The 55,921-nt window shown below is 65.1% G+C and carries 60 protein-coding genes and 1 tRNA gene (2 of these 61 cut by a window edge); 39 read left to right on the top strand and 22 right to left on the bottom strand.

Features of this window, described 5'->3' with window-relative positions:
* Positions 1-415, bottom strand: the 5' portion of a protein-coding gene (tkt, locus tag HK108_RS03510; RefSeq protein ID WP_139467286.1) for a transketolase. It extends 1,667 nt beyond the left edge of the window; 415 of the gene's 2,082 nt are visible here — the first part of the coding sequence; its start codon is at positions 413-415; its stop codon lies beyond the left edge, outside the window.
* Between the two features lie 226 nt (positions 416-641).
* Between tkt and HK108_RS03505 the strand changes: the two genes are divergently transcribed.
* Both HK108_RS03505 and HK108_RS03500 read left to right on the top strand, forming a co-directional pair.
* Positions 642-1,199: a hypothetical protein gene (locus HK108_RS03505; RefSeq protein WP_139467285.1), complete on the top strand. Its 558-nt coding sequence runs from the start codon at positions 642-644 to the stop codon at positions 1,197-1,199.
* Between the two features lie 10 nt (positions 1,200-1,209).
* A complete protein-coding gene (locus HK108_RS03500) occupies positions 1,210-2,196 on the top strand; it encodes a heme o synthase (protein WP_101544292.1) in 987 nt (328 codons plus the stop codon).
* 130 nt (positions 2,197-2,326) lie between these two features.
* Here the strand turns inward: HK108_RS03500 and HK108_RS03495 are convergent, their stop codons facing one another.
* Genes HK108_RS03495 through HK108_RS03480 form a run of 4 tightly spaced genes read right to left on the bottom strand, consistent with a single transcriptional unit; the run spans position 2,327 to position 5,310 of the window.
* Positions 2,327-2,791 carry a VOC family protein gene (locus HK108_RS03495; protein ID WP_181270523.1) on the bottom strand — a complete coding sequence of 155 codons (465 nt, stop codon included), beginning with the start codon at positions 2,789-2,791 and terminating at the stop codon, positions 2,327-2,329.
* Positions 2,754-3,656: a COX15/CtaA family protein gene (locus HK108_RS03490; RefSeq protein WP_229663932.1), complete on the bottom strand. Its 903-nt coding sequence runs from the start codon at positions 3,654-3,656 to the stop codon at positions 2,754-2,756. The genes HK108_RS03495 and HK108_RS03490 overlap by 38 nt, the downstream gene beginning before the upstream one ends.
* 8 nt (positions 3,657-3,664) lie before the next feature.
* Positions 3,665-4,396, bottom strand: a complete 732-nt coding sequence (locus HK108_RS03485) for an ABC transporter permease (RefSeq protein WP_181270522.1) — start codon at positions 4,394-4,396, stop codon at positions 3,665-3,667.
* Positions 4,393-5,310, bottom strand: coding sequence for an ABC transporter ATP-binding protein (locus HK108_RS03480; protein WP_181270521.1), 918 nt, complete (start codon positions 5,308-5,310; stop codon positions 4,393-4,395). The genes HK108_RS03485 and HK108_RS03480 overlap by 4 nt, the downstream gene beginning before the upstream one ends.
* Before the next feature lie 137 nt (positions 5,311-5,447).
* Here HK108_RS03480 and HK108_RS03475 point away from each other — a divergent pair, with 137 nt between their 5' ends.
* The 10 genes from HK108_RS03475 to HK108_RS03430 all read left to right on the top strand — a co-directional run bounded on the left by HK108_RS03475 (position 5,448) and on the right by HK108_RS03430 (position 14,502).
* Positions 5,448-6,167: a helix-turn-helix transcriptional regulator gene (locus tag HK108_RS03475; RefSeq protein ID WP_139467280.1), complete on the top strand. Its 720-nt coding sequence runs from the start codon at positions 5,448-5,450 to the stop codon at positions 6,165-6,167.
* Positions 6,164-7,594, top strand: a complete 1,431-nt coding sequence (gene sufB, locus HK108_RS03470) for a Fe-S cluster assembly protein SufB (protein ID WP_039207512.1) — start codon at positions 6,164-6,166, stop codon at positions 7,592-7,594. The genes HK108_RS03475 and sufB overlap by 4 nt, the downstream gene beginning before the upstream one ends.
* A gap of 40 nt (positions 7,595-7,634) precedes the next feature.
* Entirely contained in the window at positions 7,635-8,810 is a 1,176-nt protein-coding gene (sufD, locus tag HK108_RS03465; protein ID WP_181270520.1) for a Fe-S cluster assembly protein SufD, read from the top strand.
* Positions 8,807-9,130 carry a non-heme iron oxygenase ferredoxin subunit gene (locus HK108_RS03460; RefSeq protein ID WP_139467278.1) on the top strand — a complete coding sequence of 108 codons (324 nt, stop codon included), beginning with the start codon at positions 8,807-8,809 and terminating at the stop codon, positions 9,128-9,130. Before sufD ends, HK108_RS03460 begins: the two co-directional genes overlap by 4 nt.
* Before the next feature lie 26 nt (positions 9,131-9,156).
* Positions 9,157-9,915 carry a Fe-S cluster assembly ATPase SufC gene (sufC, locus tag HK108_RS03455; protein WP_139467277.1) on the top strand — a complete coding sequence of 253 codons (759 nt, stop codon included), beginning with the start codon at positions 9,157-9,159 and terminating at the stop codon, positions 9,913-9,915.
* On the top strand, positions 9,915-11,165 hold the full coding sequence (locus tag HK108_RS03450; RefSeq protein WP_181270519.1) for a SufS family cysteine desulfurase: 1,251 nt from the start codon (positions 9,915-9,917) through the stop codon (positions 11,163-11,165). The genes sufC and HK108_RS03450 overlap by 1 nt, the downstream gene beginning before the upstream one ends.
* Positions 11,166-11,181: 16 nt before the next feature.
* Positions 11,182-11,661 carry a Fe-S cluster assembly sulfur transfer protein SufU gene (gene sufU, locus HK108_RS03445; protein ID WP_181270518.1) on the top strand — a complete coding sequence of 160 codons (480 nt, stop codon included), beginning with the start codon at positions 11,182-11,184 and terminating at the stop codon, positions 11,659-11,661.
* Entirely contained in the window at positions 11,654-11,989 is a 336-nt protein-coding gene (locus HK108_RS03440; protein ID WP_025778421.1) for a metal-sulfur cluster assembly factor, read from the top strand. Before sufU ends, HK108_RS03440 begins: the two co-directional genes overlap by 8 nt.
* A 216-nt stretch (positions 11,990-12,205) precedes the next feature.
* Positions 12,206-12,907, top strand: coding sequence for a ribonuclease H family protein (locus HK108_RS03435; RefSeq protein ID WP_181270517.1), 702 nt, complete (start codon positions 12,206-12,208; stop codon positions 12,905-12,907).
* Positions 12,904-14,502 (top strand): ABC-F family ATP-binding cassette domain-containing protein, encoded by a 1,599-nt coding sequence (locus HK108_RS03430; RefSeq protein WP_092013696.1) that lies wholly within the window; start codon positions 12,904-12,906, stop codon positions 14,500-14,502. Before HK108_RS03435 ends, HK108_RS03430 begins: the two co-directional genes overlap by 4 nt.
* 51 nt (positions 14,503-14,553) lie before the next feature.
* Here HK108_RS03430 and HK108_RS03425 read toward each other — a convergent pair whose 3' ends face one another.
* The 3 genes from HK108_RS03425 to HK108_RS03415 are packed head-to-tail and all read right to left on the bottom strand — an operon-like array spanning position 14,554 to position 16,195.
* Entirely contained in the window at positions 14,554-15,456 is a 903-nt protein-coding gene (locus tag HK108_RS03425; protein ID WP_139467274.1) for an SURF1 family cytochrome oxidase biogenesis protein, read from the bottom strand.
* Entirely contained in the window at positions 15,453-15,665 is a 213-nt protein-coding gene (locus HK108_RS03420; protein ID WP_139467273.1) for a hypothetical protein, read from the bottom strand. Before HK108_RS03420 ends, HK108_RS03425 begins: the two co-directional genes overlap by 4 nt.
* Positions 15,662-16,195 carry a DUF3099 domain-containing protein gene (locus tag HK108_RS03415; RefSeq protein WP_229663931.1) on the bottom strand — a complete coding sequence of 178 codons (534 nt, stop codon included), beginning with the start codon at positions 16,193-16,195 and terminating at the stop codon, positions 15,662-15,664. The genes HK108_RS03420 and HK108_RS03415 overlap by 4 nt, the downstream gene beginning before the upstream one ends.
* A gap of 100 nt (positions 16,196-16,295) precedes the next feature.
* Here HK108_RS03415 and HK108_RS03410 point away from each other — a divergent pair, with 100 nt between their 5' ends.
* From HK108_RS03410 to HK108_RS03400, 3 genes are all read left to right on the top strand, one after another.
* On the top strand, positions 16,296-17,006 hold the full coding sequence (locus HK108_RS03410; protein WP_229663930.1) for a beta-ketoacyl-ACP reductase: 711 nt from the start codon (positions 16,296-16,298) through the stop codon (positions 17,004-17,006).
* Between the two features lie 148 nt (positions 17,007-17,154).
* Positions 17,155-17,913, top strand: coding sequence for an enoyl-ACP reductase FabI (gene fabI, locus HK108_RS03405; RefSeq protein WP_101544266.1), 759 nt, complete (start codon positions 17,155-17,157; stop codon positions 17,911-17,913).
* 8 nt (positions 17,914-17,921) lie between these two features.
* Positions 17,922-18,428, top strand: coding sequence for a SixA phosphatase family protein (locus tag HK108_RS03400; RefSeq protein WP_181270515.1), 507 nt, complete (start codon positions 17,922-17,924; stop codon positions 18,426-18,428).
* Between the two features lie 130 nt (positions 18,429-18,558).
* Here the strand turns inward: HK108_RS03400 and serB are convergent, their stop codons facing one another.
* Both serB and HK108_RS03390 read right to left on the bottom strand, forming a co-directional pair.
* Complete coding sequence (serB, locus tag HK108_RS03395; RefSeq protein WP_229663929.1) at positions 18,559-19,236, bottom strand: phosphoserine phosphatase SerB; 678 nt, start codon at positions 19,234-19,236, stop codon at positions 18,559-18,561.
* Positions 19,233-19,967, bottom strand: a complete 735-nt coding sequence (locus HK108_RS03390) for a hypothetical protein (RefSeq protein ID WP_139908061.1) — start codon at positions 19,965-19,967, stop codon at positions 19,233-19,235. Before HK108_RS03390 ends, serB begins: the two co-directional genes overlap by 4 nt.
* Before the next feature lie 44 nt (positions 19,968-20,011).
* Here HK108_RS03390 and HK108_RS03385 point away from each other — a divergent pair, with 44 nt between their 5' ends.
* The 5 genes from HK108_RS03385 (at position 20,012) to HK108_RS03365 (ending at position 24,348) form a co-directional block, all read left to right on the top strand.
* Positions 20,012-20,797: an ABC transporter ATP-binding protein gene (locus HK108_RS03385; RefSeq protein ID WP_181270514.1), complete on the top strand. Its 786-nt coding sequence runs from the start codon at positions 20,012-20,014 to the stop codon at positions 20,795-20,797.
* Positions 20,798-20,799: 2 nt separating this feature from the next.
* Positions 20,800-21,636, top strand: a complete 837-nt coding sequence (locus tag HK108_RS03380; protein WP_139467267.1) for a sulfite exporter TauE/SafE family protein — start codon at positions 20,800-20,802, stop codon at positions 21,634-21,636.
* Between the two features lie 54 nt (positions 21,637-21,690).
* Positions 21,691-22,596 (top strand): TrmH family RNA methyltransferase, encoded by a 906-nt coding sequence (locus HK108_RS03375; RefSeq protein WP_181270513.1) that lies wholly within the window; start codon positions 21,691-21,693, stop codon positions 22,594-22,596.
* Between the two features lie 32 nt (positions 22,597-22,628).
* Positions 22,629-23,408: a virulence RhuM family protein gene (locus HK108_RS03370; protein WP_219922134.1), complete on the top strand. Its 780-nt coding sequence runs from the start codon at positions 22,629-22,631 to the stop codon at positions 23,406-23,408.
* Between the two features lie 169 nt (positions 23,409-23,577).
* On the top strand, positions 23,578-24,348 hold the full coding sequence (locus HK108_RS03365; protein ID WP_229663928.1) for a phosphatase: 771 nt from the start codon (positions 23,578-23,580) through the stop codon (positions 24,346-24,348).
* Positions 24,349-24,393: 45 nt separating this feature from the next.
* Here the strand turns inward: HK108_RS03365 and HK108_RS03360 are convergent, their stop codons facing one another.
* On the bottom strand, positions 24,394-24,945 hold the full coding sequence (locus HK108_RS03360; protein WP_181270512.1) for a YbaK/EbsC family protein: 552 nt from the start codon (positions 24,943-24,945) through the stop codon (positions 24,394-24,396).
* A 177-nt stretch (positions 24,946-25,122) separates the two neighbouring features.
* Between HK108_RS03360 and HK108_RS03355 the strand changes: the two genes are divergently transcribed.
* The gene (locus tag HK108_RS03355) at positions 25,123-25,377 is read left to right on the top strand and encodes a type B 50S ribosomal protein L31 (protein WP_101544255.1); all 255 of its coding nucleotides are present in this window, start codon (positions 25,123-25,125) and stop codon (positions 25,375-25,377) included.
* A gap of 174 nt (positions 25,378-25,551) precedes the next feature.
* On the opposite strand, the gene thiD is transcribed toward HK108_RS03355, so the two are convergent.
* From thiD to HK108_RS03340, 3 genes are read right to left on the bottom strand one after another with little or no spacing between them, the layout of a single operon-like run.
* Positions 25,552-26,376: a bifunctional hydroxymethylpyrimidine kinase/phosphomethylpyrimidine kinase gene (gene thiD, locus HK108_RS03350; protein WP_139908057.1), complete on the bottom strand. Its 825-nt coding sequence runs from the start codon at positions 26,374-26,376 to the stop codon at positions 25,552-25,554.
* A 45-nt stretch (positions 26,377-26,421) separates the two neighbouring features.
* Entirely contained in the window at positions 26,422-26,886 is a 465-nt protein-coding gene (locus HK108_RS03345; protein ID WP_181270511.1) for a tRNA (cytidine(34)-2'-O)-methyltransferase, read from the bottom strand.
* 20 nt (positions 26,887-26,906) lie between these two features.
* The gene (locus tag HK108_RS03340; protein WP_181270510.1) at positions 26,907-27,584 is read right to left on the bottom strand and encodes a class I SAM-dependent methyltransferase; all 678 of its coding nucleotides are present in this window, start codon (positions 27,582-27,584) and stop codon (positions 26,907-26,909) included.
* 234 nt (positions 27,585-27,818) lie between these two features.
* On the opposite strand from HK108_RS03340, the gene HK108_RS03335 reads away from it, so the two are divergent.
* The 6 genes from HK108_RS03335 (at position 27,819) to metX (ending at position 38,102) form a co-directional block, all read left to right on the top strand.
* On the top strand, positions 27,819-29,633 hold the full coding sequence (locus HK108_RS03335; RefSeq protein ID WP_181270509.1) for an HNH endonuclease signature motif containing protein: 1,815 nt from the start codon (positions 27,819-27,821) through the stop codon (positions 29,631-29,633).
* A 39-nt stretch (positions 29,634-29,672) separates the two neighbouring features.
* Entirely contained in the window at positions 29,673-30,443 is a 771-nt protein-coding gene (gene imuA', locus HK108_RS03330) for a DnaE2-dependent mutagenesis accessory factor ImuA' (protein ID WP_229663927.1), read from the top strand.
* Positions 30,433-32,058, top strand: coding sequence for a Y-family DNA polymerase (locus HK108_RS03325; protein WP_181270508.1), 1,626 nt, complete (start codon positions 30,433-30,435; stop codon positions 32,056-32,058). Before imuA' ends, HK108_RS03325 begins: the two co-directional genes overlap by 11 nt.
* A gap of 65 nt (positions 32,059-32,123) precedes the next feature.
* Positions 32,124-35,570, top strand: coding sequence for an error-prone DNA polymerase (locus HK108_RS03320; protein WP_139467256.1), 3,447 nt, complete (start codon positions 32,124-32,126; stop codon positions 35,568-35,570).
* Positions 35,571-35,743: 173 nt separating this feature from the next.
* Positions 35,744-37,066 (top strand): O-acetylhomoserine aminocarboxypropyltransferase/cysteine synthase family protein, encoded by a 1,323-nt coding sequence (locus HK108_RS03315; RefSeq protein WP_139467255.1) that lies wholly within the window; start codon positions 35,744-35,746, stop codon positions 37,064-37,066.
* Position 37,067: 1 nt separating this feature from the next.
* Positions 37,068-38,102 carry a homoserine O-acetyltransferase MetX gene (gene metX, locus HK108_RS03310; RefSeq protein WP_139467254.1) on the top strand — a complete coding sequence of 345 codons (1,035 nt, stop codon included), beginning with the start codon at positions 37,068-37,070 and terminating at the stop codon, positions 38,100-38,102.
* Positions 38,103-38,231: 129 nt separating this feature from the next.
* On the opposite strand, the gene HK108_RS03305 is transcribed toward metX, so the two are convergent.
* Both HK108_RS03305 and HK108_RS03300 read right to left on the bottom strand, forming a co-directional pair.
* Positions 38,232-40,271: an acyl-CoA dehydrogenase family protein gene (locus HK108_RS03305; protein ID WP_172169554.1), complete on the bottom strand. Its 2,040-nt coding sequence runs from the start codon at positions 40,269-40,271 to the stop codon at positions 38,232-38,234.
* Positions 40,268-40,879 (bottom strand): TetR/AcrR family transcriptional regulator, encoded by a 612-nt coding sequence (locus HK108_RS03300; protein ID WP_139467252.1) that lies wholly within the window; start codon positions 40,877-40,879, stop codon positions 40,268-40,270. Before HK108_RS03300 ends, HK108_RS03305 begins: the two co-directional genes overlap by 4 nt.
* Positions 40,880-40,937: 58 nt before the next feature.
* Here HK108_RS03300 and HK108_RS03295 point away from each other — a divergent pair, with 58 nt between their 5' ends.
* The 5 genes from HK108_RS03295 (at position 40,938) to HK108_RS03275 (ending at position 46,156) form a co-directional block, all read left to right on the top strand.
* On the top strand, positions 40,938-42,227 hold the full coding sequence (locus HK108_RS03295; protein ID WP_139467251.1) for an acetyl-CoA C-acetyltransferase: 1,290 nt from the start codon (positions 40,938-40,940) through the stop codon (positions 42,225-42,227).
* Positions 42,224-43,576: a 3-oxoacyl-ACP reductase gene (locus tag HK108_RS03290; RefSeq protein WP_181270507.1), complete on the top strand. Its 1,353-nt coding sequence runs from the start codon at positions 42,224-42,226 to the stop codon at positions 43,574-43,576. The genes HK108_RS03295 and HK108_RS03290 overlap by 4 nt, the downstream gene beginning before the upstream one ends.
* Before the next feature lie 11 nt (positions 43,577-43,587).
* Entirely contained in the window at positions 43,588-44,424 is an 837-nt protein-coding gene (locus HK108_RS03285) for a MaoC family dehydratase (protein ID WP_229663926.1), read from the top strand.
* An 84-nt stretch (positions 44,425-44,508) separates the two neighbouring features.
* Positions 44,509-44,596, top strand: a tRNA-Leu gene (locus HK108_RS03280).
* 252 nt (positions 44,597-44,848) lie between these two features.
* A complete protein-coding gene (locus tag HK108_RS03275) occupies positions 44,849-46,156 on the top strand; it encodes a M20/M25/M40 family metallo-hydrolase (protein ID WP_181270506.1) in 1,308 nt (435 codons plus the stop codon).
* Here the strand turns inward: HK108_RS03275 and HK108_RS19060 are convergent.
* Both HK108_RS19060 and HK108_RS03265 read right to left on the bottom strand, forming a co-directional pair.
* Positions 46,110-47,138 (bottom strand): DMT family transporter, encoded by a 1,029-nt coding sequence (locus HK108_RS19060; protein ID WP_181270505.1) that lies wholly within the window; start codon positions 47,136-47,138, stop codon positions 46,110-46,112. The two genes, HK108_RS03275 and HK108_RS19060, sit on opposite strands and share 47 nt — an antisense overlap.
* A gap of 4 nt (positions 47,139-47,142) precedes the next feature.
* Complete coding sequence (locus HK108_RS03265; protein WP_139467246.1) at positions 47,143-47,325, bottom strand: DUF5703 family protein; 183 nt, start codon at positions 47,323-47,325, stop codon at positions 47,143-47,145.
* 58 nt (positions 47,326-47,383) lie between these two features.
* On the opposite strand from HK108_RS03265, the gene HK108_RS03260 reads away from it, so the two are divergent.
* Complete coding sequence (locus HK108_RS03260) at positions 47,384-48,097, top strand: histidine phosphatase family protein (protein ID WP_181270504.1); 714 nt, start codon at positions 47,384-47,386, stop codon at positions 48,095-48,097.
* A 78-nt stretch (positions 48,098-48,175) separates the two neighbouring features.
* On the opposite strand, the gene HK108_RS03255 is transcribed toward HK108_RS03260, so the two are convergent.
* Complete coding sequence (locus tag HK108_RS03255; protein WP_139467244.1) at positions 48,176-49,012, bottom strand: undecaprenyl-diphosphate phosphatase; 837 nt, start codon at positions 49,010-49,012, stop codon at positions 48,176-48,178.
* A gap of 69 nt (positions 49,013-49,081) precedes the next feature.
* Between HK108_RS03255 and HK108_RS03250 the strand changes: the two genes are divergently transcribed.
* Positions 49,082-49,996, top strand: coding sequence for an aldo/keto reductase (locus tag HK108_RS03250; protein WP_172169536.1), 915 nt, complete (start codon positions 49,082-49,084; stop codon positions 49,994-49,996).
* Positions 49,997-50,025: 29 nt separating this feature from the next.
* Here HK108_RS03250 and HK108_RS03245 read toward each other — a convergent pair whose 3' ends face one another.
* Positions 50,026-50,286 (bottom strand): hypothetical protein, encoded by a 261-nt coding sequence (locus HK108_RS03245; RefSeq protein ID WP_025778383.1) that lies wholly within the window; start codon positions 50,284-50,286, stop codon positions 50,026-50,028.
* A 57-nt stretch (positions 50,287-50,343) separates the two neighbouring features.
* Between HK108_RS03245 and HK108_RS03240 the strand changes: the two genes are divergently transcribed.
* The 3 genes from HK108_RS03240 to mshC are packed head-to-tail and all read left to right on the top strand — an operon-like array spanning position 50,344 to position 53,046.
* Entirely contained in the window at positions 50,344-50,907 is a 564-nt protein-coding gene (locus tag HK108_RS03240) for a DUF3090 family protein (protein WP_181270503.1), read from the top strand.
* Between the two features lie 6 nt (positions 50,908-50,913).
* On the top strand, positions 50,914-51,726 hold the full coding sequence (locus HK108_RS03235; protein WP_139467241.1) for an SCO1664 family protein: 813 nt from the start codon (positions 50,914-50,916) through the stop codon (positions 51,724-51,726).
* Between the two features lie 60 nt (positions 51,727-51,786).
* Complete coding sequence (gene mshC, locus HK108_RS03230) at positions 51,787-53,046, top strand: cysteine--1-D-myo-inosityl 2-amino-2-deoxy-alpha-D-glucopyranoside ligase (RefSeq protein WP_139467240.1); 1,260 nt, start codon at positions 51,787-51,789, stop codon at positions 53,044-53,046.
* A gap of 56 nt (positions 53,047-53,102) precedes the next feature.
* On the opposite strand, the gene HK108_RS03225 is transcribed toward mshC, so the two are convergent.
* Positions 53,103-53,933, bottom strand: a complete 831-nt coding sequence (locus tag HK108_RS03225) for a PAC2 family protein (RefSeq protein ID WP_139467239.1) — start codon at positions 53,931-53,933, stop codon at positions 53,103-53,105.
* Positions 53,934-53,955: 22 nt separating this feature from the next.
* Between HK108_RS03225 and HK108_RS03220 the strand changes: the two genes are divergently transcribed.
* The gene (locus HK108_RS03220) at positions 53,956-54,630 is read left to right on the top strand and encodes an HAD family hydrolase (RefSeq protein ID WP_139467238.1); all 675 of its coding nucleotides are present in this window, start codon (positions 53,956-53,958) and stop codon (positions 54,628-54,630) included.
* Positions 54,631-54,633: 3 nt separating this feature from the next.
* Here the strand turns inward: HK108_RS03220 and HK108_RS03215 are convergent, their stop codons facing one another.
* Positions 54,634-55,443 (bottom strand): RecB family exonuclease, encoded by an 810-nt coding sequence (locus HK108_RS03215; protein ID WP_139467237.1) that lies wholly within the window; start codon positions 55,441-55,443, stop codon positions 54,634-54,636.
* Between the two features lie 127 nt (positions 55,444-55,570).
* On the opposite strand from HK108_RS03215, the gene HK108_RS03210 reads away from it, so the two are divergent.
* A protein-coding gene (locus tag HK108_RS03210; protein ID WP_139467236.1) for a site-2 protease family protein crosses the window boundary here: on the top strand, positions 55,571-55,921 show its 5' portion. It continues 810 nt past the right edge of the window; 351 of the gene's 1,161 nt are visible here — the first part of the coding sequence; its start codon is at positions 55,571-55,573; its stop codon lies beyond the right edge, outside the window.

The raw sequence follows: 55,921 nt of genomic DNA, 5'->3' as shown, positions 1-55,921 counted from the left end.
CACGGCGAGCGGCCATGGCCATGCCCACGGCCGAGGCCAGTCCGGAGCCCAGGGGCCCCGTGGTGATCTCGACGCCGGCGGTGTGGCCGACTTCCGGGTGCCCCGGGGTGAGCGAACCCCATGTGCGCAGCGCCTTGAGGTCGTCGAGCTCGAGCCCGAACCCTGCCAGGTAGAGCTGGACGTACTGCGTGAGCGAACTGTGACCGCAGGAGAGGACGAAACGATCACGGCCGACCCAAGTCGGGTCGGCCGGGTCGTGAGTGAGTCCGTGCTGATACAGGTAGTGTGCGATGGGAGCCAGGCTCATTGCGGTGCCCGGGTGCCCGTTCCCTGTCTTCTGCACCGCATCCGCGGCGAGGAGGCGGGCAGTGTCGACTGCGCGATTGTCGAGTTCAGTCCAGGACAGAGTTGTCATGTCGTCGAGCGATCCTTCGTTCGTCTTAAGAGCGTGCATTCAAACTCTACCCGTCGGATGCCTGAAGCGCCGCCCCTGTTCACCCGCCGTGCTGAGAGGGAGCGAGACATTTAGGCTACCGACGGGTAAAGTGTGGTCTCGCGCACAGTTGCGGGTTCGACATCCAATGGCTGCTGTGTGCTGCGGAGACCGAAAATGGACTGTGCCTGACTGGAGGGATGACAGGGTGAGCAAAGGTGCTGATCCCGTGATCAATGCCGCCGTCGCAGACAGCGGGGACCAGCGATCCGATCGGCCGGCGGGCAGGCGCCCCGACTTCGCCGAGGTGGCCGAACAGACGAGGGGGCTCCGTCGGCTGATCTCCCGGATCGGCACGGCGTGCCCGGTGTTCTTCGCCGTGGCTACCGTCGCCGTGTCGTCGGCGATCGCCCAGCCGCTCCGCGGCACCGTCGACATCGGGGAGCTCGGCCTGTGGACGTTGGGCACACTCCTTCTGCTCACCCCCTTCGCGGCAGCGCTGGCCGTGATGCTCAATGCACGGCGCGGCGGACTGGTGTGGACGACCGCCCTCGTCTACTCCGTCATCACCGGATTCATCGGCCTGTGCGTCGATGCGAATCTCCTCCGCACGGATCCGCAGTCGACCTCGCTGAGCTTCATCTCAGTGCTCATCGTGCAGGTCGTCGTGCTTGCTCCGGTGTGTGCGGCGGTGGCCTTCCTCGTCCGCATCGTCAGTGACTCGACTCGCCTGCGCGCGACTGGCAAAAACTTCGACAACAGGTAGAATCTAGGGCGTGAGCAAACTTCGTCAGAACCGGGAAGAGCAGAGTGAACGACCTCTGCAGAGGGCCATCGACGAGCAGAGCCTCGCTACCCGACCGCGTTCGATCATCAGCGCCTATATCGCGCTGACCAAGCCGCGCGTCATCGAGCTGCTCCTCGTCACGACCGCGCCCGTGATGTTCCTGGCCGCTCAGGGACTGCCGAACATCTGGCTCGTCATCAACACCCTCATCGGCGGAGCCGCCGCTGCGGCCTCGGCCTCGGTCTTCAACTGCTACGTCGACCGTGACATCGACGCGAAGATGGAACGGACGAAGGACCGTCCCCTCGTCACCGGTGAGATCAGCCCCCGTTCTGCACTCATCTTCGCTTTCGTGCTCGGCATCGGTTCGATCTTCTGGCTCGGCGGATTCACGAACTGGGTCACGGCGGGACTCACCGCTTCGGCGATTCTGCTCTACGCAGTCTTCTACACCCTCGTCCTCAAGCGCCGCACCTCACAGAACATCGTCTGGGGCGGCGCTGCAGGCTGCATGCCCGTGCTCATCGGCTGGTCGGCTGTGACCGGAGGAATCGCGTGGGAGCCCGTACTGCTCTTCCTCGTCGTCTTCTTCTGGACCCCGCCGCACTACTGGCCGCTGGCGATCAAGTACAAGGCCGACTACGACGCCGCCGACGTGCCCATGCTGCCGTCGAAGGTTCCGCCGACATCCGTCGGCCGTCAGATGATCCTCTACACCTGGGCGATGATCGCCTGCTCACTCGCGCTCATTCCCGTCGCTCCGATGGGTCCTGTCTACACGATCGTGGCCGTCGGCGCCGGAGTCTGGTTCCTGTGGTCGTGCTACTCGCTGGTCTCCCGTGCCAAGCAGGGTAAGGACGGCACCTCGCTCAAGGCGATGAAGGTCTTCCACGGTTCGATCACCTACCTGTCACTGCTCTTCCTGGCAGTGGCCATCGACCCGTTCGTGCCCACCCTGATCCCCGGTATCTGGTGACTCGCCGAAGAACCCGCTGATCCATTCGGCCCAGTTTGAGCTGGATAGCACAGATTTGAAACAGTGCTATCCAACTCAAACTGGGCCGTTGTGCGTCTGTGCCTTGCGCTTCGGGTCGGAACGCAAATTCTCAGCCGGCGTTGACGAGGTCGTCGATGACGATCTTCTTCATCTGCATGAGCGCATGAGTCTGTGCCGGACCGGTCATCAGCTCGCCGAGATTCGCGGGAACGATCTGCCAGCTGACTCCGAAGCGGTCCTTGAGCCAACCGCACTGTTCATGCTCGGGTGACGCCGACAGATTCGACCAATAGTGGTCGATCTCGGCCTGGTCCGCACATTCGACGGTCAGCGAGATCGCCTCGTTGAATGTGAACACCGGTCCGCCGTCGAGGCAGATGAACTCTGTGCCGTCGAGGACGAACCGGCCGGTCAGGACCTTCCCGCTCATCCCCTTGAAGTGTTCGTCGAGGGATTCGTCGGGATAGCGTTCGATGGACAGGACTCGCGAATCGGGGAAGACGGAGCAGTAGAACTCCATGGCCTCCTCGGCGCAGTCAGGAAACCACAGACACGGAACGATCGGGACTGACATCGGTGCTCCTCGGGTATGCGCTGTCGAGGACGGCAACGCTTGCCGCAATCGTAGCCGACAGGCCGACCATGTGTAAGGCCACGAGCAGTTCGGGAACACCGAGGAAGTACTGGACGTAGCCGATGATTCCCTGGGCCACCTCGACGACGAGAAGCACGGTCAGCGGGGCGACCATCGCCGTCTGCGTCTTCTTCCGGGCGACGACGAGAGCGGAGATCGTGGTGATGACGAGCAGCCACACCGGCGCGGCGTGCAAGCGGGTGACCCAGATGTTGTCGAGGTTGTTGCGGGTCGAGATCGTCGAACCCGAATGGGGCCCGGCCCCCGTGGTGAGCACGCCGAAGACGACGATGATCGCGGTGAGACCGAGGATGATCCACCCCAGAGTCGGCAGCGGAGCCGGGGCCTTGGTGCCCAGCCGCACGCCGGTGTCATAGGTGCGGCGGACGAAGTAGGCGGCGACGCCGACAGCGACGGCCGAGGGCACGAAGTGCCCGGCGACGACCCAGGGATTGAGCTTCGTCCACACGGTGATTCCGCCGACGACGGCCTGGACGGGCACGATGGCCAGCAGGCCGATATTGAGCCAGAAGAGATCCGGGCGCTGCTTCCGGTGCCTCCACAGCATGAGCGCAATGCACACGCCGAGGATCGCCAGCGCCACAGCCAGCAGGCGGTTGCCGAACTCGATGGCGCCGTGGATGCCCATCTCGCTGGTGGCCACGAGCGAATCAGGGGTGCACTTCGGCCAGTCCGAACAGCCGAGCCCAGAGCCGGTGAGCCGGACGATTCCCCCGGTCAGGATGATCCCTGCCTGGGCGATGAGCATGGCCCAAGCGGCGATGCGGATCTTCTTCGTGACCACTTCACTCCTCATTCGAAACGGAACCACCTGCGTGCCGCAAGCGTTCCCACAAGCCCCCATACCAGGAGCACGATGATTGCTTTGATGTCTGTGCCGCCGTGTCCGATGGCCGACCGCATGGCGTCGCCGAGCGCACCGGAGGGCAGGTAGCCCACAACCGTTCCCCATTCTCCCGGATGTGCGATGACGAGGCCACCGACGCCCGCCATGAGCACCCAGATGAGGTTCGTCGCCGCCAGAGTCGCCTCGGCGCGGACTGTGCCGGCCATGAGCAGACCGAGCGAGAGCAGCGCGGCGGTGCCGAACAGCGTGGCCAGGAAGAGTCCGAGGATGTCGACGGGACCTCGGAAGCCGAGAATCGCCGCCGCGGCGAAGACGAGTGCGTACTGGATGAGAACGACGACGATGACGGCGCCGAGTTTGCCGAGGATGAGTCCGTTCGTCCCCAGCGGAGTCGTCGCCAGCTGCCGCAGCACCCCGTAGCGGCGGTCGAAGGCGGTTGCGATCGCCTGCCCGGTGAATGCGCTGGAGGCCAGGCTCAGGCTCAGCGCCCCGGGGACGGCGATCGACAGCGGATCGGTACCGGCCTCGATGACCCCGAGCCCGGTGAGCAGGGGAGTCTTCGCGAGGAAGACGAGAAGTCCCAGCGGGAAGATGATTGAGAGCAGCAGTTGTTCGCCGTTGCGCAGAACGGACAGGGTCTCGAACTTCGCCTGCGAGACGATGCGTGTCGAGGTCATCGCAGCGGCCTCCCGGTCAGTTCGAAGAAGACGTCGGACAGGGACTGCCTCTGCATGCCGATGTCCGTGATCTGCAGTCCCGCCTCGGCGACGGCAGTGCACGCGGCCGCGATCTGACTCGCCGTCGGTGCTCCGTCGAGAGAGATCATCGAACCCTGCGCCGAGGCGGGACCGAGCTCGGTGAGCCGATCGACGAGGGCGGCGGGGACAGGGGAGGCGAGGCGTATCGTCAGCGACCGGGACCCGGCGGAGGCGCTGCGCAGCTCCTCGGGCGCTCCCTGAGCGATGATCCGTCCGCGATCGATGACGACGACCTCGTCGGAGAGCTCCTCGGCCTCGGCGAGGTCGTGGGTGGTGAGGACGACGGCGACTCCGCGGTCGGCGAGATCGCGGATGAAGCTGTGGACGACCTCGCGAGCCTGCGGGTCGAGACCGGCGCAGGGCTCGTCGAGGAAGACGAGGCGGGGCCGTCCGATGAGGGCCGCGGCCAGCGCCACTCGCTGCTTCTGTCCTCCGGAGAGCCTGCGCATCGTGCGTCCGGCGAAGTCGTGGAGACCCAGCGGTTCGGCGAGTTCGTCGACCGGCACGGGATTCTCATAGAGGGTGGAGAGGTGCCGCAGCACCTGCAGGGGCTTCGAGCTCTTCGGCAGTCCGCCGTCCTGGAGCATGACCCCGGCCAGCTGCGACGTCGTCGCGTGTTCGGTGACGGGGTCGTGCCCGAAGATCTCGACCGTGCCCGATTCGGGACGGCGGGTGCCCACAGCCAGGGAGATGGTCGTGGATTTTCCTGCGCCGTTGGGTCCGAGAACGCCGAGGACGGATCCGGACTCGGCCGTGAGGTCGATTCCGTCGACGACACGGTGGGTGCCGTAGGAGTACTGGAGACCGCGAATGGTCAGGGCCGGAGATGACACCAGGCTATTCTACGACGCGTCGAAACGGGTGTCGAAACCGCCGGTGTCCACGCGCGACGCGGGCGGTGGTTAGGCTCACCTAGTTTTACGAAACAAATTACGCAACAATATTGTTGTGTTAGTCAAGGAGGTGGATTATGGCTGCAAACGACACGGAAGATCGCCGAACCCGGCAGAAGGTTTTCCAGTCGGTGCTCGACGAAGGGCCGATCACTGCTTCGTCTTTGGCCAAAGCCCTCGAGCTGACTCCCGCGGCGATCCGTCGTCACCTGGACGCGCTGGAGAGTGAGGGCCTTCTCGAGGTCCGTGAACTCGCCGGCAAACAGGCGGGCAGGGGCCGACCGGCCCGGCACTATGTGGTCACGACGGCCGGACACGATTCGGTCAGTCATTCCTACGACGAGTTGGCCGTGAACATCCTGCGCTTCATGGAGGACAAGCACGGCAGATCGGCAGTGGAGGGCTTCACGGAAGACCTCGTGAGCCGACTGCGGGAGCGACTCGGACCGGAACTCGAAAAGCGCGGCGGCACCACAGTGGCGTCTCGCTCACGTGCACTTGCCGCCGCACTCACACGGGAAGGGTACGCCGCCTCGGCGACCCCGGTCGCGGCCGGAACCCCGTTGGAGGCGATGCAGCTGTGCCAGGGACACTGCCCGATCCAGGCCGTGGCGGCGGAGTACCCGGAGATCTGCGAAGCAGAGCTCGCGATGTTCTCCGACTACCTCGGTGTCGACGTGCGGCGGCTGTCGTCGCTGGCCCAGGGCGACCATGTGTGCACCACCCACATTCCGACTTCGGAACTGACCAGACCACTCATCCACAGCAATGATCGACCTCAAGGAGGTTCACGATGACTGACACAGGAAATCGGATCATCGATGCGAATCCCGAGCTCAAAGACCTCGGGCAGTACGCATACGGTTGGCACGACGAGAACGATGCCGGCGCGACCGCGACCCGCGGCCTCAGCGAGGAAGTCGTCCGCAACATCTCGAAGCTCAAGGACGAACCGGAGTGGATGCTCAAGCGTCGACTCAAGGCTCTGCGTCTGTTCGACAAGAAGCCGATGCCGAACTGGGGCGCCGACCTCACCGGAATCGACTTCGCGGACATCAAGTACTTCGTTCGCTCCACCGAGGGACAGGCGACGTCCTGGGAGGACCTGCCCGAGGACATCCGCAACACCTATGACAAGCTCGGCATCCCAGAGGCCGAGAAGCAGCGCCTCGTCGCCGGTGTCGCCGCTCAGTACGAGTCCGAGGTCGTCTACCACCAGATCAACGAGGAGCTCGAGGCTCAGGGTGTCATCTTCATGGACACCGACACCGGCCTGCGCGAGCACCCGGAGATCTTCGAAGAGTACTTCGGGTCGATCATTCCGTCCGGTGACAACAAGTTCGCCGCTCTGAACACCGCTGTCTGGTCCGGCGGCTCCTTCGTCTACGTCCCCAAGGGCGTCCACGTCGAGATCCCGCTGCAGGCCTACTTCCGCATCAACACGGAGAACATGGGCCAGTTCGAGCGCACGCTCATCATCGCCGACGAGGGTTCCTCGGTCCACTACGTCGAGGGCTGCACCGCTCCGATCTACAAGACCGACTCCCTGCACTCGGCCGTCGTCGAGATCATCGCGAAGAAGGATGCGAAGGTCCGCTACACGACGATCCAGAACTGGTCGAACAACGTGTACAACCTCGTCACCAAGCGCGCCATCGCCGAAGAGGGCGCCTCCATGGAATGGGTCGACGGCAACATCGGCTCGAAGGTGACCATGAAGTACCCGGCCATCTGGCTGACCGGTGAGCACGCCCGCGGCGAGACGCTGTCCGTGGCCTTCGCCGGCGAGGGACAGCACCAGGACACCGGTGCGAAGATGGTCCACGCCGCTCCGCACACCCATTCGTCGATCGTGTCGAAGTCCGTGGCCCGCGGCGGCGGCCGCGCCGGCTACCGCGGACTCGTCCACGTCCACCCGGGCGCCGAAGGCTCGTCGAACAACGTCCTCTGCGACGCCCTGCTCGTCGACAACGTCTCCCGTTCGGACACGTACCCCTACATCGACATCCGCGAAGACGACGTCACACTCGGCCATGAGGCCACCGTGTCGAAGGTCAGTGAGGATCAGCTCTTCTACCTCATGTCCCGCGGCATGGAGGAGACCGAGGCGATGGCGATGATCGTGCGCGGCTTCGTCGAGCCGATCGCACGCGAACTCCCGATGGAGTACGCCCTCGAACTCAACCGCCTCATCGAACTGCAGATGGAAGGCGCGGTCGGCTGAGACCCGACCCGGCGCCCACTGCACTCAAAGGAGTAAATCTGTGACTGATACCACCAACCCGCTTGGCCTCTCGGAGCATTCGCACGGTTCCGAGGTCCAGGTGCCCGATTCGAAGCGCGATGCGCGCACGCGCAGCTTCGCTGTCGCCGACTTCCCCGTGCCCACCGGCCGGGAGGAGGAATGGCGCTTCTCTCCCGTCCGCAAGTTCAGCGAATTCTTCGAGGACACCGCCACCGAGGCGAAGCTGAAGTTCGAGTCGGATCTGCCCGAGGGTCTGTCCGTCGAGGAGATCTCGCTCGAGTCAGCCCAGGAACTGGGCATCCTCGAGCCCGAGGACCGCGCCGCGGCCGTCGCCGCCAACCGCGCCTCTGCGGTGACGCACTACTCGGTCCCCGCGGACACCGAACTCGAGCGGGCCGCGATCATCCACGCGGACGGCACCGGTGAGGCGCTCGGCCACGGCCATGTCGTCGTCACGGTCGGTGCGAATTCGAAGGCGACCATCGTCGTCGAACACGAGGGACTGGCCCGGTACTCCGAGCTCGTCTCCCTCGTCATCGGCGATGGTGCGGACGTGACCTTCGTATCGCTGCAGCTGTGGGACGACGGCTCCCTGCACCTCGGTCAGCACGACGCGATCGTGGGCAAGGACGCGAAGTTCAAGCACATCCACATCACCCTCGGCGGTGACGTCGTGCGCCTGAACACGAACGTGCGCTACTCGGCAGCCGGGGGAGAGGCCGAACTGCTCGGACTCTACTTCGCCGATGCCGGTCAGCACCTCGAGCACCGCACCTACATCGACCACAACACGCCGAAGGCCCAGTCGAACGTCCATTACAAGGGCGCACTGCAGGGCAAGGACGCGCGCAGCGTGTGGATCGGCGATGTGCTCATCCGTCCCGAGGCCCTCGACATCGACACCTACGAGCTCAACCGGAACCTCATCCTCACCGATGGCGCCCGCGCCGACTCGGTGCCGAACCTCGAGATCGAGACCGGCGACATCGCCGGTGCCGGCCACGCCTCCTCGGTGGGTCGCTTCGATGAGGAGCACCTGTTCTACCTCATGAGCCGCGGCATCCCCGAGGACGTCGCTCGTCAGCTCGTGGTCCGTGGATTCTTCAACGAAGTGATCCAGAAGATCCAGGTGCCCGAGATCGAAGACGTGCTCAACGAACGCATCGAAGACGAATTGTCCCGGAGTGTTCTGTGACCATGATCGACGTGGCGGCCACCGACGAGGTGGCCCCCGGCGGCACCATGCGCATCGAGGTTGGCGAGTACGAGATCTGCATCGCTCGCGACTCCGACGGCACGATACACGCCATCGACGACCTGTGCACCCATGGTGAGGTGTCGCTGGCCGAAGGAGACGTCGAGGACTGCACCATCGAATGCTGGCTGCACGGCTCGCAGTTCGATCTCAACACGGGCAAGCCGGTCAATCCGCCGGCGTTCGAACCCGTCGCGGTCTATGACTGCAAAGAGATCGCCGGCCGCATCCTCGTCGACCCGAACACCACCCTGAACTGACTCAAGACCGAAGAAGAAGGATCATTATGTCCACTCTCAAGATCGAAGACCTGCACGTCGGTGTCAACACCGATACCGGTCTCAAGCCCATCCTCAACGGCATCGACCTCGTCATCAACACGAACGAGACCCATGCCATCATGGGCCCCAACGGCTCCGGCAAGTCGACCCTGGCCTACGCTCTGGCCGGTCACCCCAAGTACGAAGTGACCTCCGGTTCGGTCACCCTCGACGGAGAGGACGTCCTTGAGATGTCCGTCGACGAGCGTGCCAAGGCCGGACTGTTCCTGGCCATGCAGTACCCCGTCGAGGTTCCCGGCGTGACCGTGACGAACTTCCTCCGCTCGGCCAAGACCGCCATCGACGGTGAAGCTCCGAAGCTGCGCAACTGGACCAAGGACCTCAAGCAGGCCATGGAGAACCTCCGTGTGGATCCCGCCTTCGCCTCGCGCAACGTCAACGAAGGCTTCTCCGGCGGCGAGAAGAAGCGTCACGAGATCCTGCAGCTCGAGATGCTCAAGCCGAAGTTCGCCGTCCTCGACGAGACCGACTCCGGCCTCGACGTCGACGCGCTGCGCATCGTGTCCGAAGGCGTCAACCGCGTCAAGGACGCCACCGACGTCGGCATCATGCTCATCACCCACTACACGCGCATCCTCAACTACATCAAGCCCGATCACGTCCACGTGATCATCAAGGGCAAGGTGGCCGAGGAAGGCGGACCGGAACTGGCCGAACGCCTCGAGAACGAAGGCTACGACCGCTTCTTCACCGCCGGCGTCTGATGTTCTCACGTCTGAGGGGCGACTTCCCGATCCTCGATGTGAGGGTCGGGGAGTCGCCGCTGTCGTATCTCGACTCGGGAGCGACATCGCAGAAGCCGCAGTGCGTCATCGACACCTTCGTCGAGTACTTCCAGCAGCGCAACGCCGCCGTCCACCGAGGTGCGCACTCCCTGGCCGTCGAGGCCACGGACGCCTTCGAGAACGGTCGGATCGCCGCTGCCGGACTCGTCGGCGGGACACCGGAACAGGTGTGCTGGACGAAGAACGCGACCGAGGCGCTCAACATCGTGGCCCTCGGCATGGATCGGGCCAGCCATGGCTTCGGGGGAGACGACGCAGAGCGTTTCGCCCTCGCCCCCGGTGACTCGATCGTCGTCACCGAGATGGAGCACCATGCGAATCTCGTGCCGTGGCAGCAGCTGGCTGCCTCCACGGGAGCACAGCTGCGCTGGCTGCCGGTCACTGACTCCGGTGAACTCGATCTGACCGATCTCGACACGATCGTCGACGAATCGACGAAGGTGCTCGCGTTCACGCACGTCTCCAACGTCCTCGGCACGATCAACCCGGTCGACCGCCTCGTGCAACGGGCCCGCGCCATCGGAGCCTACGTCGTGCTCGACGCCTGCCAGTCCGTTCCGCATATGCCCGTGGACTTCGTCGACCTCGACGTCGACTTCGCCGCGTTCTCCGCTCATAAGGCACTCGGCCCCACCGGCCTGGGCGCGCTGTGGGGCAAGTCCGAACTGCTCGACGCTCTGCCGCCGGTGCTCACCGGCGGATCCATGATCACCACGGTGACCATGGAGGAGACCGAGTTCATGCCCGCTCCGCAGCGGTTCGAGGCCGGCACTCAGCCGGTCGCCGAGGTGGCGGCTTTCGCGACAGCGATCGGATACCTCACCGAGGTGGGGCTGGACAATGTTCTCGAGCATGAGAAGGAACTCGCCCGAGTCCTCCTCGACGGGATCGGCCAGATCCCCGGAATCCACATCCTCGGCGAGGCCGAAGACCGGATCGGAACCGTGGCCTTCGACGTCGACGGCGTGCACGCCCACGATGTCGGACAGTATCTCGACTCGCAGGGCATCGCCGTGCGGGTGGGCCACCACTGCGCTCAGCCGCTGCACCGCCGCTTCGGGGTCACCGCCTCGACGCGGGCGAGCACGTACCTGTACAACAACGTCGAAGACTGCACCCGCTTCCTCACCGCTCTGGCGGAAGTGCGGCCCTTCTTCGGAGTCGCCTGAGGAGGGGAGCGAACCGATGAGCACACAGATGCAGCAGCTCTACCAACAGGTGATCCTCGACCAGTCGCGGGCACGCGTCGGCAACACCGAACTGCTCCGTGATGCCGCAGGGTCACCGCACGGATATTCGCATCAGGTGAACCCGACGTGCGGCGATGAGATCGAGCTCGAGACCGAACTGCGTGAGGACGGCACGATCGCGGTGAGGTGGACCGGCGACGGCTGTTCGATCTCGATGGCCTCGGCCTCGGTGCTGTCGGAGCTGGCCGCCGAATCCTCCGTCGCGCAGATGCTCGAGATCGAAGGCGCGTTCCACGAACTCATGCATTCACGTGGGACAATGGAGGCGGATGAGTCGATTCTCGGTGACGCCGCGGCGTTCACCGGAGTGTCGAAATTCCCGGCCAGGATCAAATGCGCTCTCCTGGCATGGATGGCGTTCAAGGACGCACTCAACCAAGCACAAGCAGCTCGTGAGGAGAAACACAATGCCTGAAGTCATTGACGCACCGCAGAATGCCAGCGTCGACGAAGTGCGCGAGGCGATGATGGACGTCGTCGATCCCGAGCTCGGTGTCAACATCGTCGATCTCGGCCTCGTGTACGGACTCTCGGTCGAAGACGACGGCACCGCCGTGATCGAGATGACCCTGACCTCGGCAGCCTGCCCGCTGACCGACGTCATCGAGGACCAGACCGCACAGTCGCTCGAGGGAATCGTGCCGGCCTACCGGATCAACTGGGTCTGGATGCCGCCATGGGGCCCGGAGAAGATCACCGAGGACGGCCGCGAACAGATGCGTGCCCTCGGCTTCAACATCTGATCCGACACCGACGACGTTCGGTTGTCTGCGTCCCCGCGGGGACGCAGACGAACACCATCGCCGAGGCGGGGCGACCTGAGAAGGTCAGCCCCGCCTCGGCGATCGTCGTCCGATCCGGCACTCGTGTCCGGGCAGGGTCGCGGAGATCACCGCCCCACGGACCGAGAACCCGAGAGCGGCGTGAAAGAATGGAATCCGACTTTCCAAGGAGAACCATTGACGATCATCGCTGCCGCCGACGGATCCGCGCTCGGCAACCCCGGACCCGCCGGGTGGGCCTGGTACATCGACGACACCTCCTGGCATGCCGGCGGGTGGAAGAACGCGACGAACAACCGCGGTGAGCTCATGGCCGTCCTCGACCTGCTCCGGTCGACCGCGGACAGCGACGACGAGCTGAAGATATACTGTGATTCGCAGTACGTCATCAACGCCCTGACCAAATGGATGCCGGGGTGGAAACGCAAAGGGTGGAAGAAGGCCGATGGAAAAGAAGTCCTCAACAAGGACCTCTTAGCGTCTCTCGATGAGGCACTGAGCGGGCGGACTGTCGAGTTCGAGTGGGTCAAAGGACACAACAACCACGAACTCAATGAGGCCGCCGATGATCGCGCACGTGCGGCTGCCACCGCCTTCCAAAAGGGCACGTCCGTGCCGGAAGGCCCAGGATACGTCCCCGCGGGGACGTCGACCGCGACGGCCGACGATGATCCGGCAGACGACCCGACGGAACCTGTTGCTCAGGACGATGTTTCCGTCGAGCCCGTGACCGCAGCGGCCGGGCCGGACACCACTGTCGTGTCCTGTCGTGTGCCGTCCTCAGTCGCAGATGAACTCGTCGCCCGGGCACAGGCCCGCGGCATCCACCCCCAAGAATTTCTGGCCGAACTCATCGGCCGCAGTTTGGAGACAGAATGATTCAGGCCTCCGGCCTCGAAGTCGCCGTCGGCGCCCGCACCCTCATGTCCGAGGTGTCCTTCCGCGTCGACAAGGGCGACCGAGTCGGTCTCGTCGGCCGCAACGGCGCCGGCAAGACGACCCTGACCAAGGTGATCATGGGCGGACACCCGGCGCAATCCGGTTCCGTGTCGATCTCCGGCACCGTCGGCTATCTGCCGCAGGATCCGCGCAGCGGTGACCTCACCGCCACCGGAATGGAACGCATCCTCTCGGTGCGTGATCTTGACGTCCTCGTCAAGCGTCTGCGCAAGGCCGAACGGCAGATGGCCTCACCGGACGAGAAGGTGGCGACGAAGGCCATCGACCGCTACCCGCGCATCGAAGCGGAGTTCATCGCGGCCGGTGGTTATGCCGCCGAATCCGAAGCCTTCGCGATCGCCGCGAACCTCGGCCTCGACGAGGCCCTGATCAGCCAGGAGATCGGGACGCTCTCCGGCGGTCAGCGTCGCCGTGTGGAACTCGCCCGGATCCTATTCTCGGCCCCGGATACGATGATCCTCGACGAGCCGACGAACCACCTCGACGCCGAATCCGTGCTGTGGCTGCGCGACCACCTCAAGGCCTACTCCGGTGGTCTGATCATCATCAGCCACGACCTCGATCTCATCGATGAAGTGGTCAACAAGGTCTTCTTCCTCGACGCCACCCGTCAGACCATCGACATCTATTCGATGGGCTACCGGCTCTACCTCAAACAGCGTGAGGACGATGAGCGGCGCCGCCGCCGCGAACGTGCCAATGCCGAGAAGAAGGCCGCGGCGCTCAACGCTCAGGCGAACAAGATGATGGCGAAGGCGACGAAGACCGTCGCCGCCCAGCAGATGGCCAAGCGTGCCGACCGACTGCTCGCCGGTCTCGAGGACGAACGCGCCACGGAGAAGGTCGCGAATCTGCGCTTCCCGGCCCCGGCCGACTGCGGACGTGTGCCGCTGACGGCCGAAGGACTCTCTCGCAGCTTCGGTTCGACCGAGGTGTTCACCGGTGTCGACCTCGCTATCGACAAGGGCACACGAGTCGTCGTACTCGGCTACAACGGCGCCGGAAAGACGACGCTGCTGCGACTGCTCGCCGGACTCGACGAACCCGACTCCGGAGAAGTCGTGCCCGGACACGGCCTCAAGCTCGGCTACTACGCGCAGGAGCATGAGACCCTCGACCTCGAACGCACAGTGCTGGAGAACATGTCGCGGAACTCCCCGCACCTCGACGACACCGCGGTGCGCAATGTGCTCGGTTCGTTCCTCTTCAGCGGTGACGATGTGCACAAACCTGCCGGGGTCCTCTCCGGCGGCGAGAAGACACGTCTGGCGCTGGCCACCCTTGTGGTCTCGAGCGCGAACGTGCTGCTGCTCGACGAGCCGACGAACAACCTCGATCCGGCGTCCCGCGAGGAGATCCTCTCGGCGATCCGCCGCTACGAAGGTGCGATCGTGCTCGTCACCCACGATGAGGGTGCGGTGTCCGCGCTCGACCCCGACCGCGTGCTGCTGCTGCCCGACGGCGACGAGGACCTGTGGAACGACACGTACCTCGATCTCGTCACGCTCGCCTGAGCGGGCACATCACACTCGGTTGAGCCGGTCGGCCTCACTCGGCTGATCGGCTCACTTTGAGCGGAAGCGCTCCTCGAACAGGGCATCCTCCTCGGCTTCGGCCTGCCCGCGCACGGTGGGCGAGGCCCAGCGGTTGCGGCCATAGCGGCTGCCGGGCTGGCTGATCTTCGCGCCCGCGTCGAGGGCGGCCTTGTCGATGACGACCATTTCGTTCTCGACAGCGCCGTGCTCGACCGCCTCGGCGGCTGCCTTGCGCTCACGTCGGGCCGAGATGACCACGGCGATGATGATCATGATTCCGAAGGCGAACCACTGGAGCATATAGGACAGGTGGTTGCCCGGATCGAGCTCGGGCATCGGCAGCGGGGTCAGCCCCTCTTCCGGGGCACCGCCTGTCTCCGCCGGTGAGGCCTCGACGTAGACATGCGCATAGGCATCGTCCATTCCCGGAATGCGCGCGGGATCGATGGCTTTGATGAGGCCCTTCGGATTCTCATCCTCGGATCCGTCCTGAGCGGGACGCAGATGAGCGATGACGGTCTGCTCACCCCGAGGAGCGGGCGGCACGGAATCCTGTTCGGCGGTGAAGCCGCGGACGACGGCGATCGTCGATCCGCCGGTGATCTCGAACGGAGTCACCACATAGAAGCCGGGTTTGTCTTCCACCGTCCGGTTGCGTGCGAGGACGGTGTCCTCGTCGGAGAACGATCCGGTCAGCTCCACCTGGGTCCACTCATCGGTGGTCTCCAGCGTCGAATTCGGTGTCGAGAGCACCGAGGTGATGTCGACGGGGTCGGCGGAGTAGTTCGCGGTGATCGTCGCGATCTCCTGCTCCCGCTGATCGCGGCGGTCCTTCTGCCACAGGGCGAGGAACACGCAGGCGATGATGACGATGATCGCCATGGCGATGTATTTGAGCCAGCGTGCGGAGAAGAGGAAGGAATAGCGGCTCAACCTGCGTCCTCCGGAATATCGTCGACGGAGACGTCGGTGATGAAGAAGTCGCGCAGAGTCAGGAAGTCACGCAGATAGTCGAGGTGCTCATCACAGGCCAACCACGTCTTCTTCCGCTCGGGAGTGTGGACGCGGGGATTGTTCCACAGCAGGGCGCGGGTCGCGAACGCCCGGCATTCCTTCGCGGAACACTGCAGCTGCTCGCTCAAGCCTGGTCCCTCCTGTCCTCGTCGTTGTCGTCGACGGTCTCACCTTGGACGGTTTCGCCCGGGACCGTCTCGCCCCGGATCGTTTCGTGCCGGTGATCCGCGCCTGGATCGGACTCGTCAGGGGCGCCGTCTCGGGGATCTGTGCCACCTCGGGGATCTGCGTCGTCGCCCGTATCCCCTCCGAGGGTGTCGCCGGAGATCGTCTCACCGCGCGCCGGCGGCAGCTCTGTCAGCGGGGCCTGTTCGAGCAGGGCGGAACGATCATCTCGGGTGCGTTCACGGCCCGCATTGGCGAAGATCACCGCAGGGTAGGGGAGGACGACCGCCCCTGCCACGCAGATCCACATGAGGATGTGCATATCTGCGACGAAAGCGAAATAGGCGGCCACGAAGCAGACCGTCCTGATGCCCATGGTGATCGAATACTTGATGATCCGAGACCGCATATCGTCATCAAGGGCGGTGTCTGCCGTTGTGATCTGCTGAGCGTGCCTGACCATATCCTTCTTCGATCGATGACTGCCAAACATGATACTCGTCCTTTGTGAGAGTCATATCCATCGGCCAAAGGACAGGATAGGTTTGTCCACGATAGATTTGAAGAACACAGTCGATCAACAGGAGACCAACGTGTCAAAACCACGCACAGTCCTCGTCACCGGCGGCAACCGCGGAATCGGTCGCACCATCGCCGAGGAATTCCTCGCCCAGGGGGACAAGGTGGCAGTCACCTCCCGCAACGGTCAGGCCCCGGAGGGAGCGCTGGCCGTGGCCGCCGATGTCACCGACAGCGAATCGATCGATCGGGCGTTCACCGAGATCGAGGAGAAGCTCGGTCCCGTCGAGGTCGTCGTGGCCAATGCCGGAATCACCGCCGACAATCTGCTCATGCGGATGAACGATGACGAATTCGAATCCGTCATCAATACGAACCTCACCGGTGCCTTCCGCACCGTCAAGCGCGGAATCACCGGGATGATCCGCGCGAAGAAGGGCCGCATCGTCCTCATCTCCTCGGTGTCGGGTCTCTACGGGGTGCCCGGTCAGGCGAACTACTCCGCCTCGAAGGCCGGTCTCGTCGGCTTCGCCCGATCCATCACCCGTGAGGTCGGCTCCCGCGGAATCACCGCCAATGTCGTCGCCCCGGGCTTCATCCGCACGGATATGACCGATGAGCTCAGCGAGAAGCAGCGATCAGAGTACCTCGCCACCATCCCGGCGAAGCGATTCGCCGAACCCGGTGAGGTCGCCAAGGTCGTCCGTTGGATGGCCTCCGATGAAGCCGCTTACATCTCCGGTGCCGTCATCCCCGTCGACGGCGGACTGGGCATGGGCCACTGACTCAGACGGCGCTGGGCCGGTCACAACCGGATCCTCGTCCGCAGACGATGCGGCCCCGCCGGGCCGCAGCCCGTAGACTTCGATACAGAGACACCGCCCGAAGCGGCGTCATGCACACGCAAACCACCTTCCTTTCGAAAGGACCACCATGGGAATTCTTGACGGAAAGCGCATTCTCGTCACCGGCGTGCTCACCGAGGCGTCGATCGCCTTCGCCGCTGCTCGCATCGCACAGGAGCAGGGAGCCGAGGTCATTCTCTCGAGCTTCGGTCGCCAGATGAAGATCACTCAGGTGATCGCCGAACGCCTGCCCGAGACCCCGCAGGTCATCGAACTCGACGCCACGAACGAAGAGGACCTCGCGGCCCTGCCCGAGCGCCTCGGCGGCAACATCGACGGAATCGTCCACGCCATCGCCTTCGCTCCGAAGGACGCCCTCGGCGGAGTCTTCCTCGACACGCCTTGGGACTCCGTGTCCGCGGCCATCCACGTCTCCGCATACTCGCTCAAGGCCATCGCCGTGGCCGCGAAGCCCGTGCTCAACAAGGGCGCCGGAATCGTCGGACTGACCTTCGACGCGACCATCTCCTGGCCGGTCTACGACTGGATGGGTGTGGCCAAGGCCGCCTTCGAATCGACCGCCCGCTACCTCGCCAAGTACGTCGGTGAAGACGGCGTGCGCGTCAACCTCGTCTCGGCCGGACCGCTGAAGACCACCGCCGCAACCTCGATCCCCGGCTTCGGAACGCTCGAAGACATGTGGGGCGACCGCGCACCCCTGGGCTGGGACCAGAAGGACACCACTCCTGCCGGCAAGGCCATCGTCGCCCTGCTCTCCGACTGGTTCCCCGCCACTACCGGCGAGATGATCCACGTCGACGGCGGATTCCACTCCACCGGCGCCTGAGACCACTCATGCCTGTGCTCATCCTCGCCCGCCACGCCAAGGCGGAAGCGCACGGTCCGACCGACTTCGAACGGTCCCTGGATGCGAAGGGTCTGGCTCAAGCGGTCGAGGCCGGAGCCGAGATCGCCGAGCGCTGGTCACCCGATGTGGCCATCGCCTCGGCGGCCAGGCGCACCGTGCAGACCGGACAGGCTGTCGTCGAAGCCGTCAACCGCGCTCATGGAGGAACTCTCGACGAACCGGGCGACCTGACCCTGCGCGAGGATCCCTCGCTGTATTCCGGGTCCGTCGACGACTGGTTGGATGCGATCAACTCGATTCCCGCGGATGCGCAGTGCGCGTATGTCGTGGGCCATCAGCCGACCGTCGCCGAGGTGGTCGGCCACCTCAATCCGGAAGGCGGGGTTCCCGATACCTTCCGTCCCTCGTCGATCGCGGTCTTCGACCTCGAGAGCTGGGACGTGGAGCCGGGACACTACCCGGCCCCGCAGATCCGGGTCTTCCACGGAGTCTGAACGCACCGTCTGACCGACGCGATCTGTCGACAAGACGCCTGTGGCGCTGACGAAACATTCGTCAGCGCCACAGGCGTCTTCGGTCAGTCAATGGTCAATGGCGCCGGTGCCACACCCTGGGAGGGATCGCTCACACGTCTGCACGCGCAGCGACCAGGTCGATGACGGCTCGCAGGTCGCGTGTCTCCACGGACGCGTCCGCTGCGGCGACGAGCGCCGGTTTCGCACAGAAGGCGACTCCGAGGCCGGCGGCTTCGACCATGCCGATGTCATTGGCGCCGTCACCGATCGCCACCGAGGCGGCACGATCGTATCCGCCGGCAGCGAGTAGATTCTCGAAGATCTCGGCCTTGGCGCTCGGGTCGATGACACGGCCGTTCGTCCGCCCGGTCAGCAGCCCGTCATGGATGTCGAGTCCGTTGGCGAAGACGTCGGTGATGCCCAGCTGTGCGGCGACGGGAGCGATGATGGCGGTGAAGCCGCCCGACACCAGAGCCACCTGGCCGCCCGAGGAGTGCACTGCCGCGACCAGGTCGGCGGCTCCCTCGGTGAGGGTGATCTGCTCTCGCACCTCATCGAGCACGGTCTCCGGCAGCCCGCTCAGCAGGGCGACCCGTTCGGCGAGGGATTCGGCGAAGTCGAGCTCTCCGGCCATGGCGCGTTCGGTGATGTCGGCGACCTTGTCTCCGACCCCGGCATGGGCGGCGATGAGGTCAATGACCTCTTCGTTGATGAATGTCGAGTCGACGTCCATGACGAGCAGTTGGACGGGGATCTGGGAGGCGGTGGCCTGAGGCGTCTCATTCACCCCTTCATCGTAGCCACTGCCATGATGTAGTCCGCGGCGGCGGGGTGCAGCTGAGACAGCAGCGCACCGAACTCTGGCGGGGCGACGGTCGCAGGTGCGAGCACGGTGCGCATCCGGTGGTGGATGTCGAGGGCGGCGTAGATCGCTCGGGAATCCGCCTCAGTGGGGATGAGCCGGGAGATCGGGTGCATCGTCGACAGCTCCTCTTGCCAGTCACGCCACGGCCCCTGCCGCCAGTCCTCGGGAACGTCGATGGTCTCGACGAGGCGTAAGCCCTCCATCACCAGCAGGCGCAGACGCCGCAGCGCCTCGGGGGCGGACCCGACCGTGACGGGGCGGAAGACGGTGGGCGCACAGGCGATGATCTCGACGTTCGCCTCGGCGCCGATGAGGGCGATCGCCGCCTGCTCATCGCCGCGATGGAGGACGACGGGGGCGGTGTGGCGTCCGACCTTCGTTCGGGCGGTGCGATCGACCGGGGGAGTCGCATGCGGCAGAGACGGGTGGTGCAGCGCCAAGCGCGCATGGGTGATTCCCGAGGCGGCCGCCTCAGCGATGAAGAGCAGCAGACCGGTGGGAACGACCGAGTCGAAGACCTCATCGGAGACGATGAGAGGAACATCACGATCATCGTCGAGGAACGCAGAGGTCACCTCGTCAGGGGGCAGGGTCGAGCGCAGACGGTGGTTGAGGGCCAGGGTCAGCAGCAGTGAGTCGGTCGTGAGGTCCATGTCGAACCAGGATAGACGGCTCGTCTGCGATAGAGTCTGAAGATATGAGTGAAGTCCTGAATCTGGATTCTGTGTCCGTGCGCCGGGGGACGAATTTCCTCCTCGACGATTTCTCGCTGACCGTCGCCGAAGGCGAGCACTGGACAGTGCTCGGACCCAATGGTGCGGGCAAGACGACCCTGCTCGAAATCGCGGCCGGTCGCATGCATCCGACGACGGGTACGGTCAACATCCTCGAGGAGCAGCTCGGCCGCGTCGATGTGTTCGAGCTGCGCCCGCGCATCGGCTATGCCTCGACGATTCTGGCCAACCGCATTCCGAGTTCCGAAGCGGTCCTCGACACCGTGCTCACCGCCGCCTACGGCGTCACCGGACGTTGGGTGGAGGAGTACGAGCAGGACGATATCGAGCGTGCCCGCGATCTGCTGGCCGCGTTCCACATCACTCACTTGGCCGATCGCACCTTCGGTACGCTGTCCGAGGGCGAGCGCAAGCGTGTGCAGATCGCGCGTGCGCTCATGACCGACCCGGAGCTTCTGCTGCTCGACGAGCCGGCGTCCGGACTCGACTTCGGCGGGCGTGAGGAGCTGCTCGGCGCACTCTCGGAGATCCTCTCGTCGAAGTGGGCGCCGGCCACGATCATGGTCACCCACCACGTCGAGGAGATCCCGGAGGGCATCACTCATGTGCTGCTGCTGTCCGAGGGCACCGATCTGGCCGCAGGTCCGATCGAGGAGACCCTGACGGCGGAGAACCTCGCGGCGACCTTCGGCATCGACGTCAAGCTCACTCGGGACGGTCAGCGCTACCACGCACGTTCCGCCCTCTGAGCATGGAGTTCCTGGCGAACCTGAGCCTCGAACCGTGGCAGATCGGCCTTGTCATCGTCGCCGGAATCGCGGCAGGCGGCATCAACGCCGTCGTCGGCTCCGGAACGCTCATCACCTTCCCGGCGCTCGTCGCCTTCGGAGTGCCGCCGGTGGTGTCGACGATGAGCAACGCTGTCGGTCTCATCCCCGGCAATATCGCCTCCTCGTTCGGATACCGTGAAGAGCTGCGAGGGCAGTGGAAACGGATTCTCGGATACGTTCCCGCCTCTCTGCTCGGGTCGCTGACCGGTGCGTATCTGCTGCTGCACCTGCCCGAGGATGCTTTCGAGACGATCGTGCCGGTCCTCCTCGTCGTGGCCTTGATCATGGTGGTCGGGCAGCCGTACCTCTCCCGCTACCTGAAGAACCGGTCCCTGCGCCGGGCCGAGGCCGCCGGCGTCGAGCATCGGGCCGCCAAGGCGGGGGATCGCCTGTCCACGGGCCGGTACATCGCCGTGCTCATCGTCGTCTTCCTCACCGCGATCTACGGCGGCTACTTCGCCGCCGCCCAGGGCATCATCCTCATCGCCCTGCTCGGTCTGCTGCTGCCCGATGATCTGCAGCGACTCAACGGGCTGAAGAACGTCCTCGTCCTCGTCGTCAATACGGTCTCGGCAAGCACGTACATCATCGTCGGCCACGACCGGATCAACTGGATCGCCGTTGTCTGCATCGCCATCGGCTCACTCATCGGCGGGTACTTCGGTGCCCGAATCGGGCGGAAGTTCTCGCCCGTGCTGCTGCGCGCCGTCATCGTGGCCCTCGGACTCGTCGCGATCTGGAGGATCCTCACGCTGTGAACGGAATTCCGCTGTGAACGGGAGCACGCTGTGAACACTCCGGCCAAGGCACCCATGACCCGCCAGCAGGTCATCGATCGGTCCGCTGAGCTCGGGATCGCCGTCGAGCGTCTGCGCTTCTTCGACGAGGCGGACCTGACTTCTGGGAGCCAGGGCGATGATTCCGGCGATGCCCTGCACGGGCGCCTCGAGGGCATGCGCGACTACACGCAGCTGACCGATGTCGCCCTGCGCAGCGTCCGTGAACCCGCCGAGGGGCTGTTCATCGCCGAATCCTCGAAGATCATCCGCCGCGCTCATGCAGCCGGCCTCTCGCCTCGGTCGTTCCTCACCAGCCCGAAATGGCTGTTCGACCTGGCCGACATCATCGCTGAGAGCGATGTGCCGATCTTCATCGGCACGGATGCCGCTATGGAGTCCCTGACCGGATTCCACCTCCACCGAGGAGCTCTGGCCGCCATGGGCCGCCCCGCTCCGGCTCCGGTCTCCTCCTTGATCGCCGATGCCAGGCGACTCGTCGTCATCGAAGACATCGTCGACCATACGAACGTCGGCGCCATCTTCCGCTCCGCGGCCGCATTCGGAGTCGACGCCGTGCTCGTGACCCCGCGCTGCGCCGATCCGCTCTATCGCCGGTCGATCCGTGTGTCCATGGGCACGGTGTTCCAGGTGCCGTGGACGCGCATCGACCCGTGGCCCGCCGGAATCTCTGCCCTGCACGACGCCGGCTTCCACGTGGCCGCCCTGGCACTCGACGATGATTCTGTGGGGCTGCGCGACTTCGCCGCCTCGGCACCGGAGCGCACCGCGGTCGTCTTCGGCACTGAAGGCGAAGGACTCAGGCGATCGACGATCGCCGCCTGTGACTCGACCGTGATGATCCCCATGAGCGGGGGAGTGGACTCCCTCAACGTCGCGGCCGCCTCGGCGGTCACCTGCTTCGCCCTGCAGGACGATTGAGCCGTGTCAGTGGCGCACTTTGACGTTTGATTATGAGCAATTCGATTGAGCTGTATCCGACCGCTGACGGTGACGCCGCGCTCGAGGTGCGCACTGATTCCGATACCGTTTGGCTGACACGGCATCAGCTTTCGCATCTGTTCGGACGTGATGTGAAGACGATCGGCAAACATATCAACAACGCTCTGCGGGAGGAAGTCGACGGTGAGCCAACTGTCGCAAAATTTGCGACAGTTCAGAAAGAAGGCGCCCGAACCGTCACACGTATGGTTGAGCACTACAGCCTCGACATGGTCCTGTCGGTGGGATTTCGAGTGAAGTCGTCGGAAGGAGCGCGATTTCGCCGTTGGGCAAACGATGTCCTTCATCGCTATGCGATCGAAGGAACCGCCGTCAACCAACGGCGGTTGTCAGAATTGGGAAAGATTGTCAGCGTGCTGACGAGGTCGCAGGATGAATTGGTTGCGGGGGTTGCCGACGTACTGTCAACGTACCTGCCAAGTCTCACCATGCTCAGAGATTATGACGAAGGATACTTGTCGTCGAAATCGAGCTCCGTGCCTGGATGGGAATTGACCCTGGAAGAAGCACGCAGAATCATCGGCGGACTGTCATTGGCATTTCCCGACGATAAATTGCTGGGGAGGGAACGAGGCGATGCTCTAGGGGCTGTCATCGGGGCGATCTATCAGGGGTTCGGAGACCACGAACTCTATCCGACCGCCGAAGAGAAGACCACCCCCTCTCCGACGGCAACAAGCGCAGCGCCGCGGCGCTGTTCGTCACCTTCCTTGACCGCAACGGCGCGCTGATCGACCCCGATGGCAACAGGCGAGTCGACAACAATGCGCTGGCAGCGATGACGCTGCTGGTCGCGATGAGTGAACCTTCCGAGAAGGAACTGATGATCGCGCTCATCATCCGTATGATCGTCTCAGAAAGACAGTGATCATTCCCGCAGTCATGACGGAGAGGACCCCAGTGGACCGCAGCACCCTAGCCCTTGCTCTTGAAGCCGGACGGATCACCGGGGAGGTCGCCACACCGAGAGAGAACAACCTCTCGCACATCCACCGGTTCCTCGAACAGGAACGCCAATTCGACTTCGGCGTCGAACTCACCCGCGACTGGGACTATGACTCAGTGTTCGCGCTCATGGTCGAACGCTGCGGCCTGCGGCCCGATCCCGAGTTCGTCGAAGGCGTGGACACGATCTCCACCGAAGGCTGCATCGACGCTCTGGAGAAGCTCGCCGAGGCGGTCGGCCAGGTCGCCCGCGCCGGCGGCCGGATCCTCTTCGCCACCGGACATCCGGCAGGACTGCTGCCCGTGCATATGGCAATTGCCGCCGCGGCGAAAAACGCCGGCGCCGTCATCGACACCCGTGATCACTTCATCCCGGTCCCGGAGATCGGCGGCGACGTCCGTCAGATCCACAATGTGTGGACCTGGCACCAGCATGGCGGCAGCCCGCACACCCACCTGGCCGAACCGATGCATGCGCTGCTCAACGACTTCGCCGCCCGCGGCGGGTCGGCCCCGGACCTCGTTGTGGCCGATCATGGTTGGGCTGGTGCTGCCTCGAGCCGGGGACTGCGAACTATCGGCTACGCCGACTGCAACGATCCCGCCCTTTTCGTCGCCGAGGCGCAGGGGCAGATCGAAGCCACCATCCCCTTGGACGATGATGTGGTGCCAAACCTCTACGCCCCGCTCATCGACTACGTCATCGAACGAGCGGGACTGAACTGACGGGCAGTATCTGGCTGACGGACGGCGCGGGACCGAGCGCCACGGTCAGCCGATCTCGTTCGCGAGATCCTCGATCACCTCGGCGCCGGGCAGGGACGCGAGTGCGGATCCGGAGAGGAGCAGCTTGGAGCCGCGGATACCGGAACCGATGATGAGTTCGTCGGCCTCCGCAACGCGGGAGTCGATGAGCACCCGATAATTCTCCGGCAGGCCGATCGGTCCGATGCCGCCGTACTCCATCCCCGATTCGTTCACGGCGCGTTCGAGCGGCAGGAACGAGGCCTTGCGGACATCGAGGAGCTTCTTGACCCGCTTGTTGACGTCGGCGCGGGTGTTCGCCAGCACCATGCAGGCGGCGATCCGCTCCTCGCCGCCCCGCGAGCCGGCGACGAGAACGCAGTTCGCCGAGGTCGCCGGAGGCAGATCCGTGGCATCGAGGAGAGCAGCGGTATCGGCGATCTGCGGATCGATATCGAAGACGTCGACTTCGCCGGATACCGCGGACAAGGCGGTGGCCGTCGATTCGGCCATGAGTTCGGGGGCGGTGGCGGCGGGTCGGAGAGTGAACTGAGCGGAGAGGCGTTCCTTCGTGGTCATGGCCACAGTTTAGGAGATCCGTGTCGAATCGCTTTGTCCGGGCCCATCAGTTAGAATCGATTGTCGCTCCGTGTCCGGTTCCTACGGTTCGGAGTGTGTCCAGCAGACGAATTCGGGCACTGGCAGATGAGTTCAACTCATATCAGGCGCCTGAAAGAATTCAGCAGAGGTAAGAAAATGAAGAAGGACATCCACCCGGAATACGCACCGATCGTATTCAACGATCTGGCTTCCGGCACCAAGTTCCTCACCCGCTCCACCGCTAAGAGCGAGAAGACCATCGAGTGGGAAGACGGCAACACCTACCCCGTGATCGACGTCGAGATCTCGTCCGCTTCGCACCCGTTCTACACGGGCAAGCAGCGCATCCTCGACTCCGCCGGCCGCGTGGAGAAGTTCAAGGACCGCTACAAGGGCTTCGGCAAGCGCTGATCTCGGGCGTTCCAACAGCTTAATTCAGATTGCCCCGCACACCGATCAGGTGTGCGGGGCAATCTGCTGTCTGCGGGCCGCAGTGTCCGTTACGACAGTTCTGTCCGTTACGACGGCTCCGCGGAACCGTGCCAGGGTTGCGTCCCCGCGGGGACGCAACCCTGGCAACAGTGATCAGTCGACGGTGACTGAGACCTCGGAGGAGGGACTCACCCGTGCCGCCGGATGGTAGAGCGAAGCGACGCCGGTGGCATTGTCGAGGCAGTTCGCGATTCCGTGAGCGACCTTCTCCTTGGCGGAGACGACAGCGTCCTTGATGTCGAGACCGGTGGCGATTCCTGCCGCGATCGAGGAGGCGAAGGAGCATCCTGCGCCGTTGACGAGCTTGTTGTTGACCTTGCGCGAGCGCAGAGTCGTCACGGTCTCACCGTCGAAGAGGATGTCGATGGCATCGTCCCCGGCGAGACGGGCTCCGCCCTTGACGACGACGTTCTTCGCGCCCTGCCCGTGGATGATCTTCGCGGCCTCGACCATGCCCTCGACGGAGTCGATGGGGACGACCCCGGCCAGGGTCGCGGCCTCTTCGAGGTTCGGGGTGACGACGGTGGCCAGAGGCACGAGGTTCTCGACGAAGAGATCCTTGAGATCGACCATGGTGCCTGCGCCCTTGCACACGAGCACAGGATCGAAGACGTACGGCAGATCATTGGTCTTCAGCTCTTCGGCGAGGACCAGTGCCGAGTCGACGGAGCCGAGCATGCCGGACTTGATGGCGGTGAACTCGTGCACGGCCAGCGTCGATTCGAGCTGACGGGTGACGACCTCGGGCTCGATGAACTCGAGGACATGGGCGAATCCGTCATCGGGATCGAAAGTGACGATGCAGGTGACGACGGCAGTGCCGAAGGCCCCGTATTCGTCGAACATCTTCAGATCGGCTTCGAGTCCGGCTCCTCCGGAGACATCGGATCCGGCGACAGTGAGCACCTTTGCGGTCATAGTGGTCCTTTCAGGTAAAGCGTTCGCGAAGAAGTCTACGCGGGTTCAGGCCCCTGCGTAGCCGTGTTGACGCCAGGCTTCGTAGATGGCGATGGATGCCGAATTCGCCAGGTTGAGCGAACGGCGTGCCGGAAGCATCGGAATCCGCACGGTCATATCCACGTGCTCGTCGTTGACGACTTCGTCGGGCAGTCCTGTCGACTCGCGTCCGAAGACGAGGACATCACCGTCTTGGTAGTCCACATCGGCGAAGGAATTGTCCGTATGCGTGCTGAACGCGATCACCCGACGTTCGCCGAGGTGGCCCCAGAGTTCGTCGATCGAAGGATGGACGGTGACATGGGCGAGGTCGTGATAGTCGAGACCGGCTCGGCGCAGCTTCGCGTCGGAGAGGTCGAAGCCGAGGGGCTCGACGAGATGCAGATGGGCTCCGGTGACCGCGGCGAGCCGGATGGCGTTTCCGGTGTTGCCGGGGATCTCGGGAGTGTGGAAGACGATGTCGATGTTCATATCACCCTCATCTTCTCACCTCAGAGGCCGGCCTTACGAACGAGGAGGTACCCCTGCCTGGTCGCCTCCGGGAAGCGACCGGTCCGGTCGGGTTCGCGTTCGAGGCGGGAGGCAGGAATGAAGCCGTGCGGTTCGAGCGCGGTGATCACGTCATCGATCGAGCGGCGGTGGAAGTCGAGATCGACGTCGAAGCCGGCGAGATCGGAGAAGTGATCAACCCGGTCCCCGAGCTGGAACGCCAACTGGAACCAACCGCCCGGACGCAGGACACGGGCCGCCTCGGCGAAGGTGAGGACAAGCTCATCGTCCGGGACGTGGATCGTCGAGTACCAGGCGACGAGACCGGAGAAGGACTCAGCGGCATAGGGCAGGGCGGTCATCGACCCGACGTCGAACTGATGCGTCGGATAGAGGCCCTGAGCGAGTTCGATCATGGCAGGGGAGAGGTCGAGTCCGCGCGGCTCGAGCCCGAGGGCGGCGAGGAACGTGGTGATGCGACCGGGCCCGCAGCCCAGGTCGAGGACCTCCGCTGAGCCGGTGCCGAGGACGAGCTCGGAGAAGGCCCCGAGGACGGCACGGTCATGCGGTTTGGCGGTGAGCTCATCGGCGACCCATTCCGTGTAGGTCCGGGCGATCGCATCATAGGAATCACGCGTGGCCGCTTCGCGGGCCGAACTGCCGTTTGTGCCGTCGGTCATGACGCCACCCTACCCGGACGCACTGACACGAGCGCGTCGACGGGAGCAGGTTGCGGTGGCTTCGGCAAGTGTGCAGCCATCACCAGCAGAAACGAAAATGAATCGAAGATAATCAATGAATAATCAGTTCGGCTTGCATTAGAGGGAATTCTCGTGTCAGTGCCGAGTTCTAGAGTGGGAGCACGGTCGGTGGTCATGGGGGCTGCGGGGCCGAACGGCACGAGGAGGGACGCCATGCACGACGAAGATCAGGTCGATCCGTGGGGCGAGGACATGGAATGGGAAAGACGTGTGAGGGAAGCGGCCGTGGCCTCGGCAAGCCAGAGCGGAATTCCGTCCGCTCAGGCATGGGCAGGCTCGGGACCGTGGGGCAGGGGACAGCAGAACACGGCTCGGTGGGATGAGGCAGGAGCGAGTTCGGCTGCACAGGAATCGACGCGACCGCGCGCAGCCGAGACCGCGGAGCTCGAGCGATTGAGCGTGGATCCGAAGGACTATGGAGGGGCTGACGCCGATGTGGACCCCAGCACCCTCACCTGTGAGCAGATCGTGACGGATATCCGGCGCAGCATCTCATGCATCTCCTTCTGCCATGCCCGCGTCATCACCCTCATCGACGAGGTCGAGAGGCGGGGATTGTGGGCGGAATGGGTCGGTGTGAAGACCCTGACCGAGTGGGTGATGCATGTGGCGTCGGTGAGCATGCACACGGCTCGCGAGTATGTGCGCGTGATGAGGGCTCTGCGGGACATGCCGAAAGTGAAGAAGAGTCTGGCGGGCGGTGATATCAGCTTCTCAAAGGTGAGGGAAGTGACCCGACTGGGGGAGCGGATCGGCGACGATGAGGCGCTGCGTCTGGCCACCCTCGCCACCGGCAGCCAGATCAGCCGGATCTCGCAGAACTACCAGCAGCTGGCCGACAAGATCGACAACGGCCCGTTCCCTCTGTACCTGGCTCAGGACAGTGTGAGCATGCGTCAGGTGGCACCCGGTCGGACCCGGATCACGATCGAACTCGAGGAAGACGACGCCGCAGAGATCGCCGCGATGCTCGACGCCGCCCGCCAGGTTCTCGAACGTCCCGTCCATGATGGCGGTTCCGATGGGGATGGGGCTGCGGGCGAGGGTGGCAAAGCGGACGAGGCTCCTTATGAGCCGGTCTCCCAGGTCATGTGCCTGATGGAGATCATCCACGCCTTCCCTCGTGCCGAGCCCACGGGTTCGATCGACGCCGATCGTGCCCGACTGCTCGTTCATGCCTCCGCAGAGGTGATCACCCGCAGCGGCGCCACGATGGAAGCCGCGCCCGCGTTCAAGCCCCCTCTGCTCAGCATCCCCGCAAAGCCGACCGCCGTCTGCGTCCCCGCGGGGACGGAAGGCGAACCGGACGGTCCGGCAGGAGTCGAGGGAAACGTTCCCGCGGGGACGTCGAGCGGAGGCGCGGATACGACCTGCCGGATCGAAGGGTTCGGCGGCATCACTGCGGCGACGGCGGAGCGCCTGAGCTGTGAGGCGCTGATCAGCGGGGCGATCAAGGATGCCGGAGGTGACGTCCTCATGCTCGGGCGCTCGAAGCGTCTGGTGAGCAGACGACAGCGAATGGCGCTGAGTGTGCGTGATGTCTGCTGCCAATTCCCCGGCTGTCGCGCCCGCAGGCGATGCGATGCCCACCATATCCGCCCCTGGTCGCAGGGCGGGAGGACCGATATGGACAATCTCATCCTGCTCTGTCGCAGACATCACACCGTGGTGCACAAATACCAGCTGCGCATCGAACGCACCGGAGCGGACTTCGCTGGAGCGATGCGCGGTCCCGCCGCCTTTGCCTTCTACTTGCCCGACGGCTCCCAGCTGCTTCCTCTGGAAAGCCGGATGAGGGGACGGATGATGTTCAACACGGCGGTTCGCGTTGCCAAGGTCAGGCAGATCACGAAAGCGGCCGATCCCGGCACTGTCGGCGGCGGTTACGGCTTTGACCTCGGCCTCTGTATCGCATGGATGTTCGAAGCCGAATGGCGACACGCCCGGGAAAGCAAAGCTGTTGTCTGAATCTTGCCAATTTAGAACACCAGTTCGATAATGGATGTCATGTCAACAGCACCGGTCATCGAACAGCTCAGTCGGGAGACGGGGATCTCCACGGCTGCGGCACTGTTCGACAAGATCCCACCTCATCCGGTGGATCCTGTGCTCTCTCCGCTGTTCCGTCGCGGCGGTCTGCCGCGTGGGGAACTCGTCACTGTCACCGGTGACCTGTCGCTGAGCTGCGGCCTGGCGACGATCGCTGCGGCGACCCGGGAGCAGAAGTGGTGTGCCGGCATCGGGCTCGGCGAACCGTCCGTGTCCTCGATCGCCGACCTCGGTGTCGATCTCGACCATTTCGTCAACCTCGCGACCCCTGGTGAGGACTGGCTGCGAGTGGCTTCGATCCTCATCGAATCCTTCGACATCATCCTCGTCGACCCCGGCTTCGCCCCGAGTGCTTCGGAACGGGCCCGACTCCTGGCGAAGATCCGTGAACGACGAATGAGCCTCATCAGCCTCCGACCTCTTTCCGGCAGTACGGAGCAGATCGAGATCACCGACACCCGCTGGTCGGGTGCCGAACACGGTCACGGCCGTCTGCAGTCCTGCCTCGTCCGCGCTCGTTCACAGACGGGAACCCACCGGTTCCTGCTGCCGGGACCGTCAGGAACTCCCGCCAGCGTCCCCGCGGGGACGCTGGAAGTGGTGGCAGACGGCGGAGCGTCCAAGGCCCCGACAACGGATCTGGGCACAGATCCGGCCACGGGCACGGACGACGATCCTCGGTGGTCGACGATCAGACAGCTGCGGCAGGTGATCAGCCATGTCGGATGAGTCCGGCCGCACCCTCGTGCTCACTGTTCCCGACTGGCCGGCGGTGGCCGCAGCGGTCGAACACGACATCGCACCGGGCCGCCCTGTCGCGGTCCTCCACGCCGGCAAGGTCATCGCCGCCGATGCTCCGGCCCGTGCCGCCGGAATCACCGCCGGGAACAACAAACGCGCCGTGGGATACCGCTGTCCGGAAGCCCACATCGCGGTCTGGGACGAAGAGGCCGACAACCGACATTTCAGTGCCGGCGTCGGTGCCCTCGACAACCTCGTCGCCAGGTTCACCCTGCTCAGCCCGGGAACATTGGCGATCCCTCTCGACTCGCTCAGACACGGCTACGCCGACGAAGCCGATGCGGTCGAGACACTGGTCTCGGCGCTTGTCGATGACACCGGATGGGAGTTCTTCCCCGGGATCGCGGACACCGTCTTCGCCGCGGTCCTCGCCGCCGGACAGGCGCGCCGCGTCGAACCCGGACAGACCGTGGACTTCCTCTCCGCCCAGCCGATCACCACCCTGGAATACGCCGGCGCCGAGGCGACCGCGCTGATCGAGGTCTTCCTGCAGCTGGGGCTGCGCACCCTCGGTGACCTCGCCCGCCTCGCGACCCAAGACGTGAACGCACGCTTCGGCGCCTTCGGTCGGCATCTGCACGACCTGGCCTCCGGGCGGGCAGGAGCCCCGCTCGCCGATCATGTCCGCGGCGAACAGCTCGACGTCGAACTCGACCTCGATGCCCCGACGACCCGCAGCGACACCCTCGGCTTCCTCGCCCGCCAGCTCGGTGCCGACCTGTTGGCCAAGGTGCGCAGACAGGGGCTGGTCTGCACCCAGATCACGATCGAACTCGATGCCGCGGGCGGCCAGTCCTCGTCCCGGACCTGGCGGATCGAGGACATGCAGGAGAACGCGATCGCCGACCGCCTGCGGTGGCAGGCCGAAGGCTGGCTGGCGGGAGTGGGCCGGGGTTCGCCTCCGGGACAGAATCCCCGCACGGCACAGCCTGACCCGCAGGAACTCGACATCGTCGACGAGCCGGCACCCGACGCCGCGGACTTCTCCGAGGATGGCATCATCGCGCTGCGCCTCATCGCGGCCGAACTGACCACCCCGATCGGTGCCACACGCAGCCTGTTCGACGAGAACACCGGGCAGATCACCCATACGCTCGAGCGTCTGCAGGGACTGTTCGGTCCCGATGCCGTCCTGGTTCCGGGCATCCAAGGCGGGTGGGACCCGGCAGAGACGAACCTGTGGACCCCGTGGCAGCAGGCGGCCGTCCCCGAACGCAGCCCTGCCGCTCCCTGGCCCGGTGCTCTGCACGCACCCCGTCCGACGACGGTCGAACACTCCGCCGTCGACGTGCTCGCCGCGGACGGCTCACCGGTGGAAGCACGCCCCTCGGGTCTGGGTGCGGCCCCGGCGACGATCAGATTCCCCACCGGGCAGACCGAGACCATCACCGACTACTCCGGTTCCTGGCCCATCGAATCCGGATGGTGGGACCCGAACCGAGCCGTCTACCGCACCCGGCTGCAGGTGGTCACCGATGCCGGCCGTGCCCTTCTGCTGAGCAAAGAGCACGGTCAGTGGTACCTCACCGGCCGTTACCGCTGACCGGCAACCTGCCGACCAACGACCCCAGCCGAGAGAACGACCCCACTTGAGAGGAGGAGATCCCGATGGGATTCTCTAACCCGCGCACACCGTGGTCGAAGCTGGCGCGCCGCCTCGAAGGCAAGGACATCCCGTCCTCCCCGGCGGACAAACAGCCTGCTGGCGAGAACCCGGCAGGAACACAGCCTGTCGACAAGCACGCCGACGGCTCCGACGCCCCTGCGTTCTCCCGTCCCGACCGCTACCAAGTCTCGGTCGGCCCCGGCGGTTCGGACGGACGCAGCCGTTATCAGGAGCCGACAGGCGCCGGCAGCGCTCAGGGGCCGAACCACGGACCGGGACTGCTGCGGAAGCAGGTCGACTGGGCGGAGCTGCATGTGCATTCCCAGTTCAGCTTCCTCGACGGAGCCTCCGACCCCGAGGAGCTCGTCGCCGCCGGTGCCGCCGCCGGGCTGAGCTCCCTGGCGCTGACCGACCACAACGGACTCTACGGAGCCGTCCGCTTCGCCCATGCCGCCGCCGAGGTGGGGCTGGACACCGTGTTCGGCTCCGAGCTGTCCGTGGGATTGCAGGAGAAGATCCCCGGCCAGACCGATCCCGATGCCACCCACCTGCTCGTCCTCGCCCGCAGTGTCGAGGGCTACCACCAGCTCTCTCAGATCATCACCGAGGCGAACCTGCGCGGTGAGAAGAACCGTCCGCTCTTCGACCTCGAAGAACTCGCGGCCGAGGACGGAGACTGGATGATCCTCACCGGCTGTCGCAAAGGACCGCTGCGACGAGCGTTGGGCGACGATGACGGCGGGCTCAGCGCTCTGCGCGAACTCACCGCACTCTTCGGACCCGACCGGGTCGCCGTCGAACTCAGCCGGGACGGAACCCCGGATGACGACGAGAGGCTGCGCCACCTCGGCGATCTGGCCCAGCGGACGGGACTGCCGATCATCGCCAGCAACGCCGTCCACTTCGCCACCCGGGCCGAGTGGAAGTCGGCTCAGGTGCGTGCCTCGGTGCGGTCGCGGAAGCCCCTGGACGAACTGGCCGGATGGCTGCCGGCGACGGCGAGCGCACGCATCCACACCGGTGAGGAGATGCTCGCGCGATTCCCGCGGCAGGCTGTGGACAATGCGGTGCGGATCGGTCAGGACTGCTCCTTCGTCCTCTCCTCGGCCCGTCCCGACCTGCCGAAGGCGCCGATGCCCGATGAGACCGAGGGGGAGACGTATCTGCGTGGCCTCATCGCCGAACGCGGCCGCACCCGCTACGGATCCCGAGCAGAGCACCCGCGGGCCTGGGAGCAGCTGGACCGGGAGATGGACATGATCGCCCAACTGGGCTTCTGCGGCTACTTCCTCATCGTCTTCGACATCACCGAGTTCTGCCGCAATATGGGCATCTTCTGCCAAGGCCGGGGTTCGGCGGCGAACTCCGCGGTCTGCTACGTCCTCGGCATCACCGCCGTCGACGCCGTCAAACACGGACTGCTCTTCGACCGGTTCCTGTCCCCGGACCGCAAGGGGTACCCGGACATCGACATCGACATCGAATCCGGCCGCCGCGAAGAGGTCATCCAATACGTCTACGACCATTTCGGTCGTGACCGGGCCGCCCAGGTCGCCAATGTCATCACCTACCGTGCGAAATCGGCTATCCGGGACGCCGCCTTCAGCCTCGGCTATGCCCCCGGCCAGCAGGATGCGTTCTCGAAGTCGAGCAACCGGTGGTCGAGCCTGCCCGATGCCGAGGACTCACCGGTGCCCGCACCGGTGCTCAAGGTCGCCGAGGATCTGCTCGGCTCACCGCGCCATCTGGGCATCCACTCCGGCGGGATGATCCTGGCCGACCGTGCCATCGGTGAAGTCGTGCCGATCGAGAAGGCGACGATGGGCCACCGCACCGTCGTCCAATGGGACAAGGACGACTGCGCGGCCATGGACCTGGTCAAGTTCGACCTGCTCGGTCTGGGCATGCTCACCGCCCTGCACGAGATGGTCGGACTCGTCCACCGTCATACTGGGGTCCTCATCGACCGGGCGGAGATCGATGACGACGACGAAGCCGTCTACGAGATGCTCTGCCGTGCCGATGCGATCGGGGTCTTCCAGGTCGAATCCCGCGCCCAGCTGGCCACCCTGCCCCGGCTGCGCCCGGAGAAGTTCTACGACTTGGCCGTGCAGGTCGCCCTCATCCGACCGGGGCCGATCCAAGGCGGCTCCGTCCACCCCTATATCCGCCGACGGCAGGGTCTGGATGAGGTCGAATACCTCCACCCGCTGCTCGAGAAGTCCTTGGCCAAGACCTGCGGGGTCCCTCTGTTCCAAGAGCAGCTCATGCAGATGGCCATCGACGTCGGCGGGTTCACCGGGGCCGATGCCGACCGGCTGCGGCAGGCCATGGGCTCCCGTCGGTCGGAGAAGCGGATGGCCGAACTCGCCGAGAAGTTCCGTACCGGAGCCATGGAGCGCGGAGTCGACGCGGAGACCGCCGAGACGATCTTCTCCACCATCGCGGCCTTCGCGAACTACGGATTCCCCGAATCGCATGCCATCAGCTTCGCGAACCTCGTCTATCAGTCCGCCTGGTTCAAATACCATCACCACGCCGCCTTCACCGCCGGTCTGCTGCGCAGCCAGCCGATGGGCTTCTACTCCCCGCAGTCGCTCATCGCCGATGCCCGCCGGCACGGAGTGCCGATCCTGCCCGTCGACATCCGCCGGTCCCAGGCGGCCACGGACCTCGAACGGGTCGCAGAGGCCGGGGATGGGGACACCGCCTCAGCGGGGGAGGACAAGGACACGACCGCCTCGGCGGGGGAGCTGGGGATCCGCTTGGGGCTGGACACGGTCGCGCATGTCGGCTCCTTCGCCGAGGTGATCGTGACCGAACGCGAGATCGCTCCCTTCGCCTCGGTGGCGGACCTGGCCGAACGCACCGGCATCGGCAAGCAGGCCCTGGAATCGCTGGCCACGGCCGGGGCCCTGTCCGGATTCGACCTCGACCGACGGCAGGCCCTGTGGCTGGCCGGGGGAGTCGCCGGTGCCCATCCGGGGCTGCTGCCGGGAACGGCGAGCGTGGACTCGGCGCCGAGCCTGCCGACCATGGACGCCTTCGATACGACCTTGGCCGAACTCTTCTCCACCGGGATCACCGTCGACGGCTACCCCACGGAGATGATGCGCGAGACGCTGAGCGCCCGCGGATACTCATCGACCGCAGATGCAGCGCGTGCGGCGGACGGAACCCGGATGACGGTGGCCGCGATCGTCACCCATCGGCAGCGCCCGGCCACCGCCTCGGGGATCACCTTCATCAACCTCGAAGACGAATTCGGGATGCTCAACGTCGTAGCCACGGCCGGGCTGATGAAACGCTTCCGCACGGTCGCGACCTCCCGCAATGCCCTCGTCGTCACCGGACTCATCCAGCGCGGGGGAGACGTGGTCAGCCTCTACGCGCACAAACTCGTCCCCCTCGAGGTGCAGCTGCCGACGAAGGCGCGGAACTTCCGGTGATCGTCGGCACAGCACACGTGTGACAACTGCACGGCGCGGTGTGACGAAACATGACACACGATGACGCCAACATGACACACAGGCGGGTGCCAGCCGGCGAAGTCGATGACAGTAGACACATCACATCGCCTCAACCAGCGACACCGCCACCGCACTCATACAGGAGAGTCACCATGACCCAGGCATTCGAAACCCGTCAGATCCATGCCGGACAGGTTCCCGATCCGACCACCGGTTCGCGCGCCCTGCCCATCCACCAGACCACCTCGTTCGTGTTCAACGACGTCGACCACGCCGCAGCGCGCTTTGCGCTGACCGACGTCGGCCCCGTCTACAGCCGCCTGACGAACCCGACGAACGAGGTCGTCGAGAACCGCATCGCCGATCTCGAAGGCGGCGTCCACGCCGTCCTCACCGCCTCGGGCCAGTCCGCGGCATTCCTCGCGATCACGAACGTCGCCGGAGCCGGTGACCACATCGTGGCCAGCTCCAGCCTCTACGGCGGAACCGTCAACCTCCTCGACGTCACCCTGCGCAAGCTCGGCATCGAGACCACCTTCGTCAATGTCGACGACCATGAGGCGTGGAAGAACGCGATCCAGGACAACACGAAGCTCCTCTTCGGCGAGGTCGTGTCGAACCCGCGCTCAGACATCCTCGACATCGAGGCGATCGCCGGAATCGCTCACGATGCCGGTGTGCCGCTGATCGTCGACAACACCCTCGCCAGCCCATACCTCGTGCGTCCGATCGAACACGGCGCCGACGTCGTGCTCCACTCGGCCACGAAGTACCTCGGCGGCCACGGCAACTCCGTTGCCGGTGTCCTCGTCGACAGCGGCAACTTCGACTACGGAGCACAGCCGGAGAAGTTCCCCGGCTTCAATGAACCCGACGCTTCCTACAACGGACTCGTCTTCGCTCGCGACCTCGGCGCCGACGGAGCTTTCGGAGTGAACGTGTCCTTCGGACTCAAGGCTCGCGTGCAGGGCCTGCGCGACCTCGGACCCTCGCTCAGTCCGACGAACGCATTCCTGCTGGCCCAGGGCATCGAGACCCTGAGCCTGCGCATCGAGCGCCACGTGGAGAACGCGAACAAGGTCGCCGCCTACCTCGAGGCTCACAGCCAGGTCGACCGCGTCGCCTACGCCGGACTCGAGTCGAGCCCCTGGAACGGACTGGCCAAGAAGTACCTGCCGAACGGCGTGGGTTCGGTGCTCGCCTTCGACATCGCCGGCGGATACGACGCCGCTGTGGCCTTCGTCGACGCCCTCGAACTGCACTCGCTGGTGGCGAACATCGGCGACGTCCGCTCGCTCGTCATCCACCCGGCCTCGACCACGCACGCTCAGCTCGACGAGGAAGCCCAGAAGGCGGCCGGAGTCAACCCGGCACTGGTCCGCCTGTCCGTGGGCATCGAAGGTGTCGACGACATCATCGGCGACCTCGACAAGGGCTTCGCGGCAGCTGCGGCGAAGGCGCAGACCGCGGCCTGAGATGACCACCCAGAGCACTTCCGTCGAACGGATCCTCGGCTTCGGCACGGACTCGGGACACACCTTCGGCACGGTCGAGATCGCCTATGAGACATTCGGCGCCCTCAACGCCGACCGGTCCAATGCGATCCTCATCGAGCATGCTCTGACCGGCGACACCCGCGTCACCGAATGGTGGGCGGGTGTCGTCGGGCCCGGGGAAGCCGTCGACACCGACAAGTACTTCGTGGTGTGTGCGAACTCCCTCGGAGGCTGCTCGGGAACGACCGGGCCGCAGTCGTCCTATGATGACGGTCTGGCCTACGGCTCCCGATTCCCTCGGGTCTCGATCCGCGACATGGCACGTCTGGAGCACAATCTCGCCCAGATCCTCGGCATCGACTCCTGGGTCGCCGTCATCGGCGGATCCATGGGTGGTGCGCGAGCGCTCGAGTTCGCTCTGTTGGACAGCCGGAAGGTCCGCAAATGTGCGGTCATCGCCGCACCGGCCTTCTGCGAAGCCGACCAGATCGCCTGGGCGATGATGCAGGAACGCGCGATCGAACTCGACGCCGACTACTACTCCGGAGACTATTCGGCCGTCGGCAGCTTCCCCAGTCATGGTCTCGGACTGGCCCGGCAGATCGCGCACCTGACGTATCGCAACGATGCCGATCTCAATGAACGCTTCTCCCGCCGCCTGCGTTCGGAGGACTACTACGAGGTGACCTCGTACCTGGACCATCAGGCCAAGAAGCTCACCGCCCGGTTCGATCCGCACAGCTATATCGTGCTCACACGTGCCCTGCGCGACCACGATGTGCGCCGAGGTCGCTCCTCCGACCTCACGGTGGCACTGGCCGACGCCTGCACCGACAACCTCGTGGTCTCCGTGTCCTCGGATCGGCTGTTCCCGCCGGAACAGGTGGGCATCCTCGCCGAGGCGCTGCCGGGGAGAGTGCGACACCACATCATCGACTCCCCGGTCGGTCACGACGGGTTCCTCACCGAGACAGAGAAGATCTCCGCGGTGCTCGCCGACTTCCTCGCCGACTGAGACCGTCGGGGCTGGCTGGTAGCGAGCACCGTCGCCAGCCGGCGACCCGAATCTCCCCAAGCACCAGAAGACCCCCGCAGACCGTTCGCTGCGGGGGTCTTCTGGTGTGCCCGGATCACGGGCCTGCGGTCACCGTGCGGCGGCCTTCGCCTTCTTCTTCGCGGCCTTGCGCAGCTGCTTCTCGTCGACCGGGAAGTCCTGACGAGCCCGCGCCCGACGGTAGTAGTCGGCGGCCTCTGCCTGACGCTCGGCTTCGACGCCGGAGGCGATGGTGGCCCGACGGTGGACATCCGAGTAGCCGAATGCTTCGACGAGGTCGAGGGCATTGGCGGCAAGCTTCTTGCACAGACGGTTCAGCGTCTCGTTGATCTGGCGTGCACGCGACATCGGCAGGCGACCGTACATGAGGTGCCAGGCCATGTGCTTCTCGATCAGTCCGAGACCGTAGGTGTCACGCAGACGACGGAAGGCCTTGGCCTGATCGGCGTCGGTCTGCTCCTTCATCTTCTCGTCCAGCGCCTTCCACTTCTCGAGCTCGACATAGGCGCGTGCCATCTCGATGAGCTCATGCTGGTGGACGTTGAACAGATCGGCCGCCTGCGCGGCCGGCATCTTCGTCGCAGGTCGCAGTGCCTGAGCGACTCCGGCGACCATGACCTCCAGTCGCGTTTCGAGCAGTGTCCGCTGCAGGCGTCCCGACCTGATCCGCTTGTCGCCGAGGTTCGGGGTCAGCGCATCCGAGATCGCCCGTCCGGCATTGGCCAGACCGGTGCGGTAGAGCGTATGTTCGGCGGCCTGGGTGCCGATGAAGCGGGCGGCTCCGCCGACGTCGAGGTTCGCGAATTCCTTGGCATAGTCGCCGAGGAGGCGCTTGGCCACGAGCTGCAGCAGCACCGTGTTGTCGCCTTCGAAGGTGACGTAGACGTCGAGGTCGGCGCGCAGCCCGACGAGGCGGTTCTCCGCCATGAATCCGGCACCGCCGCAGGCCTCACGGCATTCCTGGATGACGTCGAGCGCCATCCAGGTCGAGTCGGCCTTGAACGCAGCCGCCCGGGTCTCGAGCAGAGCCCGGTTCTCCTCGGAGTCATCGGCTCCGGCGAAGACCTCTTCGAAGGAGGTCAGCAGCTTCTCGTGCGCGAACGCCGAGGCGTAGACGGCGGCGAGGGCCGGCATGAGGCGACGCTGATGCTGGCCGTAGTCGAGCAGAGTCGTCTCGGCGAAGTCATCGCCGGCCGTGAACTGCTTGCGCTCGAGTCCGTAGCGCACGGCGATGTCGAGGGCGATCTTCGATGCGACCACTGAGGCGCCGTCGAGCGAAACACGACCCTGGACCAGGGTGCCGAGCATCGTGAAGAAGCGGCGTCCCGGCGATTCGATGGGGGAGGAGTACGTGCCGTCGGCGGTGACGTCTCCGTAGCGATTGAGCAGGTTGGTGCGTGGGATCCGCACGGAGTCGAAGGCGAGGCGACCATTGTCGACTCCCTTGAGCCCGCCCTTGTAGCCGTCGTCTTCGATCGAGACTCCCGGCATCGGCTCACCGGCCTCGTCGCGGACGGGCACGAAGAAGGCATGCACCCCGTGCTTGACACCTTTGGTGATGAGCTGAGCGAAGACGACGGCGGCCCGGGCATCGCGGGCGGCGTTGCCGATGTACTCCTTCGTTGCGGCCCGGAAAGGGGTCTCGATGACGAACTCTTCGGTCGCCTCATCGTAGGTGGCGGTGGTCGCCACGTTCGCCACATCGGAGCCGTGCCCGATCTCCGTCATCGCGAACGAACCCAGCAGACGGCCGGACTGAGCGTCGAGCAGCCACTTCTGATGCTGCTCCTTGTCTCCCAGATGGAGGATCGCTCCGCCGAAGAGTCCGAACTGGACGCCGGCTTTGATCTGCAGGCTCGGGTTGGCCGTGACGGTCTCTTCGAACCCGGCGACGTTCGTTGCGTGTTCGTTCTTTCCGCCCATCTCCGGTGACAGCCCGGTCATCGGCAGCCCGGTCTCGGCCATCATCATGACCCCGTCTAGGGTCTTCGCTCGTGCGGTGTCGAGATCATCGGCCGGATCGTCATGGGTCGACGGCTCTTCGGCCAGAGTCCGCCCGCGTCGGCGAGCTTCTGCCCAATGTCCGTCGAGGACGTCGTTGATGGCTTTCGGGTCAAGAGACAGCTTCATTGTTCTACTCCTCGTTGTTCGGGCAGGGTTGCCCAGAGCCAATGGGTGATGGTGGTGGCGAATTCCTCGGGCCGGTCCGGTCGGGACAGCCACGTCTCGGTGGCGGCGCGGACGAAACCGATCGCTCCGGCCGACCACAGCCGAGCCTGTTCGCCGCTCAGCCCGAGGCGTTCGGCCAGCTGCCCGGCAATGGAATTGAAGAAACCGCCGGTCTCCTCGGGCGCGAACCGGTTGACCGCGGTGTCGCAGAAGCGATACACGTTCGGAGAATTCGCGGCGAGCGTGACGAATGCGCGGATCATCGCGGCCAGGGACTCCTGCGCCGCGGCTGAGCCCTCGCCCTTCGCCGAGGCGGCCGCGGCCTCGTCGAGAGACCGGACGATGACGCCCATCGCCCATTCACCCATGGCCGCCTGCAGACCTGCCCGGTCGGTGAAGTATCGGTAGAGCACCGACTTCGACGTCCCGGTCGCGTCAGAGATCTGCTCCATCGACATATCGTCGCCGTACTCGTCGACGACGAGCCGCACGGAACGCAGAAGTTCGCGACGACGCTCATCGCGATGCTTCTGCCATCTCGTCGAGCGACCGTCTGTGATCGATTTCATGTAACCGACAGTATCAGGTACTGTCGGTATCGGCTAAATCAACCACTCGGAGGTGCACATGTCCGCTCCCAACAACCGCGCCGTCATCCTCGGCGGCAACCGAATTCCCTTCGCCCGCTCGAACAAGCAGTACTCGAAGGCCACGAACCTCGATATGCTCACCTCGGCCATCGACGGGCTCGTTGCCCGCTTCGGACTGGCCGGAGAGAACATCGGCGAGGTCGCCGGAGGTGCAGTCCTCAAGCATTCGAAGGACTTCAACCTCACCCGGGAAGCCGTGCTCGGCTCCGCCCTGGCACCGACGACCCCCGCCTTCGATCTCGGTCAGGCCTGCGCCACCGGCCTCGAAGCCGTGGTCAGCCTCAACAACAAGATCAATGCCGGGCAGATCGAATCCGGAATCGCCTCGGGCGTGGATTCGACGTCCGACGCTCCGATCGTCATCAACGATTCGATGCGCGAGATCCTCCTCGAGCTCACCCGTGCGAAGACGATGGTGCAGAAGGCGAAGATCGCCTCCCAGATCCGCCCCGCCTACCTCGCACCGCAGGCTCCGAGCACGGGCGAACCGCGCACGGGCTTGAGCATGGGCGAGCATCAGGCGATCACCACCGCCGCCTGGGGCATCAGCCGACAGGCCCAGGACGAACTGGCCGTGGCCTCCCACAAGAACCTCGCCGCGGCATGGGAATCCGGCTTCTTCGATGACCTCACCACCCCGTACCTCGGGGTCAGCCGCGATACGAACATGCGTGCCGACTCGACCGTGGAATCCCTGGCGAAGCTCAACCCCGTCTTCGGCAGGAAGCTCGCCACCGAGGCGACCATGACCGCCGGCAACTCGACTCCGCTGACCGACGGCGCCTCCTCGGTGCTGTTGGGCAGTGAGGATTGGGCAGACGAGCACGGCTTCACCCCGTTGGCGCGCCTCGTCGATGCCGAAGCCGCCGCCGTCGATTTCGTCGACGGCGACGAAGGTCTGCTCATGGCCCCTGCCTACGCAGTTCCGCGGCTGCTGGCCCGCAACGGGCTGACCTTCGATGATTTCGATGTCTTCGAGATCCACGAGGCATTCGCCTCCACCGTGCTCTCGCACCTGGCCGCCTGGGAATCCGAAGAGTTCTGCAAGGATAAGGTCGGTCTCGATGCGGCGCTGGGCACCATCGACCGCGACAAGCTCAACCCGCTGGGCTCGAGCTTGGCCGCCGGCCACCCCTTCGCCGCCACCGGCGGACGCATCATCGCCAGCACCGCCAAGCACCTGAAGACCACCGGCAAGAAGCGCTCCCTGGTCTCGATCTGCGCTGCAGGCGGACAGGGACTCACTGCGATTGTGGAGGCAGCATGAAAGACACCTATCTCTCCCTCGTCAACGGACCGCTGAAGCAGGTGGCCAAAACCCTCGGTCTGCCGCAGCCGGTCGAACTCAATCGCTTCGGCTCCACCCCGGCGTCCTATGAGAACAAGCCGGTCCTCGTCCTCGGCACCGGTCCCGGGGCCCAGGGGCTGGCCGATCAGCTGCTGGAGAACGGACTTGAGGTCCGCCGCAACGCACAGACCGGTGAGAAGCTGCGGGCCGTCATCGCCGTCCTCGACGATGCGCAGTCCCCGGCTGACCTGTCACCGGTCGTGCTCGAAATCGGCGCCGCCCTGCGTTCGCTTGCCACCTGCGGTCGAGTGATCACAATCTCGACGGCACCGGATGCGCAGAACCAGACACCGGAGCAGGCCGCCACCGCCCAGGGCATCACCGGCTTCACCCGGTCCGTCGCCCACGAGATGCGCGCCGGCTCGACCGCCAACGGAATCTTGCTCGACGGCGTCGACCTCACCGCACCCTCGGTGAATGCGGCCCTGTGGTTCCTGCTCTCGGGCAAGTCCGCTTATGTCTCCGGCCAGTTCCTCACGGTGTCTTCGGACGCCGGTCAGCGGCTGAGCCTGGACGAATTCATGTCCACCGGTGACGCCGGCCCGCTGGCCGGTCGCACTGCCGTGGTCACCGGTGCCGCACGTGGAATCGGAGCCGCGATCGCCGAGAACCTCGCCCGCGACGGCGCCTACGTCATCGGCGTGGACATGCCGCAGGCAGGGCAGGCGCTGGCGCAGGTGATGAACCGGATCGGCGGCAAGTCGCTGCAGCTCGACATCACCGCAGCCGATGCCCCGGACAAGATCGCCGAGGCGCTCGGGGCACCCGTGGACGTCCTCGTCCACAACGCCGGCATCACCCGCGACAAGATGCTGGCGAACATGGACGCGGCCAAATGGGATTCTGTCATCGCCGTCAACATCGCCGCGCAGACGATGATCAATGCGCGCCTGGCGGAGAAAGGACTCTTCGCCGACGGCGCCCAGGTCGTCTCCCTGGCCTCGACCTCGGGAATCGCGGGCAACCGCGGCCAGACGAACTATGCGACCTCGAAGGCCGGCGTCATCGGACTCACGGCCTCCTCGGCGGAGGACTTCGCCGCCCGCGGGGGAGCGATCAACGCGGTGGCACCCGGCTTCATCGAAACGGATATGACCGCGAAGATGCCGACTCTCACACGCCAGGTCGCGCGCCGGCTCTCGAGCCTGCAGCAGGGCGGGCAGCCGGTCGATGTGGCCGAAGCGATCGGCTTCCTCGCATCCAGCGGTGCCCGCGGCATCAACGGACAGACGCTGCGTGTCTGCGGTCAGAACATGGTGGGTGCATGATGGCGGATTCGATGCTTCCCATCTATGCCCGTGCCCTGCTCAAGACCCTGCCGGTGGGCCCGCGCACCGGTCCGGAGCTGCCGGACCATGCGATCGATCGCAGCATTCCGCTCGAACCGGTCGCCTATGCGGGCTTCGCCCACGTCGTCGGTCACGGTCTGGACGATATCGTCCACCCCGGCTACCTGCACATCCTCGGCTTCCCGCTGAGCATGCAGCTGTTGGCCGACCCCGAAGTGCCGCTGCCGATGATGGGGATGGTCCACATCCACAATCGCGTCGATATGCATTCGCAGGCCCGCCTCGGCGAGGTTGTGGACTTCCACCTCGAGCTCGCCGGTCCCTTCGAGCACACGAAGGGCACCACGATCGAGGTCCGGCTCGAGGCGAAGGTCGACGGTCGTCCCGTGATGGACGAGGTCTCGACGTACTTGGCCAAGGGGCGGAAGCTCTCCGGAGCCAAGCCGAAGGCACAGGTGCCGCACCTCGAGTTCACGGCGCCGCAGCCCAGTGCCCTGTGGCGTCTGGATCCGATCATCGGTCAGCGCTATGCGAAGGTCTCCGGTGACTACAATCCGATCCACCTCAACGGTCTGGCCGCGAAGGGATTCGGATTCCCACGGCAGATCGCCCATGGGATGTACAGCGCCTCCCGGGCGTTCTCGGCAATGGATCCGCGGCTCGAGTCCTACCGCTGGGATGTGTCCTTCGCGAAGCCGATCCTGCTGCCCGGCACGGTCGGCTATGCGCTGACCTCCGGGCGTCGTCACGAGGCTGCGGAGTCGGCGGTCTTCGACCTGAAGAACGGCAAACCGCACGTCCTCTCGCGGGTGGCACACCTCGAATGATGGCGTGATAAGTGCAGTGCGTCACAAAACCCGATTTCGATTTTGCGACACCGCTTCGCGCATGTAGAGTTATCTCTGTTGCCAGCGCGAGTGGCGGAATTGGTAGACGCGCTAGCTTGAGGTGCTAGTGCCCAACTTATCGGGCGTGGGGGTTCAAGTCCCCCTTCGCGCACAACGAGGAGATGGCCTCCGGATTTCGATCCGGAGGCCATTTTCGTATTCGGCAGTCGGAGACGTCTGCGGCATCGGGGCTTCTGCGGGTTCAATGATCATCCGCCCCGATCCCGATCACCACGGATGAACTTCTGACCCGCTGATACACGCCCGTTCGTCTGTGAGCCGGGCTCGCGGGTGGGATACGGTGGTGACTGTCAGGCCGATCACAGCACTGCCGCGTGATCGAACCACCATCGAGGGGAGTCCCGTGTTTGATTTCAGCACCGCAGAGGACGAAGTCACCGAACTGTGCCGTCAGCTCATCCGCATCGACACACAGAACTGGGGCGGGAACAAAGCCAACCCGGAGCTGCCGGCCGCCGAACTCATCGCGTCCTGGCTCTCCGAGGTTGACCTGAAGTCCGAAATCGTCGAATCCTCCCCGGGCCGGGCCAATCTCGTCGCTCGTGTGAAAGGCTCCGATCCGGAGGCTCCGGCACTCGTCGTCCACGGCCACACCGACGTCGTTCCGGCGGCCGCGGAGGACTGGAGCGTCGACCCCTTCGAAGGAGTCGTCAAAGACGGTCTGCTGTGGGGCCGCGGAGCGGTGGACATGAAGAACATGGACGCGATGATCGTCGCGTCCGTCCGTGCCATGCTCCGTCAGGGACTCACTCCGCGTCGGGACCTCGTGATCGCGTTCTTCGCCGACGAGGAGGCCGGAGGAAACTACGGTGCCCGCCATATGGTGCGCAACCGTCCCGAGCTGTTCTCGGGAGCCACCGAGGCGATCTCGGAGGTCGGCGGCTACTCCGTCGACGTCCGCGGCCAGCGGATCTACCTCATCCAGACGGCAGAGAAGGGGCTGGCCTGGCTCAACCTCGTCGCTCACGGCACCGCCGGACACGGATCTCAGCGAAACGACGACAACCCCGTCACGCGGCTCGCCGCCGCGATCACCCGGATCGGCAACCACCCGTGGCCGCAGGAGATCCCCCGGGCCACAAGGAAGCTCCTCGAAGGCGTCTCGGAGCTCACGGGAATCGAGTTCACGGCAGAGACGATTCCGCAGCTGCTCGCCGAGCTGGGTTCGGTCGAGAAGTTCGTGGCACCGACCCTGCAGAACACCTCCAACCCGTCGTTCCTCGAAGCCGGATACAAACACAACGTCATTCCCGGCACCGCGACCGCCTACGTCGACTGTCGCACTCTGCCGGGACAGCACGAGGACGTCATGCTCAAGATCAAGGAACTCGCGGGGGAGGGGATCGATATCACCGCCGAGGACGAAGGCGAGGCGCTCGAGTCGCCGTTCGACACTCCGCTGGTCGCGCAGATGCAGAAGAGCCTGCTCGCCGACGACCCGAGCGCGAACGTCCTGCCCTATACGCTCTCCGGAGGCACGGACAACAAGTCGATGGCCGAGCTCGGAATCACCGGCTACGGCTTCGCTCCGCTCCAGCTGACCGGCGACCTCGACTTCCCGGCCATGTTCCACGGCGTCGACGAGAGGGTGCCGATCTCGGCGCTCAAGTTCGGGACGCGGGTCCTCGGCGACTTCCTGATGAAGGCCTGACCGCTGATTTGGGCCTGACCGCTGAAGTTGAAGGCCCGACCGGCACCGGCAGAATCGTCACGACGATACCGATGAGCACTCCGATGGCGCTGAGCACCGTGGTCAGCGTGACATCGGAGCCGGGAATCGGCAGCAGCACATCGAGGGCCAATGCCCCGACGAGGTTGCCGAAGAGCGCGAACAGGCTGAGCAGCAGCACACCCAGCCTGGCTACGGTGACCGTCGTCAGGGCGATGAAGACCACCCCGAAGGCCCCGCCGAGGAGGATCCACCACTGATCCGGCGCGGTCGGGAATTCGCGCCAGGGATGTCCGGTCATGAGCAGGACGAATGTGCCGACGACGAGTGCTGCGAAGCCGACCGTGAAGTTCACCGTCGTCGCGACCACCGCCGATTCGGCAGCAGCCCGGATACGGCCGTTGAACGCCTGCTGCACACTCGTCAGTGCCCCGGAGACGAGCGGGAGCAGGGGAGTCCACAGCGGAATCCCCGACTGCAGGCGGTCACCTGCGGCGAAGGCCAGGGAAGCGAGGACGATGACCACGCCGAGGATGCGCAGGACGCTCAGACGCTGACGGCCGCCCGGCGGCAGCTCGGTGGCATCGACGATGAGCCCACCGGTGACCTGGCCGGAGACGAACGCCATCGTGAACATGGCCACGCCGATCCGCGGAATGGTCGTGGCCTGTGCGATGACGACGAGGCAGCCGCTCAAGCCCCCGAGGAGCATCCACCAGGGCAGCGTACGATCCCGCAGCAGCGCGATGAGACGTCGGCCGGCAGCACGGGATCGGGCCGAGACTGCCAAGGCGATGCCGACACAGAGGAGGCCGACGAAGAATGAGACGAGCGCGGCGAAGACGGCATGTCCGAGCACCTGCCCGAGCAGACCGTTCGCTCGTCCCTGCAGGGACATCGCCGCTCCTGCAGTGATCGTGACGAGGCCGGCAGTGAGAACAGGAACGAGGGAAGGCGATCTCACACCATCAGCTGCTCATCGTCAACGGCATGATCTTCCGGCGCAGCCACACGGTGCGGACTCCGCCGACCGATATGCGGGTGCGGGCGAGCTCCCATTGGCCGTATTCCGCCTGGTCGTTGAGTTCCTGCAGGCTGACCGACCGCGGCACATCACGAGAGAACGAGACCTTGCGGAACTCGTATGTCATACGTGGACGCTGACGTTTCATAGCCTCACCCTAGACGATCTGGGCTAATCTTGAGGGTATGCCCGTCATCGTTCTGCTGCGGCACGGCCTCTCCAGCGCCAACGTCTCCGGAATCCTGGCCGGACGCGCACCCGGCGTGTCCCTCACCGATGAGGGAACCCGGGCACTGCGGGCCAACCTCGAACTGCTGCCGCATCGGCACTTCACCCAGCTGCTGCATTCGCCCCTGCAGCGCTGCGAACAGACCGCATCGATCGCAGCCGAAACAGCTGACTTCGATCGCATCGACGTCGACGAGGCCGTCATCGAGCTCGACTACGGCGAATGGACGGGCCGGCCACTCAAGGAACTGGGCCAGGAGCCCCTGTGGGCGACCGTAGTGAAGTCGGCGTCGCAGGCCAGGTTCCCCGGAGGGGAATCCATCACCGAGGCGGCCGAACGTTCCACAGCCCGAGTCCGTGATCTCGTGGCCCAGCTGCGTAAGGACGAACGTGCCGATGCCGAAGCACGGCCCGATGCAGTGCCCACGGACGGTACCGAGAAATCGGCGCCGCCTCGGTGGGCGATGATCGTCTCCCATGGAGACATCATCAAGGCGATCATCGCCGACGCCCTGGGGATGCCGCTGGACGATTTCCAACGGCTGAGCGTCGCTCCCGGATCGTTCACGGTCATCGACTTCTCCGGTGACAGGCCGGTGCTCGCGGCGATGTCGGTGACCGCCGCCGGACTCGCCCAATCGGCCGCCGTCGGCGGCGGCGGAATGCGCTGATCCCGGCACTCAGGAGCGAATGCCGGGATCAGATGATGCTGGAGTGTCGGACGACAGCCCGAAATGAAACGCGCGGGCTCAGACTGCTGCGAGGACTCCGGTGCCGAGCAGGATGTAGAGGACGATGCCCAGGGCCACGCGGTACCAGACGAAGATGGCGAAGGACTTCGTCTCCACGTACTTGAGGAACCAGTGGATGACGACGAGACCGAGAGCGAACGAAATCACTGTGGCGAGGATCGTCGGTCCCCAGCCGAGAACCATGGCTTCACTCCGACCGAGCGTCTGCGCCACACCGTAGAGACCGGAACCGACGACGGCGGGAATGGCGAGCAGGAACGAGTAGCGAGCCGCCGCTGGACGATCGAAGCCCATGAAACGGCCGGCCATGATCGTGCCGCCCGAGCGTGACACGCCGGGAATGACGGCGAGCGCCTGCGCGAAGCCGAACAGGATGCCCTGACCCCAGTTCATGTCCTCGAGGGTGCGTTCGCGTTTCCCGGCCCAGTCGGCGATGCCGATGATGAGACCGAAGACGATGAGCATCGTCGCGGTGATCCAGAGGCTGCGCAGTGCACCCTCGATGTAGTCCTGGAAGAGCAGGCCGATGATGACGATGGGAATCGAACCGACGATGATCAGCCAACCCAGGCGCACCTCGGGGTCCCTGCGATCATGCTTGCCGACGAGTGCCTTGCACCATTTGGAGATGATTGTGACGATATCGCGCCAGAAGTAGACGACGACGGCCGCCTCGGTGCCGATCTGGATGATGGCGGTGAAGAACGCGCCCGGATCCGAACCGGGCAGCATAAGTTCGCCGACGATGCGCACATGCGCCGAGGAGGAGATCGGGAGGAACTCGGTGAGTGCCTGCACGATTCCGAGCACGGCAGCGACCAGCCAGTCGTACATACGACTCCTTGAGAATATGAGGTGGGAACGAAACCACGGTAGTCGCAGCATCGGGTAACCTCAAGAAGCATGAAGCACCAACGCCTCGGCACTACCGGTCTGGACGTCAGCGATGTGGGTCTCGGAACCTTCGAGTGGGGGCATCGGGTCGATGACCAGGTCGCCCAGCGCCTCGTCGATGAGTACAAAGACGCAGGTGGCAACCTCATCGAGCTGCCCAGCTCGGCTACGATCTCCGCCGAGGTGCTCGGACGGCTGAGACTTCCCGAAGAGATTCTGCTGCTGGCCCGGGTGGGCGTGTCCATCAGTGAACCCGGCCACATCGAGGCCGGACTCGGGCGCTCGAGAATCCTCAGCCAAGTCGATTCCCTGCTGCGCACAGTCGGTCGCGACCACCTCGACGTGCTCGTCCTCGACGTCTTCGATGCCGAGGTCGACCGTGCCGAGACCGCATCGGCGGTCGAGACCCTGCTCACTCTCGGGAAGATCCGCTACGTGGGCGTGTCCCACCACACCGGTTGGCAGCTGGCGGAGATGCGCGGGGCCGGGATTCCGGTCGCGTGTGTCGTCGCAGAATACTCGCTGCTCAACCGCGAGGCCGAGGCAGAGCTCGTTCCGGCCGCCGACTATGCGGGAGTCTCACTCATCGCCGGAGCGGGACTGGGGCGCGGAGTGCTCACCGACAAGTACCGGAACGCGACTCCCCAGGATTCGCGGTTGGCGGGGGAGCTGAGCGAATACGCCGGTGCCTACCTCGACGAGCGGTCGAACCGTGTGCTTGCCGGCGTCCGTCGTGCCGCGACCGCTCTGGGCGTGTCGACATTGGACATCGCCCTGGCGTTCAACCGACAGCACGGTATCGCGAGCACCCTGGTCTCGCCGCGCACTTCGGCACAGCTGGCCGAGGTCACCGCCAGCGAGGTCGAACTGGCGGATGAGATCGCCGAAGTGCTCGACCAGATCTCCTGGGGTCCGTCGGACTAGAGCGGCAGGTCCGACGCTCTGTCAGGCCCTCAGTCGTCCTCGTCGTCATCGTCGAGGAGGAACTCGTCATCGTCCTTGGCATCCTCGACGTCATCGAAGAGTTCGAATGGAGTGACTTCGTCGAACGCGGTGTAGATCGCGTCTTCGTAGATTTCGAAGGCATCGGCCAAAGCCATATAAGCGGCTTCGACTCGGGGGTCTTGGTCACCATTGCGGTGCGCGGATGCAGCGTAGTGCTCTCTCACTGCTTCGAGGAATGCGTCCAGGGCCTCACGAGGATCAGTGCTCATGACTCAAATGTATCCCAGGCCGGACCGTCATGTAAGTCTTTGAACTAGGCTGAAGACATGGCAGCTCTGTACGACCACCCCACACCCGATCGTTTCGTCGTCGGCACAATCGGACTCCCCGGTGAGAGGACGTTCCTCCTCCAGGCGAAGTCCGGCAACGCGCTGACGACCGTGGTCGTCGAGAAGGAGCAGGTCGAGATCCTCTCCGACCGGATCACCGAACTGCTCGATATGGTGATGATCAAGGATACGGCCGCGCGGGTGCCGCAGACGGCGCTCGACGATCTCATCGACAACGCCGGGCTCAACGTGCCCATCGAACCGGAGTTCCGCGTCGGCACGATGAGCCTGGGCTGGGACACCGTCAAGCACGAACTCGTCATCGAATGCTTCGAACTCACCGAGGCGGACGCCCAGGCCGGAACCTCCGCCGACCCCGATGACGACGAAGTCGAACGCGAAGTCCTGCGCATCGTCCTCGGCGCCGCCGCCGCCCGAGAATTCGCCCGCCGCGGAGAACAGGTCGTCAGCGCCGGACGCGGAGACTGCCCGTTCTGCTCCCTCCCGCTCGAACCCGACGGCCATCTGTGTCCCCGGGCCAACGGGATCCCGCGCGCCTGAACCGTGATGGACCACGGGATTCTCCTCGACGCACTGGCTGCGGGGGAGTGGACGGAGATGGGATCGATCCCACGCGCCAGCAACGACACCCGACTGCTCGTGCTCGAACACGAGGGCCGGGCGATCAAGGCCGTCTACAAACCCATCTCGGGCGAACGGCCCCTGCACGATTTCCCGGCACAGACACTGGCCCTGCGCGAGGTGGCGGCGTATCGACTCTCCGCCGCACTCGACCTGGGGGTCGTTCCGCCGACGGTTCTGCGCGATGATCTGCCCGCCGGCCGCGGATCCCTGCAGGCCTATGTCGAAGCCTCCGACGATGACGAAGCCGTGACCCTGTCGACGGTCAACGCGATCCCCGTCGATCACACACCGATCTTCGCTCTGCGCACCGAGGACGGACGCGACCTCGTACTCTCCCATTCCGTCGACGAGAGCCTGCGTTCCATTGCCTTCTTCGACCTGCTCGCGAACAACGCCGACCGCAAAGCCGGTCATGTCATCACCGGCAGCTGCCTGCCGAGCACCGCCGCGGCCGACATCGGCGTCTTCGGCATCGACAACGGACTGACCTTCCACAATGAGGAGAAGCTGCGCACCGTTCTGTGGGGTTTCTCTCGCACCTCGTTCTGCGCCGAAGAGATCGATGCGCTTCAGGAAGTCACCGCCATGGACGAGAGGCTGCGGACGCAGCTGAGCGACTGCCTGTCGGCAGACGAGATCGAGGCTCTGAAAGACAGGGCCGACCGGCTTCTCGCCGCCGAGTTCTTCCCCGACGCACCGGACGATCGCACCGCAATTCCCTGGCCGCCGATCTGAAACCGGCATCACTTCGCCTCGGAAGTGCCGAACGCCTGCCTCTCGGTTAGGCTGGGTGCCGTGAAGTCATGGCCCGAACCTCAACTGCCCCGTCTGACCAGCACCGGCAAGGTGCCTACGGTTTTTGATACGAGCACACGCAGCCCGCGCAGGCTGCGCGGATCCAAGCAGACCGCTCGACTCTACGTCTGCGGCATCACCCCCTACGATGCGACGCACCTCGGGCACGCCTCCACCTATGTGGCCTTCGACCTGCTCAACCGGATCTGGCGTGATGCGGGACTCGAGGTCGAGTACGCACAGAACACCACTGACGTCGACGATCCGCTGCTGGAGAGGGCCGACGCCACGGGAGTCGACTGGCGCGAACTCGCCTCGTCGCAGATCGATCTCTTCCGAGAGGATATGGAAGCCCTGCGGGTGATCCCGCCGGCGAACTTCATCGGCGTCGTCGAATCCGTCGACGAGATCGCCGCCGGCGTCCGCGATCTCGTGGACAAGGGGGCCGCCTACACTCTCGACAGCGGTGACGTCTACTACCGTGTGTCGACGCAGATCACCCCACCTTTCGGCACAGTCAGCCATGACGACGCCGAGACCATGGCAGCGCTCTCGGCCGAACGCGGCGGTGACCCCGAGACTCCGGGCAAGGAGAATCCCATCGATCCGCTGCTGTGGCGGGCCGAACGCGAAGGCGAACCGTCCTGGGACGGAGGCACACTGGGCCAGGGACGACCGGGCTGGCATGTCGAATGCACTGTCATCGCCGATCGGTATCTCGGCTTCCCCGTCGACGTGCAGGGAGGCGGCAGCGACCTCATCTTCCCTCACCATGAGATGAGTGCCGCCCATGCTGCTGCCTGGCGGGACACACCCATGGCGAAGACCTATATGCACACCGGAATGGTGGGCCTCGACGGCGAGAAGATGAGCAAGTCCAAGGGCAACCTCGTCCTCGTCTCGAAGCTGCGCGAGCGCGGAGTCGACCCCATGGCCATTCGCACCGTGATCCTGTCCAACCACTACCGCAGCGACTGGAGCTTCACCGAGGAGCAGCTGTCCATCGCAGAAGCACGCCTGCAGGCATGGAAGCATGCGGCCAAATGCGAATCAGAATGTCGCCAGGGTCTGCGCGAGCACATCATCGGCCTGCTGCGCGAAGCACTCACCGATGACCTCGACAGCCCGCGGGCTCTCGGGATCCTCGACGAATGGGCCGAACACTATGCGGACTCCGATCCGTCGGAGACAGCGGCCATCACCGGCGACCGAGTTGCCGACGCCGTCGATGCCCTCCTGGGCATCCGCCTGCTCGACTGATATCGCTCGACTAACAGCTCTCGGCGTTCACCGCCTGACCACCGGGAGTCGGCGATTCACTTATCGCGGCCGCGTTTGCGCAGATAGCGTTCGAACTCGGCCGCGATGGCGTCTCCGCTGGCTTCGGGCAGCTCCGTCGAATCGTTCTGCTTCTCCAGCGCTTGAACGAGCTCTGCCAGCCGGGGATTGAAGGAGACGAGTTCATCGGCGCCGAGCTCCCATGCCCGGCTCTCCTCCTCGAGCACGTGGATGTCGATTTCGATGCCGGCATAGCGTTCGACTGCCTTCGCCAACGCGAGTTCGGCTTTCGGCGACGGCGACTCGGCCAGATAGTCCGGTACTCCCACCCACAGGTTGACGGCGCGGACTCCGCGCCACCGGCAGGCGACGCCGAGGAGACCGAGAATGCCGATGGGGCCCTCATAGCCGTTGGCGTCGATGCCGAGCTCGGACGCAAGCTCTGCGTCCTCCGTATTGGCCACCACCGGCAGCGGACGCGTATGCGGAACCTCGGCATGGAGACCGCCGAGGAGGATGACGGCATCGTCATCGCCGACGTGGGTGAGGACGAGGGAGAGGAACTCCCGCCATTTCAATCCCGGTTCGTGACCGTGGATGACCGTGATCGACTGCTCGCCGAGGCGACCTCGGTGGACCGCGATGCCCGGCCAGGCGATCGACGCCGTCCCGTCCTCGTCGCGGATGATCTCGGGTTCGGAGAAGCGGAATTCGTAGAACCCATCGGTGTCGAGGATCTCGGAGTCGTCCAGGTGCCAGACCTCGATGAGATCCTTGACCAGCGAACTCGCCGCTTCGGAAGCATCGGCATCCTGACCTTCGAAGGCGATGAAGACGAGTGCCCCGGACCCGGATGGAAGAATACTCATGGTTCCAGACTACGCTGGGCGTATGACGAACCATGCATCAGCCGACCCTGCCGCCGTCCTGTGGGACATGGACGGAACCCTCGTCGACACCGAACCGTATTGGATCCGCGCAGAGACCGAACTCATGAACGCCCACGGGCTGTCCTGGTCGGAAGAGCAGGGGCTCGAATTCGTCGGAAACGAGCTGATCGTCTCCGCCCGAATGATGCGTGAGGCCGGGCTCGACCTGCCCGCCGAGGAGATCGTCGAGACCCTGATGGGCAACGTCATCGGACAGATCCGAGAGTCCGTGCCTTTCCGCCCCGGTGCGCTGGAGCTGCTGGCCGAACTGAAGACCGAAGGCATTCCGAGCGTCATGGTCACGATGTCGTACCGCCCGCTGGCCGAGGCAGTCATCGCCAGCTGTCCGCCCGACAGCTTCGCCGGTCTCGTCTCCGGCGATGAGGTGACCGCCGGCAAACCGGATCCCGAGCCCTACCTGCGTGGGGCTGCGCTGCTCGACCTCGCCCCTGCCGACTGTGTGGCACTGGAGGATTCGAAGCCGGGTCTGGCCAGTGCCGAGGCGGCCGGCACCATTGCGATCGGGATCCCGCATTTCATCGACCTCGAACCCCGTCCGGGTCGAACCCTATGGGAGACCCTCGAAGGCCGCAGTGTCGCCGACCTGCGACGACTCCGTGCGCAGCAGAGCGCCTGAGCTCTACGCTCCCACGATCTTCGTGATCTCCGGAGTCGGGGGAGCGGTGTTGCCCCACGCCGGGCACAGCGGCTTGAAGGTGCACCAGTTGCACAGCGGTGACTTCTTCGGCCGCCACCGGTCCGACTCGGCCGAGGCGATGATGTCCTTCCAGATGGCATCGATCTCGAACTGGGTCTGTTCGACCTCCGCCATCGTCGGATGAGACTTCAGCACGCTGCGCGAACCCAGGTACATCAGCTGCAGGGTGTGGACGAGCTCGCCGGAGAGTCGGTAGACGACGAGAGCGTAGAAGCCCATCTGGAACTTGGCTTCTCGTCCGTACTGAGGTTTCGGCTGCTTGCCCGTCTTGTAGTCGACGAGGCGCCGCTCCCCACCCGGGGCGACGTCGACGCGGTCGATGAACCCGCGCAGCTCGAGACCGCTGTCCAGTGTGGTGCGGACGAACTTCTCCGTCTCCTCCGGTTCGAGATGCTCGGGATACTCGAGCACGAAGTAGGAATCGATGAGCCGACGCGCCGATGTGAAGAACGTCTCCTTCTCCGATTCGCCCTCGAAGATCTCGAGCACATCCGGGTCCTTCTCGACGAGCTCGTCCCACGCCGGCATGAGCATCGTCTGCGCGAGCTCCGCCGTGCGCTCGGCCGCCGGTGCGGTGAACAGCTTCTCGAGCACCGCATGGACCACCGTGCCGCGGAACGCCGCCTGCGAAGGCGGCTCCGGCAGCTTGTCGATGCTGCGGAAACGGAACTTCAGAGGGCATTGGATGAAGTCATTGGCCCGGGAGGGCGACAAACTGGTGAGCTCGGCCATAACTCCACTGTAACGACCTGCACGGACACGACGTGGCGACCAGCGATGAGTGCGTCGTCGCTGTTAGGCTGAGTAACCGACCCTCAGTGGTCCGCTGACCACGACATCGACCGGAGGAACCCCTTCAATGGCCGCGAAAAACCACCACCCCGGTGCGTCATCGGGTCTGCGCCTGGGCACTGTCCTCGGCGCTCCGGTGATTCTGGCGTGGTCGTGGTTCCTCGCCGCCATCGTGATCACCATCCTCTTCACCCCGTGGCTCAACCAGGTCCGACCGGATCTGGGGATCGGGGCCTGGTTCGTCGCCTTCGCCTATGCGGTGCTCCTCTTCGCGTCCGTGTTCCTCCACGAACTCGCGCACGGCGTCGCCGGCCAGTTCTACGGACAGAAGGTCGCCGCGATCGAGCTGAACATCTGGGGAGGGTTCACCCGCTTCGAGCCCCAGATGGACAACCCGCGCGACAAAGCGGCGATGACG

The organism is Brevibacterium sediminis, assembly GCF_013623905.1.
GTDB classification, from domain to species: Bacteria; Actinomycetota; Actinomycetes; order Actinomycetales; family Brevibacteriaceae; genus Brevibacterium; species Brevibacterium sediminis.
This window is presented reverse-complemented; position numbering and strand designations above follow the sequence as displayed.

Bases quoted from the DNA above. Each gene is read 5' to 3' on its own strand.
- sufC (WP_139467277.1), top strand. From the start codon at position 9,157: ATGTCCACTCTCAAGATCGAAGACCTGCACGTCGGTGTCAACACCGAT.
- HK108_RS03380 (WP_139467267.1), top strand. From the start codon at position 20,800: ATGGAGTTCCTGGCGAACCTGAGCCTCGAACCGTGGCAGATCGGCCTT.
- fabI (WP_101544266.1), top strand. From the start codon at position 17,155: ATGGGAATTCTTGACGGAAAGCGCATTCTCGTCACCGGCGTGCTCACC.
- HK108_RS03300 (WP_139467252.1), bottom strand. From the start codon at position 40,879: ATGAAATCGATCACAGACGGTCGCTCGACGAGATGGCAGAAGCATCGC.
- HK108_RS03305 (WP_172169554.1), bottom strand. From the start codon at position 40,271: ATGAAGCTGTCTCTTGACCCGAAAGCCATCAACGACGTCCTCGACGGA.
- HK108_RS03415 (WP_229663931.1), bottom strand. From the start codon at position 16,195: ATGTTTGGCAGTCATCGATCGAAGAAGGATATGGTCAGGCACGCTCAG.
- HK108_RS03485 (WP_181270522.1), bottom strand. From the start codon at position 4,396: ATGACCTCGACACGCATCGTCTCGCAGGCGAAGTTCGAGACCCTGTCC.
- HK108_RS03320 (WP_139467256.1), top strand. From the start codon at position 32,124: ATGGGATTCTCTAACCCGCGCACACCGTGGTCGAAGCTGGCGCGCCGC.
- HK108_RS03360 (WP_181270512.1), bottom strand. From the start codon at position 24,945: ATGACCACGAAGGAACGCCTCTCCGCTCAGTTCACTCTCCGACCCGCC.
- HK108_RS03265 (WP_139467246.1), bottom strand. From the start codon at position 47,325: ATGACATACGAGTTCCGCAAGGTCTCGTTCTCTCGTGATGTGCCGCGG.
- HK108_RS03450 (WP_181270519.1), top strand. From the start codon at position 9,915: ATGTTCTCACGTCTGAGGGGCGACTTCCCGATCCTCGATGTGAGGGTC.
- HK108_RS03335 (WP_181270509.1), top strand. From the start codon at position 27,819: ATGCACGACGAAGATCAGGTCGATCCGTGGGGCGAGGACATGGAATGG.
- thiD (WP_139908057.1), bottom strand. From the start codon at position 26,376: ATGACCGCAAAGGTGCTCACTGTCGCCGGATCCGATGTCTCCGGAGGA.
- sufU (WP_181270518.1), top strand. From the start codon at position 11,182: ATGAGCACACAGATGCAGCAGCTCTACCAACAGGTGATCCTCGACCAG.
- HK108_RS03215 (WP_139467237.1), bottom strand. From the start codon at position 55,443: ATGGCCGAGCTCACCAGTTTGTCGCCCTCCCGGGCCAATGACTTCATC.
- HK108_RS03240 (WP_181270503.1), top strand. From the start codon at position 50,344: ATGGCAGCTCTGTACGACCACCCCACACCCGATCGTTTCGTCGTCGGC.
- HK108_RS03325 (WP_181270508.1), top strand. From the start codon at position 30,433: ATGTCGGATGAGTCCGGCCGCACCCTCGTGCTCACTGTTCCCGACTGG.
- HK108_RS03430 (WP_092013696.1), top strand. From the start codon at position 12,904: ATGATTCAGGCCTCCGGCCTCGAAGTCGCCGTCGGCGCCCGCACCCTC.
- HK108_RS03400 (WP_181270515.1), top strand. From the start codon at position 17,922: ATGCCTGTGCTCATCCTCGCCCGCCACGCCAAGGCGGAAGCGCACGGT.
- HK108_RS03250 (WP_172169536.1), top strand. From the start codon at position 49,082: ATGAAGCACCAACGCCTCGGCACTACCGGTCTGGACGTCAGCGATGTG.
- HK108_RS03260 (WP_181270504.1), top strand. From the start codon at position 47,384: ATGCCCGTCATCGTTCTGCTGCGGCACGGCCTCTCCAGCGCCAACGTC.
- HK108_RS03495 (WP_181270523.1), bottom strand. From the start codon at position 2,791: ATGTCAGTCCCGATCGTTCCGTGTCTGTGGTTTCCTGACTGCGCCGAG.
- HK108_RS03285 (WP_229663926.1), top strand. From the start codon at position 43,588: ATGCTTCCCATCTATGCCCGTGCCCTGCTCAAGACCCTGCCGGTGGGC.
- HK108_RS03245 (WP_025778383.1), bottom strand. From the start codon at position 50,286: ATGAGCACTGATCCTCGTGAGGCCCTGGACGCATTCCTCGAAGCAGTG.
- HK108_RS03225 (WP_139467239.1), bottom strand. From the start codon at position 53,933: ATGAGTATTCTTCCATCCGGGTCCGGGGCACTCGTCTTCATCGCCTTC.
- HK108_RS03315 (WP_139467255.1), top strand. From the start codon at position 35,744: ATGACCCAGGCATTCGAAACCCGTCAGATCCATGCCGGACAGGTTCCC.
- HK108_RS03440 (WP_025778421.1), top strand. From the start codon at position 11,654: ATGCCTGAAGTCATTGACGCACCGCAGAATGCCAGCGTCGACGAAGTG.
- HK108_RS03295 (WP_139467251.1), top strand. From the start codon at position 40,938: ATGTCCGCTCCCAACAACCGCGCCGTCATCCTCGGCGGCAACCGAATT.
- HK108_RS03340 (WP_181270510.1), bottom strand. From the start codon at position 27,584: ATGACCGACGGCACAAACGGCAGTTCGGCCCGCGAAGCGGCCACGCGT.
- HK108_RS03375 (WP_181270513.1), top strand. From the start codon at position 21,691: ATGACCCGCCAGCAGGTCATCGATCGGTCCGCTGAGCTCGGGATCGCC.
- sufB (WP_039207512.1), top strand. From the start codon at position 6,164: ATGACTGACACAGGAAATCGGATCATCGATGCGAATCCCGAGCTCAAA.
- imuA' (WP_229663927.1), top strand. From the start codon at position 29,673: ATGTCAACAGCACCGGTCATCGAACAGCTCAGTCGGGAGACGGGGATC.
- HK108_RS03255 (WP_139467244.1), bottom strand. From the start codon at position 49,012: ATGTACGACTGGCTGGTCGCTGCCGTGCTCGGAATCGTGCAGGCACTC.
- HK108_RS03370 (WP_219922134.1), top strand. From the start codon at position 22,629: ATGAGCAATTCGATTGAGCTGTATCCGACCGCTGACGGTGACGCCGCG.
- HK108_RS03220 (WP_139467238.1), top strand. From the start codon at position 53,956: ATGACGAACCATGCATCAGCCGACCCTGCCGCCGTCCTGTGGGACATG.
- metX (WP_139467254.1), top strand. From the start codon at position 37,068: ATGACCACCCAGAGCACTTCCGTCGAACGGATCCTCGGCTTCGGCACG.
- HK108_RS03345 (WP_181270511.1), bottom strand. From the start codon at position 26,886: ATGAACATCGACATCGTCTTCCACACTCCCGAGATCCCCGGCAACACC.
- HK108_RS03355 (WP_101544255.1), top strand. From the start codon at position 25,123: ATGAAGAAGGACATCCACCCGGAATACGCACCGATCGTATTCAACGAT.
- HK108_RS03475 (WP_139467280.1), top strand. From the start codon at position 5,448: ATGGCTGCAAACGACACGGAAGATCGCCGAACCCGGCAGAAGGTTTTC.
- HK108_RS03235 (WP_139467241.1), top strand. From the start codon at position 50,914: ATGGACCACGGGATTCTCCTCGACGCACTGGCTGCGGGGGAGTGGACG.
- HK108_RS03390 (WP_139908061.1), bottom strand. From the start codon at position 19,967: ATGGACCTCACGACCGACTCACTGCTGCTGACCCTGGCCCTCAACCAC.
- HK108_RS03290 (WP_181270507.1), top strand. From the start codon at position 42,224: ATGAAAGACACCTATCTCTCCCTCGTCAACGGACCGCTGAAGCAGGTG.
- HK108_RS03385 (WP_181270514.1), top strand. From the start codon at position 20,012: ATGAGTGAAGTCCTGAATCTGGATTCTGTGTCCGTGCGCCGGGGGACG.